Source organism: Escherichia sp. KTE96 (genome assembly GCF_000408525.1).
In the GTDB taxonomy this organism is placed as follows: domain Bacteria; phylum Pseudomonadota; class Gammaproteobacteria; order Enterobacterales; family Enterobacteriaceae; genus Escherichia; species Escherichia marmotae.
This window is the reverse complement of the sequence record NZ_KE137146.1, coordinates 529,564-587,234: the sequence shown is the minus strand read 5'-3', so window position 1 is coordinate 587,234 and position 57,671 is coordinate 529,564. Positions and strand designations below refer to the sequence as shown.

Sequence of the window (57,671 nt, the reverse complement as noted above, 5' to 3'; positions counted from 1 at the left end):
CTTCGCCCGACTTCATGTCGGGCGATTTATATTATCTGTTTCACTTGCCTCGGAATAAGCGTCAATGACGGAAAACATTCATAAGCATCGCATCCTCATTCTGGACTTCGGTTCACAGTACACCCAACTGGTTGCGCGCCGCGTGCGTGAGCTGGGCGTTTACTGTGAACTGTGGGCATGGGATGTGACAGAAGCACAAATTCGTGACTTCAACCCAAGCGGCATTATTCTTTCCGGCGGCCCGGAAAGCACCACCGAAGAAAACAGCCCGCGAGCGCCGCAGTATGTCTTTGAAGCAGGCGTACCGGTATTCGGCGTTTGCTATGGTATGCAGACCATGGCGATGCAGTTAGGTGGCCATGTTGAAGCCTCTAACGAGCGTGAGTTTGGTTATGCACAGGTTGAAGTACAAACTGATAGCGCGCTCATTCGTGGCATCGAAGATGCGTTAAGTGCAGACGGCAAACCGCTGCTTGACGTGTGGATGAGCCACGGCGATAAGGTAACTGCAATTCCTGAGGGTTTCGTTACCGTAGCCAGCACCGAAAGTTGCCCGTTTGCCATAATGGCTAACGAAGAAAAACGTTTCTATGGCGTACAGTTCCACCCGGAAGTGACTCACACCCGTCAGGGGATGCGTATGCTGGAGCGTTTTGTGCGCGATATTTGCCAGTGTGAAGCACTGTGGACACCAGCAAAAATTATCGATGACGCCGTAGCCCGCATTCGCGAGCAGGTGGGCGATGATAAAGTGATCCTTGGCCTCTCTGGTGGCGTGGACTCTTCTGTTACTGCGATGCTTCTGCACCGTGCTATCGGTAAAAACCTGACCTGTGTATTCGTCGACAACGGCCTGCTGCGTCTGAATGAAGCTGAACAGGTAATGGATATGTTTGGTGATCGCTTCGGCCTGAACATCATTCACGTTCCGGCAGAAGAGCGTTTCCTGGCTGCGCTGGCGGGTGAAAACGATCCGGAAGCTAAACGTAAAATCATCGGTCGCGTCTTCGTTGAAGTATTCGATGAAGAAGCGCTGAAACTGGAAGATGTAAAGTGGCTGGCGCAGGGGACTATCTACCCTGACGTTATTGAATCCGCCGCTTCTGCGACGGGTAAAGCGCACGTTATCAAATCTCACCACAACGTAGGCGGCCTGCCGAAAGAGATGAAGATGGGCCTGGTTGAACCGCTGAAAGAGCTGTTCAAAGACGAAGTGCGTAAGATTGGTCTGGAGCTGGGTCTGCCGTACGACATGCTGTACCGCCACCCGTTCCCGGGGCCTGGCCTTGGCGTTCGCGTGCTGGGTGAAGTGAAGAAAGAGTACTGCGACCTGCTGCGCCGTGCGGATGCCATCTTCATTGAAGAGCTGCGTAAAGCTGATCTGTACGACAAAGTCAGCCAGGCATTCACTGTCTTCCTGCCAGTACGCTCCGTAGGCGTAATGGGCGATGGTCGTAAATATGACTGGGTTGTCTCTCTGCGTGCTGTCGAAACCATCGACTTTATGACCGCACACTGGGCGCACCTGCCGTATGATTTCTTAGGGCGCGTTTCCAACCGTATTATCAATGAAGTGAATGGTATTTCCCGCGTGGTGTATGACATCAGCGGTAAGCCGCCAGCTACTATTGAGTGGGAATAAACCCGAACACTAAATGCTGAGGTTTTCTATTCGTACGAGGCTTCAGCATATTTTGGTAACAAAACCCTCTGTTCATCCACTGGAGGGTTTTTTATGCAATTAAAAAGCCCATAATCCTCACGAATTACAGGCCTGGTAGTGGAAAGACGATTAATTAAACCAACTGTCTGATTTATTCTCTTCTGCTTTACCCACGCTTTTCATCAAATCACGACCACCTTCAGTCATATTCCTGTTAGCGTCAGCTTCAGATTGTACAACATCGGTTTGCGCTGCTTTGTGTTTCAGTTCCTGATCGATAAATTCGTTCTCACGCTTAACGCGCGCTTCTTCTTTTGCCAGCGCCAGTTTTTGCTTCTGAATCTCTAAGTTGCGCAGCTCATCTTCATAACTTTGATCGCGCTTTTTATCCGCAGTGAATTCGGCGTCCCGTTTATCCTGGCGAGCTTTTTTATCCGCTGCTGCTGCTGCCGCTCTTTTATTCGCTGCGGCCTGAGCGTTTGCGCGCCGTTGCTTCTCTTGCTGGATTTCCCTGTTGCGCTCCGCAACCCATTCGTCATGCTGCCTTTGTTCTTCATTTTTGCCTTGCTGTTCAGCTTCTGCGACCGCAGAGAGTTGATCCTGTAATGAAGAGGCGAAAGCCGGGCTACTAACAGCAGCTAATATGGCGGCGCAAAGAAAAACTTTCTTCATGAGTCCTCCTGATAGTTAGCTCTTTTCAGGACATTTTGTATTTGGCTGAATACGCGTTTCGTTATAAGTGGTGGTAATAACAACGGCTAAACCCGTTGTGAACTGGCATTCTTTACCCACCTGGGTGGAGGTGTACACTTTGGTGCCTTCCTTATAAGTTAAAGAGACACCTTCCACTAAGGTTTTATCATTCACCATAGTACCCGCTGCCGCGCCTACAGCTCCGCCACCAACTGCACCAGCCGTTGTTCCGGAGTTACTACCAGATCCAACGTTATGGCCGATAACGCCGCCTGCGACAGCGCCAATAAGTGCGCCAAAGGCTTGCGCATTCCGTTTATTTTGTGAGTTATCTACGGCAACTTTTGCGGGAAGAATGGAGATAATATTAACGGTTTTAGTTTCTTGCTTTGTATTCAGTTGATCGGTTTGATAGACATCGGCGGCATGGTCGTCAGCATTTGACTGGCATCCTGCCAGGGTGAATGACGCTAAAATTGCCACAGGCAGAAAACATTTTTTAAATTTCATCACTATTCCTTGTTGTACACATTACGAAAAATAAGACATTTAAGATCATCAAAAGAAGAAAGTAAATGTATTGCGGATAAAGGAATAGATTTAATTTATTAAAATTCACCAGAATAATAAATTAATAAAAAATATAATTGAAATATATATATTAATTTAATGTTTATTCCGTCCTTAGGCAAGATGATCGTCAGTCAGGGCAAAGAGGCGAGATTTAAGGTGAAAGAATGCTTGCCGCTTTGATAACAACAAAGAGCAACAGCATCTGACAACATTGAGCCGTCTTGTTCAGGAAGGATGACGAAGGTAACCGCTAACGTTGTACCGATGATTCGATAGAGAGTGTGGATTGTTGAGCTTCTTTTTTGCTCTGATGATGCTGCCAGGCACTGACGGACGAGTAGATAAAGCGGCCAAAGAAGAAGATAAAGCTAATGAGTAGTACGATACGGGTCATACGACTGTTAAATCGGTGTCGTTTTCGCATACTGGTTGCCTGACTCACAAAAGGTTCCTTGAAGTATGTCCCACTCAGGAGACGGTACTTACATTAAGGCACATCAGGAAAAAATGGTCAATTCTTCGTTATGTAAAAAAGCGTCAGTGGATACATATTTTAATGTTATGGAAATTAATTTAATTATTTACAGTGCTGATGTAATAATGATGAATTAACATAATAAACGTAATAATTCATTAATCAGGGTTATTTTGTTTGATATATATCAATTGGAACTTTCATATGACACTTAGAATCAATGTCCTCTATAGCGATGAGTAATCATCTTTCGAAGTCAGGTGGGATGCCTGTCTGAATACACCCCTTCAGGATGTGGGGGATTCTGCTGAGCATCTATGAAACTGAATGCAACTTATATAAAAATACGTGATAAATGGTGGGGGCTTCCGCTGATCCTGCCTTCTTTAATTTTACCTGTTTTCGCACAAATAAATACTTTCGCGCATATTTCCTCTGGTGAAGTATTTCTCTTTTATCTGCCCCTGGCTCTGATGATCAGCATGATGATGTTTTTTGGCTGGGCAGCATTACCGGGTATAGCATTAGGCATTTTTGTTCGTAAGTATGCGGAGCTTGGCCTTTACGAAACGCTTTCGTTAACGGCTAATTTTATTATCATTATTATTATTTGTTGGGGCGGTTACAGGGTCTTTACTCCCCGGCGTAACAACGTTTCACATGGCGATACCCGCTTAATTTCCCAGCGAATTTTTTGGCAGATTTTTTTTCCTGCAACGTTGTTCCTGGTGCTTTTCCAGTTTGCGGCGTTTGTAGGATTACTGGCGAGCAAAGAAAATCTGGTAGGCGTCATGCCTTTTAACCTTGGAACCTTAATCAATTATCAGGCCCTGCTGGTCGGTAATCTTATCGGTGTCCCGCTGTGCTATTTCATCATTCGGGTGGTGCGAAATCCACTTTATTTACGTAGCTATTATTCGCAGTTAAAACAGCAGGTTGACAGAAAAGTGACCAAAAAAGAATTTGCGATCTGGTTACTGGCTTTAGGTACGTTGCTGTTGCTGTTATGTATGCCGTTAAATGAAAAAAGCACAATTTTTAGCACCAACTATACGTTATCGTTATTGTTGCCGCTGATGATGTGGGGAGCAATGCGCTACGGCTATAAGTTTATATCGCTGCTCTGGGCGGTAGTGCTGATGATCAGTATTCACAGCTATCAGAATTACATTCCCCTTTATCCAGGATATACCACGCAACTGACCATAACTTCCTCCAGTTATTTAGTTTTTTCTTTTATTGTCAATTATATGGCTGTACTGGCAACCCGTCAGCGAGCGGTGGTCAGACGCATTCAACGGCTTGCCTATGTGGACCCGGTTGTTCATCTGCCAAATATTCGCGCCCTGAACCGCGCGCTGCGCGATGCACCCTGGTCCGTGCTATGTTATTTACGCATCCCAGGCATGGAAATGCTGGTAAAGAACTATGGCATCATGCTACGCATTCAATATAAACAAAAAATTTCACACTGGCTGACATCATTGCTGGAGCCGGGCGAATCTGTTTATCAGCTTTCCGGCAACGACCTTGCGTTACGATTGAATACAGAATCACACCAGGAGCGCATTACCGCGCTGGATAACCATCTGAAGCAGTTTCGTTTCTTTTGGGATGGAATGCCGTTACAACCTCAGATTGGCGTTAGTTATTGCTATGTCCGCTCACCGGTTAATCATATATACCTGCTGCTCGGGGAGTTAAATACGGTTGCCGAACTTTCCATCGTGACCAATACCCCGGAAAATATGCAACGTCGTGGGGCAATGTATTTACAACGGGAATTAAAAGACAAAGTGGCGATGATGAATCGGCTACAGCAGGCGCTTGAGCATAACCAGTTTTGCCTGATGGCCCAGCCGATTACTGGGGTGCGTGGTGATGTCTATCATGAAATTCTGCTGCGCATGAAAGGAGAGAACGATGAACTCATCAATCCTGACAATTTCTTACCGGTTGCGCATGAATTTGGCTTATCGTCCAGCATCGACATGTGGGTCATCGAACATACACTGCAATTTATGGCGGAAAATAGAGAAAAAATGCCTGCCCGCCGATTTGCTATTAACCTGTCGCCAACTTCCGTTTGTCAGGCGCATTTTCCTTTGAACGTCAGTCATTTTTTAGCTAAATATCAAATAGAAGCGTGGCAGCTTATTTTTGAGGTAACAGAAAGTAATATCCTGACCAATGTTAAACAGGCACAGAATACGTTGCAGCATCTTCAGGAGTTAGGATGCCAAATTGCAATTGATGATTTTGGCACCGGCTATGCCAGTTATGCGCGGCTAAAAAATGTGAATGCCAATTTATTAAAAATTGATGGCAGCTTCATACGCAATATTGTCTCGAATAGTCTGGATTACCAGATAGTGGCGTCAATTTGTCATCTGGCGCGAATGAAGAAAATGCAAGTGGTTGCGGAATATGTTGAAAATGAAGAGATTCGCCAGGCGGTTCATTCTTTGGGTATTGATTACCTGCAAGGCTTTTTGATTGGTGAACCGCAACTGTTAGTGGATATGCTGGATGAAAGAGAACCTGTCCGGGAAAGCGCGTAATTTATTGGGGCCGACATAACATGTTGGCCCGTTTTCATTTCATCTTAAGCCGCGATTTCAGGCGTGCTTTCTTCTTCAATTTTTAACCGCCAGCCAGCCACGCCTTCCCAGTATTCTTGCTCTTTTTCCAGATCAAGCAGAACCAGCGCGTTCTGGCTAAACCAGTCATGCGGAAAACGCAGAGTCCAGTGGCTGTCATCGGTAATCAGCGTTAATGTCGGTGGGGTAGTGGTTGCCTGACGTTGGTTGTTTAGCAATACGCCAAGGCGCAATAGCTGGATTAAGGGCAGAAACTGCTTCTTCTTAAACAGCGTAAAGCGCGGCAGATCGTCGAGCTTAATCGCTTTACGGTGATAGCGTACCAGCGTCGCCATCATCAATTGTTGTTCCTGATTAAAACCCGGTAAGTCGCTGTTTTGCAGGATATAGGCCGAATGGCGATGCAATCCGCTATGGTTGATATTTAACCCGACCTCATGCAGCATGGCGGCCCAGCGTAGCAAGGCTTCCAGTTGCGGATGCGCCAGCTTCGGTTGTTGTTCCCGCCACTGTTCGTACATCTGCATGGTGGTTTCCAGCACCCGCCGTGCCTGTTCACTGTCAATGTGATACTGGTTGGCGAGGCTGCTGGCGGTACGACTACGTACATCCTGATGGCGAAAACGGCCTTCCATTTCATAAAGTACGCCTTCGCGTAGCGCACCGTCAGAAAGCCGCAGTTCACGGATAGCTAAGGCATCAAACACACCGCATAAAATTGCCAGTCCAGGGACAAATACGGTTTTCCGTTCTTCGGAAAGGCCCGGTAAACTAAGCGATGCAAAATTACGATGGCGTAAAACTTCTTTCACCAGTTTTTCGAGACGTTCCGGGGTAATAATCCCGTCTTTCTCGCCCATTTCCATCAACACTTCATGGGCGGCTTTAATGGTGCCGGAAGCGCCCATTGCCACGTTCCAGCCCTGAATCCGGAATTGCCAGGTTAAGGTTTCCAGTTTTTGCGCCGCTGCCATGCGTGCGCGCTGAAAATTCTCTTTATTGATGACGCCACCCTGGAAATAAAGCTGGGCAAAGCTGACGCAACCCATTCGGCGGCTTTCCACGAGAATGGGTTCAAAATTTTCGCCAATCACCAGTTCCGTTGAGCCGCCGCCAATATCAATAACCAGCTTGCGGCCTTTTTCCGGTTGGGTATGCTCCACGCCCATAAAAATCAGACGTGCTTCTTCATTACCGGAGATAATTTCAATCGGGTAGGGGATAACCTTTTCTGCTCGCTTCAGAAAGTCAGTGGCATTCAGCGCCTGACGTAGCGTATGGGTCCCAACAATACAGACGCTGGAAGGAGAAAATCCTTGCAGGCGTTCGGCAAACAGCGACAGGCAGTTTAAGCCGCGCGTCATTGCTTCTTCACTCAACATATTATCTGGCCCCAGACCGTCCGCCAGATGCACACGCTGTTTCAGGCGACCAATAATCTGCATTGCGCCATCCACCACACGGGCAATGACCATGTGGAAACTGTTTGAACCAAGGTCGACCGCAGCAAACTCCTGTGGACGAGGGGATTTGTCGTGTATTGGCATAGGGTTATTCAGATTGTTCGAGTGATTTGATGTAGTCGTAAATCGCCAACTGCGCCCGTACTTTGCGGCGGTTACCGCGGGGAACGTAGCGATTACTGAGTTCTTTATCGATATAACGCGCTTTGACTGTATCGCTGAACAGAATTTCGATGATGTCCAGTACCCGCTGCTTCAGCCGTGGGTCGAGCAGTGGCGTTGCCACTTCAATACGATAATCAATATTGCGTGTCATCCAGTCGGCGGAGGACAGGTAAACCTTTTTATCGCCGCCATTTTCAAAAATATAAACCCGGTCGTGTTCCAGGTAACGATCGACAATGCTGATAGCACGGATGTTATCGCTAATGCCTTCCAGATTAGGGATCAGTGAACACATCCCGCGCACCAGCAGATTCACCGGCACGCCGGAGCTGGAGGCCGCATACAGACGATCAACCAGACCTTTATCGACCAGGTTATTCAATTTCAGGGTAATACCGCTGGGTAGCCCTTGTTGAGCGTTGGCGATCTCGCGGTCTACCATTTCATACAGCAGGCGACGAGAGTTTTGCGGTGACACCATTAAATAATCGAATGTCACGGGACGGTATGGATTTTCAATAAAATTGAACACTCGCCGTACTTCGTTGGTGATACGCGCATCGGCAGTCAGCAGCGAGTAGTCGGTATAAAGGCGCGCCGTTTTTTCGTTAAAGTTCCCGGTTCCGATATGCGCATAACGCACAACTTCGCCGTTTTCTTTACGCGAAATCAGGAATAATTTGGCGTGAATCTTCAGCCCCGGGGCAGAGAAGATCACATGTACTCCCGCTTCGGTAAGTCGCTTCGCCCAATGAATGTTAGCTTCTTCGTCGAAACGTGCCTGTAACTCAACCACCACGGTGACTTTCTTACCGTTGTGCGCGGCGTGGATCATCGAGTCGATGATGCGCGAATCTTTCGCCACGCGGTAAATGTTAATTTTAATCGCCAGTACGCTTGGGTCGAACGAGGCCTGGCGTAGCAGTTCCAGCACGTGCTCAAAAGTGTGATAAGGATAATAGAGCAGCACATCGTGTTCGCGAATGGCGTCAAAACCGTTGCGGAACTGGGCTTTATCAAACCATATATGACGTAAACGCGGCAGTGGTTTGTTCACCAGATTGGCTTTGCCGACATTGGGGAAATTAATAAAGTCTTTAAAATTGTGATAACGGCCGCCGGGTACGATGGAGTCGTAGCGGGAGATGGTCAGTTTCTCACGCAACACTTCAACCAGCGCACTGGGCATATCGCGTTGATAAACAAAACGTACCGGTTCTGCGGTTAAGCGCTGCTTCAGGCTGGAAGACATCAACTCCATCAGGCTGGCTTCCATCTCGTGCACTAAATCGTATTCGGCATCGCGGGTCATCTTCATCGAATAGGCATTCAGCGCGTCGTAATCAAAGAAGCCTTTGAAAATATCATCAAGGCAGTAACGCAGGATGTTATCCAACAGAATCATTGGCTTGCGTCGACGCGGTGCTTCCGGCGGTAAATTTACAAAGCGCGGCACTTTATCTGATGGGATCTCCAGCAGCGCGTAACGGATGGTATCGCCACGGATAATTTCCACTGCCAGATAGGTGTAATCATCTTTCAGGAACTGCACTAAATCAGTGTCAGCATTGATTAAAATCGGCGTAATGTGCTGACGCAGATACTGCTTAAAGTAATGACGCAGCCAGTTTTGTTGATTGACGGAGAGCTGGCGTTCATTAATCAGGAAGATCTGGTTACGCGCCATCTCCAGCAGCAGTTCGTTGTAGAGACCGTCGAATTCCTGATCGGCTTTCAGCACGCGGGACTGAATTTTGCCCAGTAAATGGCGGGAATGAGAGTTAGAACCTTGTTCTTCGCTAATAATGATGCGTCGCTTCAGTTCAGCGAAGCGGACTTTATAGAACTCATCAAGGTTATTGGAATAGATCCCAAGGAAACGCATCCTTTCAATCAGCGGGTTAGATTTGTCCGCCGCTTCCTGAAGCACGCGTTCATTGAACGATAACCAACTGAGCTCTTTTTCGATGTATAGCTTTTCCTGACCCATTACCACTTTTACTCCGTTTTATTCACGGGACACTGCCTGGATATTATGGCGAGCAATATTGGCAGATGTCCAACTATGCCAGAAAAGGGGGAAAAAAACTGCTGGAGCTTGCGATTTACAAGGGAATTGAAAAGCGCCAACGGTAGAGCTGACGCTTTAACTACGGGGGCATTACTCGTCGGCGGCGTAACCCTGCGGCGGCAGGCGTTGACCATCCAGCCACGCGGCGTTTTCGTGCATCTTCAGACGCCCATCGGCAAACCAGCTAATTACCAGTGGGTAAATAGCGTGTTCCTGGGTTTGCACGCGGGCGATGATTTCATCTTCCGTATCACCTGCAAATACCGGGACTTTTGCCTGTAAAACAACCGGTCCGCCGTCCAGTTCATCGGTGACGAAATGCACCGATGTGCCGTGTTCCTCATCACCATTTTCCAGCGCCTGGCGATGGGTATGCAAACCGGGATATTTTGGTAGTAGGGAAGGGTGGATGTTCAACAAACGCCCGGTGTAGTGAGAAACAAACGTCGGGCTGAGAATGCGCATAAAACCGGCCAGCACGACCACGTCGGGTGCGTACATGTCGATTTCGTGAATCAACTCCCGGTCATAGGCTTCACGGCTGTCAAACGCGCTGGCGATGAGCGTATGTGTTGCAATACCGGCTTTGCGGGCGCGTTCAAGGCCGAACGCGTCGGCCTTATTGCTGAAAACTGCCCGTAGGGTGCCTTTAATTTTGTTGGTTTTGCAGGCGTCAATAATTGCCTGCAAATTACTTCCGTTGCCGGAAATAAGCACCACAATATTCATTATTCGATAACCACGCGTTGTTCGGAATCAGAGGCTTTGATGATACCGATTTTCCACGCGTTTTCACCGTTGTCATTGAGCAGGGCGAGAGCTTTGTCCACTTCCGGAGCCGGCAGGGCGATAATCATCCCGACGCCGCAGTTGAAGGTGCGATACATTTCATGGCGGCTGACATTGCCTGCCGTTTGCAGCCAGTTGAATACTTCCGGCCATTGCCAGGAGGATTCATCAATCACTGCCTGGGTATTTTCCGGCAATACGCGCGGAATATTTTCCCAAAAGCCGCCACCGGTCAGATGCGCAATGGCGTGCACATCCACTTTTTCGATCAACTCCAGTACCGATTTCACATAAATACGGGTTGGGGCCAGCAGATGATCGGCTAATGGTTTGCCGTCGAGTTCAGTGGTTTGCGGATCGCAGCCACTGACTTCAAGAATTTTGCGTACCAGCGAATAGCCGTTCGAGTGCGGGCCGCTGGAGCCGAGAGCAATCAGCACATCGCCGTCGCTGACTTTCGAACCGTCGATGATTTCTGATTTTTCTACCACCCCAACACAGAAACCAGCTACGTCATAATCTTCGCCGTGATACATCCCCGGCATCTCTGCCGTTTCGCCACCCACTAGCGAGCAGCCCGATTGCAGACACCCTTCCGCGATGCCGCTGATCACCGATGAGGCAGTATCAACATCCAGTTTTCCGGTTGCGTAATAGTCGAGGAAAAACAGCGGTTCAGCGCCTTGCACCACCAGGTCGTTAACGCACATGGCGACCAGATCGATACCGATAGTGTCGTGACGTTTTAAGTCCATCGCCAGACGCAGCTTGGTGCCTACGCCGTCAGTGCCGGAAACCAACACGGGTTCGCGATATTTTTGCGGCAGCGCACACAACGCACCGAAGCCGCCCAGACCGCCCATCACTTCCGGGCGACGCGTTTTCTTCACTACGCCTTTGATTCTTCCAACCAGAGCATTACCCGCGTCAATATCAACACCGGCATCTTTGTAGCTAAGAGAGGTTTTATCGGTCACTGCTTGGGTCCCCACGCGTTACTTGCGGTAGAAAAATAAAATTCGGCGCAATTCTAACAGGGAAAGCAAACGTTTGCGAGACTGCTTTACACAACCTTTTTTCCCCCCTTTTTGCTGAGCGAGAGGTGAAAAAATACGCGTGCAGAGGCAACGAATGATTTATTGCCAGGATAATTATCTTTTTTAACTATTTGAATGTTAAATGTATTTATCTAAATTTTCTATGGGTTTGACTAAAATCAACGAAAATAATATTGCCGCCTTGAAGAAAGGCGGTATAATCCGTCGATTTTTTTTGTGGCTGCCCCTCAAAGGAGAAAGAGTATGAAGATCGTGGAAGTCAAACACCCACTCGTCAAACACAAGCTGGGACTGATGCGTGAGCAAGATATCAGCACCAAGCGCTTTCGCGAACTCGCTTCCGAAGTGGGTAGCCTGCTGACTTACGAAGCGACCGCTGACCTCGAAACTGAAAAAGTAACCATCGAAGGCTGGAACGGCCCGGTGGAAATCGACCAAATTAAAGGTAAAAAAATTACCGTAGTGCCGATTCTGCGTGCCGGTCTGGGGATGATGGACGGCGTTCTGGAAAACGTTCCGAGTGCGCGTATCAGCGTAGTCGGTATGTACCGTAATGAAGAAACACTGGAGCCGGTGCCGTACTTCCAGAAACTGGTGTCTAACATCGATGAGCGTATGGCGCTGATCGTTGACCCAATGCTGGCAACCGGTGGTTCAGTTATCGCCACCATTGACCTACTGAAAAAAGCAGGTTGCAGCAGCATTAAAGTGTTGGTGCTGGTGGCAGCTCCAGAAGGCATCGCTGCGCTGGAAAAAGCGCACCCGGACGTTGAACTTTATACCGCATCGATTGACCAGGGGCTGAATGAGCACGGATACATTATTCCGGGTCTCGGTGATGCCGGTGACAAAATCTTTGGTACAAAATAAAGAATAAAAATAATTAAAGCCGACTTTAAGAGTCGGCTTTTTTTTGAGTAAAGCGCCTATAACACATAATACAGAGGAATATACTATGACGCGCCGTGCTATCGGGGTGAGTGAAAGACCGCCACTTTTACAGACAATCCCGCTTAGTTTGCAACATTTGTTCGCCATGTTTGGTGCAACCGTCCTGGTGCCCGTCTTATTTCATATTAACCCGGCGACCGTACTGTTATTTAACGGTATCGGAACGCTACTGTATCTCTTCATCTGTAAAGGTAAAATCCCGGCTTATCTCGGCTCCAGCTTTGCCTTTATTTCTCCAGTATTGTTACTGCTGCCGTTGGGTTATGAAGTCGCGTTGGGCGGCTTTATTATGTGCGGCGTGCTGTTCTGCCTGGTTTCTTTTATTGTGAAGAAAGCGGGAACCGGCTGGCTGGACGTCCTGTTTCCGCCCGCAGCAATGGGCGCGATCGTTGCCGTCATCGGTCTGGAGCTGGCAGGCGTAGCTGCCGGTATGGCTGGCTTACTCCCGGCTGAAGGGCAAACGCCAGATTCCAAAACCGTCATCATTTCTATTACCACCCTGGCAGTCACGGTTTTAGGTTCCGTGCTGTTCCGTGGTTTCCTGGCTATTATCCCGATTTTGATTGGCGTGCTGGTGGGTTATGCGCTCTCCTTTGCGATGGAGATCGTCGATACCACACCGATTATTAACGCTCACTGGTTTGCACTGCCAACCCTTTATACACCGCGCTTCGAGTGGTTTGCTATTCTGACTATTCTGCCAGCGGCGCTGGTGGTGATTGCCGAACACGTGGGGCATCTGGTCGTAACGGCTAACATTGTGAAGAAAGATCTGCTGCGCGATCCGGGCCTGCATCGTTCGATGTTCGCTAACGGTCTGTCGACCGTGATCTCCGGTTTCTTTGGTTCCACACCAAACACCACCTACGGGGAAAACATCGGTGTTATGGCGATCACCCGCGTATACAGTACATGGGTAATCGGCGGCGCGGCGATTTTCGCCATCCTGCTTTCCTGCGTTGGTAAACTGGCTGCCGCTATCCAGATGATCCCTCTGCCGGTGATGGGCGGCGTTTCACTGCTGCTTTACGGCGTGATTGGTGCTTCTGGTATTCGTGTGCTGATTGAATCGAAAGTGGATTACAACAAAGCTCAGAACCTGATCCTGACTTCTGTTATTTTGATCATCGGCGTCAGTGGCGCGAAGGTAAACATCGGCGCGGCGGAGCTGAAAGGCATGGCGCTGGCGACTATCGTCGGTATCGGCTTAAGCCTGATCTTCAAACTGATTAGCGTGCTGCGCCCTGAAGAAGTGGTGCTGGACGCAGAAGACGCGGATATAACAGATAAATAATGTACAGACCGGGCAGTGTTGCTGCCCGGTTCAAACATAATGGAATTCTGTGGTAAACTTCTCGCGATTTTGTGGAATCCCTGGTTGAGGTATCTCTGAACACACCGGCACAGCTCTCTTTGCCACTTTATCTTCCTGACGACGAAACCTTTGCAAGTTTCTGGCCGGGGGATAACTCCTCTCTACTGGCCGCGCTGCAAAATGTGCTGCGTCAGGAACATAGCGGTTACATTTATCTCTGGGCACGCGAAGGCGCGGGGCGCAGCCATCTGCTGCACGCGGCTTGCGCGGAATTGTCGCAGCGTGGCGATGCGGTGGGTTATGTCCCGCTGGATAAACGCACCTGGTTTGTCCCGGAAGTGCTCGACGGTATGGAGCATTTGTCGCTGGTCTGCATCGACAATATTGAGTGTATTGCTGGCGATGAGTTGTGGGAGATGGCGATTTTCGATCTCTACAATCGGATTCTGGAGTCGGGCAAAACGCGGTTGTTGATCACCGGCGATCGCCCTCCGCGCCAGTTGAATCTGGGATTACCTGATCTCGCGTCTCGTCTCGACTGGGGGCAGATCTACAAATTGCAGCCGCTTTCTGATGAAGATAAGTTGCAGGCGCTACAGTTACGTGCTCGTTTGCGTGGTTTTGAACTGCCGGAAGATGTGGGGCGTTTCTTGCTGAAGCGACTCGACAGAGAGATGCGCACGCTATTTATGACGTTGGATCAGTTGGATCGCGCGTCTATTACCGCGCAACGTAAGTTGACCATTCCGTTTGTGAAAGAGATTTTGAAGCTGTAAACGGGACGTTTATTGTCGGATGCGGCGCGAGCGCCTTATCCGACCTACTCGAATCAAGTTCATTGTATTTGTAGGCCGGATAAGACTCGTCAAGCGTCGCATCCGGCAATATGCCTTAGCTACCGAAGGGGTACATCTTAACCCACGATTTCCAGTACCTGCTCCGGCGGACGACCAATGCGCGCTTTGCCATTCGCGACCACAATCGGGCGTTCCATCAGCTTCGGATTCTCCACCATCGCCTGAATCAGCGCCTCTTCGCTAAGCGAACTGTCAGCCAGATTCAGCTCTTTATAAAGATCCTCTTTCTGGCGCATTAATTCACGGGCGCTGTTCATCCCCAGCATGTTCAGCAAATCACGCAGCGTTGCCGCATCAGCGGGGGTTTCAAGGTAGAGCACTACTTCAGGCTCTACGCCGTTTTCTTTCAGCAAGTTCAGCGTTTCACGGCTCTTTGAACAGCGCGGGTTATGGTAGATTTTTACCTGTTTGGTCATTGTTCTTCCTTTAATGCGAATTACATCTTGGTATAAGGCTTAAAGCGTTCCTGCAACTGGCGCAACTGGTCAATACGCGCATCATAGCGGGCCTGTTGCAGACTGCCTAATTTCACCTGCGAACTGGCGCTACTCAATAAGGAAATGGCCTGATCGAGTCGCCCGGCGAGCGCATAACCTTCTGCTCGCGCAGCCAGTTCCTGATCGCGATTATTTAGCGCGGCCTCCGCCTGTGCCAGTAAATCCCAGCCATTAATGTCATCTTTATTATTAAAGGTGTAGCGATTCAGAATATTGGCCGCTTCCTGTGGTTGACCATCTTGCAAATAAGCATTCGCCAGGTTGAGCTGCAACACCGGATTGGTGCGTAAATCTCGAGCATTTTTCAGCCGATTGATCGCGTCATTGGCTTTGTTTTGCCCAAGGTCGATATCGGTTGCCAGATCGAGAAACCATGCATTCGTTGGTTCTGCCGTCAGTAATGGCTGAAGCGTTTTCCGCGCCTCGTCGTATTTATTGGCTTCCATCGCCTGCAAAGCACGACCATACTGCGCCGCGCGCTGCTGGCGAACGTTACCTTTCGCCCATTCATCCAGTAAATCGCTGGTGAGCTGGTTACGCCCGGAATTGTACATCTCCAGTGTGCGAGCTTTCGCCAGATAGAAATCTTCTGACGATTGCACCACCATCGGGCGCATCTGATTAGCACGGTTACGGGCATCTGCCAGACGGCTTTCCGGTAACGGGTGCGTCAGCAAAATTTCTGGCGGACGCGAAGAGTAGCGCGCCTGATCGAGCAATTTTTCGAGGAAAGTCGGCATCGCCTGCGGATCGAACCCCGAGCGTTGCAGCACCTGGATACCAATACGGTCTGCTTCCTGTTCGTTTTGCTGAGTGAAACTGATCATCCCCTGGCGTGTTCCCGCCAGCGTACCGGTCAGCGCCGCCATCCCCGCCTGCGGGCTGGCCATCGCCAGTAAAATAGAACCTAGCGCGCCAACCCAGGTCAGTGGTGCGCTACGCTGCTGATCTTCCATCGCTCGCGCCAGGTGACGTTGGGTGACGTGGGAGATTTCGTGCGCCATAACCGAAGCCAACTGGCTTTCGTTATCGGAATAACGGAACAGGGCAGAGTGCAGCACCACGTTGCCGCCAAAGAAAGCAAAGGCGTTAATTTCGTCGTTATTGATCAGAAAGAAATGGAACGGCGTCTTCACTGAGTTGGCATGTGAAACCAGGCGCATCCCCAACGAATTAATATATTGTGTTAACAGTGGGTCATTAATTAATGGTGCGCTACCGCGTAGCTGGCGAACGTAATAGTCGCCCATCTGCATTTCCTGACCAATGGAAAGCGTGCTTCCCGCGGAGGTTCCCATATCCGGCAAGGTGTCTGTGCTGTCGGCAAACGCCGGGGCTACCTGACCGATGGTCATGGCAGCAATGAGGGTAGCAACCAGGTTTTTTTTCAACTGCCTGAACATAACCTCTGTCCTGTATTTCTGGAGATAGTCATTTGACCGATACTGTGAAATATCGTTCCCACCGCACTGCCTTTGAGTGTAACGACGAAGATTAGCCCACTCAAATGGCTTTTCAGTTTCCTTAATCCGTCATAAAAAGCGAAGTCTTTTTTGTGACATTTCGATACAATTGCGGATCGCAATCCCGCTCTTGAGGTTCAGGGAAGGTCTTTATGCTCGAAATGTTGATGCAATGGTATCGCCGCCGTTTTAGCGACCCGGAAGCGATTGCCTTGCTGGTTATTTTAGTTGCCGGTTTTGGCATTATCTTTTTCTTTAGTGGCCTACTCGCGCCGTTGCTGGTGGCTATTGTGCTGGCCTATTTGCTGGAATGGCCGACCGTCCGCCTACAATCTATTGGCTGTTCCCGCCGTTGGGCGACGTCGATTGTGCTGGTTCTGTTTGTTGGCATCCTGCTACTGATGGCATTCGTGGTACTGCCTATTGCCTGGCAGCAGGGTATTTACTTAATCCGCGATATGCCGGGGATGCTCAATAAACTTTCCGATTTTGCCGCCACGTTGCCGCGACGTTATCCGGCGTTGATGGATGCGGGCATCATTGATGCGATGGCCGACAACATGCGCAGTCGGATGCTCACAATGGGCGATTCGGTGGTGAAAATCTCTCTCGCCTCGCTGGTGGGATTGCTGACCATTGCCGTCTATCTGGTGCTGGTGCCGCTGATGGTCTTCTTCCTGCTAAAAGACAAAGAGCAAATGCTGAATGCCGTTCGTCGGGTGCTACCACGTAACCGTGGGCTGGCAGGTCAGGTCTGGAAGGAAATGAACCAGCAAATCACCAACTACATTCGCGGTAAAGTGCTGGAGATGATCGTGGTGGGGATAGCCACCTGGCTGGGTTTTTTACTCTTCGGGCTGAACTATTCACTACTGTTGGCGGTACTGGTCGGCTTCTCGGTGCTTATCCCGTACATCGGTGCTTTTGTGGTGACTATTCCCGTAGTGGGGGTGGCGCTATTCCAGTTTGGAGCAGGCACTGAATTCTGGAGTTGCTTTGCGGTGTATCTGATTATCCAGGCGCTGGACGGTAACCTGTTAGTTCCCGTGTTGTTCTCCGAGGCGGTCAACCTGCATCCGCTGGTGATTATTTTATCGGTGGTGATCTTCGGTGGGCTGTGGGGATTCTGGGGCGTATTCTTCGCCATTCCTCTGGCGACACTAATTAAAGCGGTGATTCATGCCTGGCCCGATGGCCAAATCGCACAAGATTAACCTTCATTCCGGAATGTGAGATGTGCTGGCCGCAAGCGCAGCCAGCACGGAATGGAGCAAAGTAATCAGGCGTGTTCTTTCAGCCAGTTAATCACTACGTCGTGGTGATTGCTGGTTTTGAAATCGTCAAATACATGTTCGATTTTGCCGTCAGCGTCGATCAGGAAGCTGATGCGGTGAATACCATCGTAGGTTTTGCCCATGAAGGACTTCTCTCCCCAGACGCCGAATTGCTCGCACACCTGGTGATCCTCATCAGACAGAAGCGTAAAGTTGAGCAGCTCTTTTTCCGCGAAACGGAAGAGTTTTTCGGGTTTATCAGTGCTGATACCCAGCACATCAACACCGGCTTTTTTCAACTCATCCATGTTATCGCGTAAGCCGCAGGCCTGTACGGTACAGCCGGGGGTCATGGCTTTCGGGTAGAAATAAACCAGAACACGCTGTCCCTGGAAGTCGGCCAAATTAACTTGCTCTCCGTCTTGATCCGGCAAGCTAAATTTCGGTGCGATGTCACCGGCTTTCAGTGGATTCATTACTTAACTCCATCCTGTTCATCATGTTGGGAATAATTGACGACGCTAATACTGCCTTGCGCATTGAGTTCTGTACATAGTGCTTTGAAGGCTTGTTCAATATTTGCTGAATCCGCAGACGCCGGGCTGTGGGCTGTGATCTGAATATGTAGTTGTGCAGCGCGTTCATTTTCAGCAGGTTGCGTGCGAGACACCAGCTCCGCAATGTTCATATGGTGCGCGTCAAAAAGTGCGGTAAAGCGTTCAATTAAATGTGGTGAGTCTGCTACATCGACCTGAACCCAGACAGATGCTGGCATCGGCGGACGCGGACGAGCCGTCGTTCGCTTCATCACGATTAACAGATCCAGCTCGGCACCTTTCAACGGTAACGTTGATTCGATCAAGGTGATTGCGTTCCATGAACCGGAAAGCAGCATGATAAAAGTGAACTCTTCTCCCAGCATCGCCAGGCGACTGTCTTCAATATTACAGCCGCAACTACTGACATGACGGGTGATAGTGTTCACAATTCCGGGGCGATCGGCACCCAGAGCAGTAATCACCAGATAATGTTGCGATGACAGTGTCAAACCGGTTATTCCTTCAAGGGGGAGAGTAGCTCTTAAGGAAAGCATAAAAAAAACATGCATACAACAATCAGAACGGTTCTGTCTGCTTGCTTTTAATGCCATACCAAACGTACCATTGAGACACTTGTTTGCACAGAGGATGGCCCATGTTCACGGGAAGTATTGTCGCGATTGTTACTCCGATGGATGAAAAAGGTAATGTCTGTCGGGCTAGCTTAAAAAAACTGATTGATTATCATGTCGCCAGCGGTACTTCGGCGATTGTTTCTGTTGGCACCACTGGCGAGTCCGCTACCCTGAATCATGACGAACATGTTGATGTGGTGATGATGACGCTGGAACTGGCTGACGGGCGTATTCCGGTGATTGCCGGAACCGGCGCTAATGCTACTGCGGAAGCCATTAACCTGACACAGCGTTTCAATGACACTGGCATCGTTGGCTGCCTGACGGTAACCCCTTATTACAACCGCCCATCGCAGGAAGGTCTGTATCAGCATTTCAAAGCCATCGCTGAACATACTGACCTGCCGCAAATTCTGTATAATGTGCCGTCCCGCACTGGCTGCGATCTGCTACCAGAAACGGTCGGCCGCCTGGCGAAAGTAAAAAATATTATCGGAATCAAAGAGGCAACAGGGAACTTAACACGTGTTAACCAGATCAAAGAGCTGGTTTCAGACGATTTTGTTCTGCTGAGCGGTGATGATGCGAGCGCGCTGGACTTCATGCAATTAGGTGGTCATGGCGTTATTTCCGTTACGGCTAACGTTGCTGCGCGTGATATGGCTCAGATGTGCAAACTGGCGGCAGAAGGGTATTTTGCCGAGGCACGCCTTATTAATCAGCGTCTGATGCCATTACACAACAAACTATTTGTCGAACCCAATCCAATCCCGGTGAAATGGGCATGTAAGGAACTGGGTCTTGTGGCGACCGATACGCTGCGCCTGCCAATGACGCCAATCACCGACAATGGTCGTGAGACGGTCAGAGCGGCGCTTAAGCATGCCGGTTTGCTGTAAAGTTTAGGGAGATTTGATGGCTTACTCTGTTCAAAAGTCGCGCCTGGCGAAGGTTGCGGGTGTTTCGCTTGTTTTATTACTCGCTGCCTGTAGTTCTGACTCACGCTATAAGCGTCAGGTAAGTGGTGATGAAGCCTACCTGGAAGCAGCACCGCTTGCGGAGCTTCATGCCCCGGCAGGCATGATTTTGCCGGTGACCTCCGGTGATTATGCAATCCCGGTGACCAACGGTAGCGGTGCTGTCGGTAAGGCACTGGATATTCGTCCACCAGCCCAGCCGCTGGCGCTGGTATCTGGCGCACGTACCCAGTTCACGGGCGATACCGCTTCACTGCTGGTAGAAAATGGTCGTGGCAATACTCTGTGGCCGCAGGTGGTTAGCGTGCTGCAGGCGAAAAACTACACCATAACCCAACGCGATGATGCCGGTCAGACGCTGACCACCGATTGGGTGCAATGGAACCGTCTGGACGAAGACGAACAGTATCGCGGCCGTTATCAGATCTCTGTTAAACCACAGGGTTATCAGCAGGCGGTAACGGTGAAACTGCTGAACCTGGAGCAGGCGGGCAAACCGGTTGCAGACGCGGCTTCCATGCAGCGTTACAGCGCGGAGATGATGAACGTCATTTCCGCTGGCCTGGATAAATCCGTCACTGACGCGGCGAATGCAGCGCAAAATCGTGCTTCCACCACCATGGACGTACAAAGTGCTGCTGACGACACCGGTTTACCAATGCTGGTTGTTCGCGGGCCGTTCAACGTGGTTTGGCAACGTCTGCCAGCGGCGCTGGAAAAAGTGGGCATGAAAGTGACCGACAGCACCCGTTCGCAGGGCAGCATGGCCGTGACCTATAAGCCGCTGTCTGACAGCGACTGGCAGGAACTGGGCGCTCGCGATCCAGGCCTGGCATCCGGCGACTATAAACTGCAGGTCGGTGATTTAGATAACCGCAGCAGCTTACAGTTCATCGATCCGAAAGGTCATACGCTGACTCAAAGCCAAAACGACGCACTGGTATCTGTCTTCCAGGCTGCGTTTAGCAAGTAAAAATACAGGGCTGGAATCATCCGGCCCTTTTTTCTGATATGATACGCAAACGTGTGCGTCGACAGAAAAACGCAATTTTAGCGTTAATTCGCACGAAATTTGTTTGTCGGACACAGGTCGGATAAGGCGTTCACACCGCATCCGACAAAACATCTGGCACACCAGACAGCAAAAGATTTTAAAACGTTAATTCACACCCAGGAGTGATAAAGATGCAAAAGCAAGCTGAGTTGTATCGTGGTAAAGCGAAAACCGTATACAGCACGGAAAACCCGGATCTGTTGGTGCTCGAATTCCGCAATGATACGTCAGCAGGTGATGGCGCGCGCATTGAGCAGTTTGATCGCAAAGGTATGGTGAACAACAAGTTCAACTACTTCATTATGAGCAAACTGGCTGAAGCGGGTATCCCGACTCAAATGGAGCGTCTGCTCTCTGATACTGAATGTCTGGTGAAAAAGCTGGATATGGTGCCGGTTGAGTGTGTCGTACGTAACCGCGCCGCTGGCTCTCTGGTGAAACGTCTTGGAATCGAAGAAGGTATTGAGCTTAACCCGCCGCTGTTCGATCTGTTCCTGAAAAACGATGCAATGCACGACCCGATGGTTAACGAATCTTACTGCGAAACCTTTGGCTGGGTAAGCAAAGAGAACCTGGCGCGTATGAAAGAGTTGACCTACAAAGCGAACGACGTGCTGAAAAAACTGTTCGACGATGCCGGTCTGATTCTGGTCGATTTCAAGCTGGAGTTTGGTCTGTACAAAGGTGAAGTGGTACTGGGCGATGAGTTCTCCCCTGATGGCAGCCGCCTGTGGGACAAAGAAACGCTGGAGAAAATGGACAAAGACCGTTTCCGCCAGAGCCTCGGTGGCGTGATCGAAGCCTATGAAGCCGTCGCCCGCCGCCTGGGTGTAGAGCTGGACTGATTTTTTCGCTCATCATCTTGCCGTGCTGTTGGCACGGCAAGACAACCGCTTTTGTAAGACGTGAATTGAACGCTCATTCCTCCATCATTTCCTCCTGTTTTCCTGTGGTAATCTTCCTCTGAACCACCTACGATCATCACTATAATGAATATATTGTTGAGGTATCTATGCGCTGGCAAGGGCGTCGTGAAAGTGACAATGTTGAAGACAGGCGAAACAGTTCTGGTGGTCCGTCAATGGGCGGTCCCGGTTTTCGCCTGCCAAGCGGTAAAGGTGGGCTGATTTTACTGGTAGTGGTGCTGGTCGCTGGCTACTATGGTGTTGATTTAACCGGGCTGATGACTGGACAACCTGTTTCTCAGCAGCAATCAACGCGTTCAATTAGCCCAAATGAAGACGAAGCGGCAAAATTTACCTCGGTGATTCTGGCTACCACAGAAGATACCTGGGGGCAGCAATTTGAGAAGATGGGGAAGACTTATCAGCAACCGAAGCTGGTGATGTATCGCGGGATGACGCGCACCGGTTGCGGAGCCGGGCAGTCCATTATGGGGCCGTTCTATTGCCCGGCGGATGGCACGGTCTATATCGATCTCTCCTTCTATGATGACATGAAAGACAAGCTGGGCGCGGATGGCGATTTTGCCCAAGGGTATGTTATCGCCCATGAAGTCGGTCATCATGTACAGAAACTGTTAGGTATCGAGCCGAAAGTCCGTCAACTGCAACAAAATGCGACGCAGGCGGAAGTAAACCGCTTATCTGTGCGTATGGAACTTCAAGCCGACTGCTTTGCCGGTGTCTGGGGACATAGTATGCAGCAGCAAGGCGTTCTGGAAACTGGCGATCTGGAAGAGGCTCTGAATGCGGCGCAAGCTATTGGCGATGACCGCTTACAACAGCAAAGTCAGGGGCAGGTGGTGCCGGACAGCTTTACTCATGGTACTTCTCAACAACGCTATAGCTGGTTTAAACGTGGTTTCGATAGTGGCGATCCGGCACAATGCAATACTTTCGGTAAAAGTATTTAACTCTCGGGGCAGGGATGGCTGAACTGACTGCGCTACACACATTAACAGCGCAAATGAAACGCGAAGGGATTCGCCGCTTGTTGGTGTTGAGCGGGGAAGAGGGCTGGTGCTGTGAACATGCACTGAAATTGCGTGACATATTACCCGGTGACTGGTTGTGGGTTTCGCCGCAGCCAACTACTGAAAACCACTGTACGCCATCGGCGCTACAAACTTTGCTGGGGCGCGAGTTCTGTCATGCCGTATTTGACGCCCACCAGGGCTTTGATGCTGCAGCATTTGCGGCGCTTAGTGGGACACTGAAAGCGGGAAGTTGGTTGGTTTTGTTGCTTCCTGTATGGGAAGAATGGGAAAACCATCCCGATGCCGATTCTCTGCGCTGGAGTGATTGCTCCAGTCCCATTGCTACTCCACATTTTGTCCAACATCTCAAATGCGTCCTTACGACGGAGAACGATGCTATTCTCTGGCGACAAAACCAGCCGCTAACGTTGGCTGACTTTGTTCCCCGTACTGACTGGCAACCCGCTACTGGCGCACCACAGCCGGAACAGCAACAGATACTACAGCAGCTTCTGACCATGCCGCCTGGTGTGGCCGCGGTAACTGCTGCGCGCGGGCGCGGTAAGTCGGCACTGGCGGGGCAACTCATTTCCCGTATCGCAGGTCGTGCGATTGTTACTGCGCCTGCGAAAGCCGCAACGGATGTGCTGGCACAGTTTGCGGGCGAGAAGTATCGCTTTGTGGCACCAGATGTATTATTAGCCAGCAATGAGAAAGCCGACTGGCTGGTGGTCGATGAAGCCGCAGCCATTCCCGCACCGTTACTGCATCAACTGGTATCGCGTTTTCCGCGTACTTTGTTAACCACTACGGTGCAGGGCTATGAAGGCACCGGGCGCGGATTTTTGCTGAAATTTTGCGCTCGTTTTCCGCATCTGCAACGTTTTGAATTGCAACAACCGATCCGTTGGGCGCTGGGGTGTCCACTGGAAAAAGTGGTCAGCGAGGCACTGGTTTTTGACGATGAAAATTTCACGCACGCACCACAAGGCGAGATCACCATTTCTCCATTTGAACAGATATTATGGCGCAGTGAGCCGGAAACACCGTTAAAGGTTTATCAATTATTGTCTGGTGCGCACTACCGGACGTCGCCACTGGATTTACGGCGGATGATGGACGCACCCGGGCAACATTTCCTACAGGCGACTTGCGAAAACGAGATCGCCGGGGCGCTATGGTTGGTGGATGAAGGCGGATTATCTGAACAACTCAGTCAGGCGGTCTGGGCCGGTTTTCGTCGTCCGCGGGGAAATCTGGTGGCTCAATCGCTGGCAGCGCACGGCAGCAATCCACTGGCGGCGACATTACGCGGGCGGCGTGTCAGTCGGATAGCCGTTCATCCGGCGCGTCAACGGGAAGGCATAGGACAACAGCTTATTGTCAGCGCCCTGAAATATACGTATGACCTCGATTATCTTTCTGTGAGTTTTGGTTACACCGATGAATTATGGCGCTTCTGGCAACGATGTGGTTTTGTGCTGGTGCGGATAGGTAACCATCGCGAAGCCAGCAGCGGCTGTTATACGGCGATAGCGCTGTTACCTGTTAGCGAAGCGGGGAAACAACTGGCGGAGCGTGAGCATGACCGTTTACGCCGCGATGCGCAAATTCTCGCGCAGTGGAATGGCGAAACTATTCCGGTTGATCGGCTAAACGACACCGTGCTTTCTGACGACGACTGGCTTGAACTGGCTGGTTTTGCTTTCGCTCATCGTCCGCTTTTAACGTCGTTAGGTTGTTTAACGCGTCTGCTACAAACCAGTGAACTGGCGTTACCGGCGCTGCGTGGACGCTTGCAGAAAAGCGTCAGCGACGCGCGGTTATGTACCACACTTAAACTTTCAGGCCGTAAGGCATTGCTGTCCCGCCAACGCGAAGAAGCCGTGCAGGCGCTATTGGCACTTGATGATGTTCGCACTGAACGCCTGCGCGATGGCATAACGCAATGGCAATTTTTTCACTGACTCCTTCAATTTTCTCTCATGGTCATTGTGAGTCAGCGGCGTAAAATTACTGACATCAGTTAAGGAGTTCGCCATGAAACATGACCATTTTGTTGTTCAAAGTCCGGACAAACCAGCGCAACAGTTGTTACTGCTTTTCCACGGTGTTGGGGATAATCCAGTGGCGATGGGGGAAATCGGCAGTTGGTTTGCGCCGCTGTTTCCGGATGCGCTGGTGGTGAGTGTCGGCGGCGCGGAGCCGAGTGGTAATCCGGCAGGGCGTCAATGGTTTTCGGTGCAGGGTATAACGGAAGAAAATCGCCAGGCGCGGGTAGATGCCATCATGCCGACGTTTATTGAGACGGTACGCTACTGGCAGAAACAGAGCGGAGTAGGGGCTAACGCCACGGCGCTGATCGGTTTCTCACAAGGGGCGATTATGGCACTGGAGAGCATTAAGGCCGAACCGGGTCTTGCCTCACGCGTAATAGCCTTTAACGGGCGTTATGCCAGCCTGCCGGAAAGCGCATCTACTGCCACGACAATTCACTTGATTCACGGTGGTGAAGATCCGGTTATCGATCTGGCACATGCGGTTGCGGCACAAGAAGCGTTAATTAACGCTGGTGGTGATGTCACGCTGGATATCGTGGAAGATTTGGGGCATGCGATCGATAATCGCAGTATGCAATTTGCCCTGGATCACTTGCGTTATACCATTCCGAAACATTACTTCGACGAAGCGTTAAGCGGCGGTAAGCCCGGCGATAATGATGTGATTGAAATGATGTGAAAAACAGGTGCCAGGTGCGTAGGCCGGATAAGGCGTTTACGCCGCATCCGGCTATGGTGCCTGATGCGACGCTGAGGCGTCTTATCAGGCCTACGGTTGAAGGCCAGACATTGTCCGGCTCCTCCAGCTTACTTCTTCGGTTGATCCTTCTTCGGCCAGTCGTCGTCATCGTCCCACTTATCGTTGAAATCACGATGCGGGGGAAGCTCCGGCTTGTTGGCGAGAAATTTCTTATGGTCGATGCGCTTGAGATCTTTGATCACATTCAGCAGAACGCCCACCAAAAAGACAATCACCAGAATCCACCAATATTTAGCCAGCCAGTCCATGCTTATTTCCTCTTGCAGAACTACTCATCAGGCGACGAGCTGTTCCATGATACGTTGATACATACGGGCAAGTAGCTGCAGGTCGGCAGCATTGACGCATTCATTAATTTTATGAATGGTGGCATTGACCGGCCCGAGTTCCACCACCTGCGCCCCCATGCGGGCAATAAAGCGCCCATCGGACGTTCCGCCTGTGGTCAGTAGCTGCGGTTTAATTTCATTATAGTGCTCAACAGCGTTGACTACCGCATCGACCAGTTTACCGCGCGCGGTCAAAAATGGCTGTCCGGAAAGCCACCAGTCAACGGTGTAGCGTAGCTGATATTTTTCCAGTAACGCATGAACCTGCGCTTTGATCATTTCGTCTGTCAGTTCAGTACTGAAACGAAAGTTAAACTGTATAAACAGCTCACCCGGAATGACGTTATTACTGCCAGTACCCGCCTGAATATTGGCTACCTGCATACTGGTTGCCGGGAAAAATTCATTACCCTTATCCCACTCGATAGCCACTAACTCATTGAGGAAAGGTGCTGCGCGATGCACGGGGTTATCTGCAAGGTGTGGGTAGGCTACGTGTCCCTGCACGCCATGAATAGTAAGGTTACAGGTCAACGAGCCGCGACGGCCATTTTTCACTACATCACCGACAACTTCGATACTCGACGGTTCGCCAACCAGGCAGTAATCCAGCCGTTCACGACGCGCCATTAAGGTTTCAACCACTTTGACCGTGCCGTTGTGGGCGCTGGCCTCTTCGTCTGAGGTGATCAGAAACGCCAGTCGACCTTTATGGTTGGGATGTTGCGCGACAAAGCGTTCTGCCGCCACGACCATCGCCGCCAACGACCCTTTCATATCTGCCGCGCCGCGCCCGAATAACATACCATCACGAATGGTCGGTTCAAATGGTGGGTTGATCCAACGGTCGGCATCGCCAGGCGGTACAACGTCGGTATGTCCGGCAAAGGCTAACGTTTCTCCCTGTCCACGCCACGCCCAGAAATTCTGCGTATCCGCAAAGTCCATGCGTTCGACGGTAAAACCGATCGCCTGTAAACGTTCGATCATAATTGCCTGACACCCTGCGTCATCAGGACTTAAGGATGGGCGGCGAATAAGCTGCTGTGTCAGCTCAATAACCGGACACGACATAGACTACACCTCATGGAAAAATTGCTGATAACTGGATTCACTGAAACCCAGCAGCATAGGCTTCCCGGGCGCGCAGAGCAATGGGCGTTTGATAATTGCAGGCATTTCAGTCATTAATGCCGCAGCAGACGCCGCATCGGTGATTTTATTGCGAGTGATTTCGTCCAGTTTACGCCAGGTGGTGCCACGGGTGTTGAGTAACGCTTCCCAGCCTAATTCGTTGATAAATGAGTTCAGCAATTCACTGTCCAGACCATCAACACGGTAATCGTGAAAGCGAAAGTCAATGCTATTGGTTTCCAGCCAACGGCGGGCTTTTTTAATGGTGTCACAGTTTTTGATGCCGTAAAGGGTAACCATAATGAATCCTTTTGCGATTATTAAGAATAAATAATCATTTAACGGGCAATACATTTCCCCTGCAAATGATTGTCAGAGAATATAACATTATTAAGGTATTTCACTTAACAACTATTAAATAATTGTGAGCAGTTTGAACGCAATTATTAAGAATATTCCCCTAGGTATCTGTCTGTATTTCAAGCAGAATTGATTCAGTATTAGAATCCGTATGAATATGTTGAAATGTTGCTTTGCATCACATAAAAATCCCTGTCTCAGGGCCATAGTATTTACATAGGTTTTGCCCCGGAGGTAGTAATCACAGCAATCGAATAAATTAGCTTCACCACGGTATATTGTTTCCGTAGAATACCCATAATTATAAGAGAGGTTGTTATGATTGAACGTGAACTGGGGAACTGGAAAGACTTTATCGAAGTTATGCTTCGTAAGTAATTACCAGGACAAAAGGTAAAATGAAAGAACCTGATGAACAGGTTCTTTATCAGAAAGTTGAAAAAGGCGACACGTTGGCATGTCGCCTTTTTTATTGTTTATTCCGGCCGGGGTTTCAGCGGGAAGCGGCGACGTACCAGCACAAAGAATAGCGGTACGAAGTAAATTGCCAGAATGGTAGCGGAAATCATCCCCCCCATTACGCCAGTACCAACCGCATGTTGTCCGCCGGAGCCAGCACCGCTGCTGACTGCCATCGGCAGTACGCCGAAGACAAACGCCAGCGAGGTCATTAAAATCGGGCGTAAACGCTGGCGGCAGGCATAAAGCGTTGCTTCAAAAAGGTCGTGGCCTTTTTGATTCATCTCGTTAGCGAACTCGACAATCAGAATGGCGTTTTTCGCTGATAAACCAATGACCGTTAACAGTCCCACCTGGAAATAAACATCGTTTTCCAGCCCACGCATCCAGGTTGCCAGCAGCGCGCCGATAACCCCCAATGGCACGACCAGCATCACCGAGAACGGCACCGACCAGCTTTCGTACAGTGCTGCCAGACACAGGAACACGACCAGCAATGAAATCGCATACAGCGCCGGAGCCTGCGCGCCGGAAAGCCGTTCCTGATACGACATTGCCGTCCACTCCAGACCGAAGCCGTTCGGCAATTGCTGAACTAACGATTCCATAATATCCATTGCAGTACCGGTACTGACGCCCGGCGCAGCTTCCCCGACAATCTCTACCGCGGAATAACCGTTATAGCGTTCCTGACGCGGCGAACCTGTTTCCCAGCGGGAGGTCGCGAAGGCAGAGAAAGGCACCATGCCGCCGTCTTTGTTACGCACATACCACAGATTGATGTCATCTGGCAGCATGCGATACGGCGCGGCAGCCTGCACATAGACTTTCTTCACGCGACCGCGATCCATAAAGTCATTTACATAGCTCGAACCCCACGCGGTTTGCAGCGTGTCGTTAATATCGTCAATGGCAACGCCCAGCGCCTGGGCTTTACGTTGGTCGATATCAATCTGCAACTGCGGACTGTCATCAAGACCATTATGGCGCACACGGGTTAATTCCGGGTTTTCTGCCGCCAGCGCCAGTAACTGGTTACGTGCTGCCATTAGCGCATCGTGACCCGCCCCGGCGTGGTCCTGCAACTCCATATCAAAACCCGCAGAACTGCCAAGACCGCTAATTGCTGGCGGGCTGCTGGCAATAACTCGGGCTTCTTTAATCTTATTAAATTCTTTCGTTGCACGTTCGATAATGGCAAACGAGGTGCCGGTTTTACTGTCGCGTTCGCTCCAGTCTTTCAGGCGGATAAACATCCGCGCCACGTTTTGGCCGTTGCCGCCAGGGCCAGAACCGACCGTGGCAAACACCGACGTGATGTTGTCTTTCTCATGAGTGAAGTAATACTTCTCGATCTGTTCCACCACTTTCAGGGTTTGTTGCTGGGTCGAGCCGCTGGGCAACTGCACCGAGGTGGTGAACATACCACGGTCTTCCAGTGGCAGGAACGACGTTGGCAGACGCAGGAACAGAAACACCATGCCGCCAAGTAGCAGGACATAAATCACAATCCAGCGCAGGCTGCGGTGGAGAATTTTCGCCACCCCTTTTTCGTAGCGTTCGGCGTTGCGGTTGAACATCTGGTTAAACCAGGCAAAAAAGCCTTTCTGCCCGTGATGCTCACCTTTTTTCAGTGGCTTAAGTAGCGTGGCGCACAGTGCCGGAGTGAGAATCATCGCCACCAGTACCGACAGCACCATCGCCGCAACAATAGTGATGGAGAACTGGCGATAGATAGCCCCGGTGGTGCCGCCGAAGAAGGCCATTGGCACAAAAACAGCCGAAAGCACCATCGCAATCCCGACCAGCGCGCCCTGGATCTGACTCATCGATTTCCGCGTCGCCTCGCGGGGCGAAAGTCCGTCTTCGCTCATAATACGTTCGACGTTTTCCACCACCACGATGGCGTCATCCACCAGCAGGCCGATCGCCAGCACCATCGCGAACATGGTTAAGGTGTTGACGCTGTAACCGAAGGCGTAAAGCACGGAGAAGGTTCCCATCAACACTACCGGTACGGCGATAGTCGGAATCAGCGTGGCACGGAAGTTTTGCAGGAACAGGTACATGACGAGGAAAACCAGTGCGATAGCTTCCAGCAGAGTTTTCACCACGTCTTCAATGGAGGCCTTAACAAACGAGGTGGTTTCATATGCCACCTTGTACTCCAGTCCGGGGGGGAAATACTGCGCCAGTTCATCCAGACGGTTGAGCACCAGCTCCGCCGTTGCCATTTCGTTCGCGCCGGAGGCCAGTTTTACTCCCAGACCCGAGGCTGGCTTACCATTAAAGCGGCTAAGATAATCATATTTCTCCGCTCCCATTTCGACGGTGGCGACATCGCCCAGCCTTACTTCTGAACCGTCCTGATTCACCCGCAAGGTGATATCACGGAACTGTTCAGGCGTTTGCAACAGCGACTGAGCGTTAATGGTGGCATTTAGCGCCTGTTTATCAACAGAAGGTGTTCCGCCAAGTTGCCCAACCGCAATCTGCGCATTCTGCGACTCAATGGCATCAGTGACATCTTTGGCGGTCATCTGGAAACTGTTCAGTTTTGCCGGATCAAGCCAGATACGCATCGAATACTGCGAACCGTAAGCGTCAATATCACCAACGCCATTAACACGGCTTAACGGATCCTGAATATTACTGGCAACATAATCGGCAATATCCTGTTTATCCATTGAACCATCAGTAGAGACGAAGGCAATGGTCAGAATGTTGGTATCGCCGGTTTTACGTACCGTTACGCCCTGATTTTGCACCGCCTGGGGGAGTTTACGCATGGCTGATTGCAACTGGTTTTGCACCTGTTGCACTGCTTCGTCCGGGTCTGTGCCTGCTTTAAAACTGAGCGTCACCGACGCCTGGCCGGTGCCGCTGCTTTGTGACGACATATACATCAGGTTATCGAGGCCAGTCATATTCTGCTCAATAACCTGGGTCACGGTGTTTTCCAGCGTCTGGGCCGACGCGCCAGGATAGTTAGCCGTTACTCGCACATTAGGGGGGGCGAGATCCGGGTATTGTTCAACAGGTAATGAAAAAATCGCCAGGGTTCCTGTCAGACACAACAGGATTGCCAGTACCCAGGCAAAAATGGGGCGATCAATAAAGAAATTCGCCATTAAAAGAGGACCTCGTGTTTCTGCGTATCGTTATGGGCATACCTTGCTTCACTGTAGCGGCAAGGTACGAGCCAATCGTGGAGAAAAAAAGGAGATAATGTAAATTATCAGCACTCGGTAGCAAAGTTTGCATAAGCGTAAAGTAACGGCAGCTATCTCTTTCCATTGCGGTGCATGAACGGAATGTTTTTCTAATTTGTTGAATTTTTGATAAAAAATACAGCGATTTTTTATTTTGATATCGCAAGGAAGAGCATCATTCGAACCCTGTCAGCGAAAACTCACCTTTACAAATGTAAAGCCGCAGCAGGATGTTAACAAAATTTCTTCTTAACGGAATCGTTGCCCGGCATCGTTTTTCCCGGAGAGCTTGCAAAAAGCGGATATTTCGTTTGTCTGGTTCCATATCAATAAGCGAGGAAACTGCTCGTTTTTGCTGACGCTCATCAACATACTAAACACTATTTTATGACTTCTGCTAATAATCATATGAATATATAGAGATATTAAATCGATGTCATGTATGATTCTTGTATTTTGTTCGTGTGGAATTATTTTTGATATCTATTGTTTTATACGAATATGACTTGCTCTCTATCTTATTAATTAACGTCGGGTATCTTTTTCCTCTATGGTTCTTAAAATGAGAAGACCATTTTTTTGGTTGAAAATCATATGCTAAGTGATGTGGTAAATATTCTTAGCTTTCTGAGAAAGTATTTTAATCATCTTGGTAGGTACACCGTGAACTATTCTTCATATGGATCGATCTGTTTTATAGATCGATTTTCATTTATCGATCTATAAAAACTATATGACTTTATTTAAATAAACTGTCACTATTTTTAATATCTATTTCATGGAGGGTGTGTCGCTCCGGATGAACTATTGTCAATAAAATATATTGGCATGGTTTGCAATGGTTTTTTATTAACTTTTGCATTACATGTGTTTATGTTTATTTAGTGTAATTAATTGATTTTATTGATATTTTTTTATTGATGCGAAACGTTTTAAAGACTGTTTGGGCACCTTGTTTCAGGCAGGCTAACAGTAGTCCACTATTAACTAGTGAACGGTAGATGAAGATGTAATATGGAAGTGATTAATCACTAACTTGTCGATAATAATGATTTTACGTTGTTGGTTAAATATCAGCAACGGTGGCGTGTTATCGCCAAAAATAAAAAAACTTTACTCTGATGAATGTTTTTGGATGTTTTTCAATACTTGTTATGGGTAAGGGGGGTATTGCGCCAAATTTTATTAAATTATATTGCGCGCAATATGTGTTTATTACCAGAGCATTGGGATAAAAAGTTCTCTGTTGTGAAAATCATAATCGGTGAGTTTGTTTCTTTCCTCAAAATAAGGCGCTTTATTGAACTTTAATTAAAAAGGAATTTTACAGTGAGTAATGATGATACCCTTGTAGGTACTAAAGCGTTGCAGCAATCTTTTGCTAATGCGCCTTATGTTCCCACTCAAAAATCCCTGCACGGCATTCGCTACGATTTCAACGATGGTGCGCGCATCAAACTCCCTCCGGGTAACTGGCTGGTTAATTTAATCGACGACGCTTCCGGCAATGTTTTATTTACCTGTCAGTCCAGTGAAGGCTGGGTATTGAGCGGTAAAAAGTACTTTGTTGATTTTCGTATTCAGGTTTTTAAGGCGGATGAATCCACGCCGGTGCTGGATGTCGAGCAGGATCTGCGAGACAAGTCTGTCATTATTCATTTCCCCACCGGAACGTTAGGCGATCTCCTTGGCTGGTTTCCATATGCCGAACGTTTTCGCCAGCAGCATCAGTGTCAACTGGAGTGCGTGATGGGAGCAGAAATTATCGAACTGCTCCACGAACAGTACCCTGAAATACAGTTCTCCACCCGCGAAACCATTAAAACCCATAACCCCTACGCCAGCTACCGCATAGGGTTGTACTTCGAAGGTAACGACACCCATCAGCCGCTGGATTTCCGTCAGGTCGGTTTTACCCGCATTGCAGGCTATATCCTCGGTGTCCCGCCGCAAGAAGAACCTCCCCGGCTGAAGCTCGACGCATCGCGCGTCATTGATGACCCCTACGTTTGTATCGCCACCCAGTCCTCTTGCCAGGCGAAATACTGGAACAATGGTTATGGCTGGTCGGAGGTGGTGGCAGAGCTGAAAACGTTGGGCTATCGGGTGCTGTGTATTGATAAGGAAGCACACTACGGCTCTGGTTTTGTCTGGAATCACATTCCCCACGGGGCGGAGGATTTTACCGGTGCGCTGCCGTTACAACAGCGGGTAGATCTCCTGCGCCACGCGGACTTTTTTGTCGGTCTGAGCAGTGGCCTGAGTTGGCTGGCGTGGGGGTGTCACATCCCGGTGGTGTTGATTAGTGGTTTTACCGATCCGCAAAGCGAGTTCTATACCCCGTGGCGGGTATTCAACTCACACGGCTGCCACGGCTGCTGGGATGACGTAAGCATCGATTTTGACCAGGAAGATTTTTTGTGGTGTCCGCGGCACAAGGGCACTGACCGACAGTACGAATGCTCTCGACTCATAACTGGTCAGCAAGTTAACCGCATTATCCGCCAGCTTCATCAAACCCTAAGCGACGAACGCGCCGCCCTTAGCCTAAAGGACTAATTCATGAATAAAACCCATAACATTGTCTGGAGTGTGGCACGAAATATGTATGTCGTCGCCTCCGAATTTTCGCGTGGCGACAGCCGGATGAAAACGCAGGTGAAGACGGTGGCGACAATGGTATTGTTGGCGTTAAGCCCGCTTGATGCGCAAGCGGTGTTTACGCCAGACGTGACGGATGAAACGGTCGCGGGGGAGGCAGGGGAAAAAGGCTCGCAGCATAACACCTATGTTAACGGTAGCCTCCTGGTTGTTGGAACGGGTAATACTCTGGGGAGCGGCGGCGGGCTGGAGCTGGCGTCAGGCGCGACCTTTGACCTGAATGGTATGAGCCAGAGTTTCGATTATCTGTACAGCGATGTCGGCAGCACGCTGAACCTTGATGGCGGCGAGCTGACTCTCGGACGCGACAGCGGCTACAGTTCCAGAATATCGGGGATAGTTACCGGCAGTGGTTTGCTGGATATCTATGGTTCACTGGATATTTATGAGGAAAGCGATCTCAGCGGGCTGAGTGCGACAATCGATATCGAGCAGAATGCTGAGGTACATACCTGGAATGCGGCTCTCGGCACCGGGAGCATTGTGGTTGACGGCGTGTTATACATGGATGCATCCGCCGGCGATCTGAGTAACAACCTCAGCGGCAGTGGCGATATCTGGGCGATAAGCGCGCTCACCATCAGCGGCGAAAACGGCGATTTTGGCGGCACCTGGACCATCGACAGGGACAGCAGCCTTACCGTGGCGGATGTCCCGGTGTTGGGTACAGGTAATGTTGTTGATGGCGGCACTCTGTATCTCGGTGGCACTGAAGACTGGGCGCTGAACAGCGGCAACGTGATTAGTGACTACTACAACTACGACGGCGAGCAACACGTCGAGATAAACGCGGGTAAAGTGGTGAAACAGGACGCTAATATCATCACCATTGCGCACGCCAACACTTACAGCGGCGGCACGCTAATTGCCGAAGGCACGCTGAATGCCAGTGACGTTGGTGCGCTGGGGATGGGCGACGTGGATAACTACGCCATGCTGAACCTGAATGCGGCGGGAGAATACGTGCTGGCGAACCTGACGACATTTAGCGGCGGCACCACCACGCTGGCGGCGGGTTCAACGCTTAACACCGGCGTATTCACCCAGCAGGATGGCAGCGTTCTGAATATCAACCTTGGGGAAGACGCCAGTAGCCCAATCATCACCGCCGACAGCGCCTCGCTGGACGGTACGCTGAATATTACTGGGGTGGGTAATATTCAGGAGCCGCTCAGCCATGATCCCTACACCTTCACGCTGATCGACACCGATGGCACCATCAACGGCGACTTTGACGACCTGACCATCGCCGGAATGAAGACGAGAGCGATCGACTTCCTGACGGTCGCGGGTCGTATTAACCCCACGGATAACTCGCAGTACGAGCTCGCCACCTCGCTGTCCTGGTACGCAGATGAAAACAGTGCGGTCACAGATGCTCACGGAACCTTCACCCTGAGCGATCCCGATGGCAGCTTTACGCTGAACACCATACTGGCCGATGTTGCCCCGAACGACGCCACTCGCTGGGATGGTTCAACGCTGACCAAAGCGGGTGACGGCACGCTTATCCTGAAGGCGGCGAATACTTACAGCGGCAACACGCTCGTTAACGGTGGCACCCTGATTGCCGGAGTCGATAACTCGCTGGGTGAAGGGGGGGGGCTGGAGCTGGAATCTGGCTCCACCTTTGACCTGGATGGCATGAGCCAGAACCTTGAGTACGTATATGGCGATGTCGGGAGCACGCTGGATCTGGACGGAGGTAAATTGACTCTGGGAGGCGACAGCTATATGACCTCCTGGTTTAACGGCATCGTGACCGGCGGCGGCCTGCTGGATGTGTACGGCGATCTTATTATCGGGCAGACGAGCGATCTCAGCGGACTGAGTGCGACTATCGACATTGAGCAGTATGCCGTGGTGGAGGCTCAAACCCTGGAACTTGGCAGTGGGCGTATTGTGGCTGATGGCCTGCTGCTCATTGAATCCGCATCCGGTACTCTGGATAACAACATCAGCGGCAGCGGCGATGTCTGGAGCACAGGCGATACCACCCTCAGCGGTGACAATAGCGGGTTTAGCGGCTCCTGGACCCTCCGTAATTATGCCAGTTTCCGGGTGGCTGATGCTTCCGCGCTTGGCACGGGTAATGTCGTTGATGGCGGAACCCTGTATCTCGGCGGCACTGAAGACTGGGCGCTGAACAGCGGCAACGTGATTAGCGACTACTACAACTACGACGGCGAGCAACTCGTCGAGATGAACGCGGGTAAAGTGGTGAAACAGGGCGCTAACGCCATCACCATTGCGCATGCCAACACTTACAGCGGCGGCACGCTGATTGCCGAAGGCACGCTGAATGCCAGTGACGTTGGTGCGCTGGGGATGGGCGACGTAGATAACTACGCCATGCTGAATCTGAATGCGGCGGGAGAATATGTACTGGCGAACCTGACGACGTTTAGCGGCGGCACCACCTCGCTGGCGGCGAGCGCAACGCTCAGTACGACCGTGCTTGACCAGCAGGAGGGCAGCGTGCTGAGCATTGATTTAGGCGCGGATGCCAGTAGCCCAATCATTACCGCCGACAGCGTCAGCCTGAACGGCACGCTGAATATCACCGGGATTGGCAATATTCAGGATCCGCTTACCCATGCCCCTTACGCCTTCACGCTGATCGATGCCGACAGCGCCATTAGTGGGGACTTTGACGACCTGACCGTCGCCGGAATCGAAGCCAAAGAAACGGATTTCCTGACGGTTGACAGTCGTGTAGTACCCGCCGATAACTCGCAATACGAACTGACGGCGTCACTCTCCTGGTATGCGGATGAAAATAATGCGGCGACGGATGCGCACGGCATCTTTACCCTCAGCGATCCCGATGGCAGCTTTACGCTGAATACGGTGCTGGCGGATGTCGACCCGAACAGCGTGACTGGCTGGGATGGCAAAACGCTGACCAAAGCGGGTGACGGCACGTTGATCCTGAACACTGCTAACACTTACAGCGGTGAAACTCGCGTCACCGAAGGCACATTGTGGCTGACGGATACCGGAGTAATTGGCGTGCCGGATGCGTCTGGCCAGGGGGCTGTAAATGTTGACTCTGGTGCCACTTTCGGCGGCAGCGGCGTAGTGAACGGCGATGTCTACAACAGTGGCAAGATTGCTATGAGCCATGAAGGCGAAACGGGCAACACACTAACCATCAACGGTAACTACACTGGCGACAACGGTAATCTGTATTTCAACACGCAACTGGGCGACGACAGTTCACCAACCGATAAACTGGTCATCTCCGGTGATACTTCGGGTAACACGACGGTCTATGTTGCTAACGTCAATGGTAAAGGCGCACAGACGAAAAATGGTATTGAAGTGATCGATGTCGGCGGCCAGTCAGAAGGTGCCTTTACCCAGGGTAACCAGGTGCAGATTGGGCTGTATGAATACCGTCTGTATGAAGATGAAGGCGACTGGTATTTACGCTCACAATCCACCGTTCCACCGGAACCGGATGATAGTGGCGATGTCCCGGTAACGCCGCAATATCGCCCTGATATCGGCGCTTACCTCGGTAACCAGTGGATGGTGCGTAACCTGCAAATGCAGACGTTGTACGATCGCGAAGGTAGTCAGTACCATAATGAAGATGGCAGTGTCTGGATGCGTTTCAAGGCGGGTAATGCCGGGTCGCAGGCGGCTGACGGCAATGTTGATATCAACAACAACTATTCGCAGTTTCAGTTGGGCGGCGATATCCTAGCGTGGGATAACGACAGGCAGAGTCTGAAAGTCGGCGTGATGGCCAGTTACATCAACGCAGACACCGACAGCGAGGGTAATCGTGGCGCGGACGGCAGTCGGTTCAGCGCGACAGGTAATGTTGATGGCTACAATCTCGGAGTATATGCGACCTGGTTTGCTGATGCGCAAAACCATCAAGGGTTTTATGTCGATAGCTGGTATCAGTATGGCTTCTACAACAACAGCGTGAGTAACGGTGACGTAGGTTCTGAGGGTTATGACTCCACGGCACATGCCATCTCGCTGGAGACGGGCTACCGCCACGATATTGCGCTGAGTAACCAGAATACAGTGAGCCTGATACCACAGGCGCAGGCGACCTGGCAGAAGTATGATGCTGACAGCGTTATCGACAATAACGGCACTCGTATTGACGATCAGGATAGTGATAGCTGGACCACCCGTCTGGGGCTGCGTGTGGATGGTAAATTGCACAGGAACGCAACATCCATGATCCAACCATTTGCCGAAGTGAACTGGTTGTACACTAGCGGTGATGTTTCAGTTTCGTTCGATGGCGCGGAGATGAAACAGGATAGCCCGACTAACCGGGCGCAGGCGAAAGTAGGGATTCAGGTGAACCAGGACTGCCAGTGGAGTATTACTGGCCAGGTTGTTGGTGAGACAGGAAGCCATAACTATAACGATCTTAATGGCAGTCTGAACCTGCGTTACAGTTGGTAAAATACAGAGGGCTTACCCGGTGTTGTTTCGCCGCCGGGTAAGTAAATGTATCAGGCTTATATCAGTCGTAGAGCCTTATTTAAAGTCGGCTTATTTCGAGCATGGATGTCAAATAAGCTGGCTTTCCTCACCCTCCGCAGAGCGAAAGCTAATACTCACTAACGTGCCACCGCCAGAAGGTTGCGAAAAAGTCAGCGTACCACCCAGCCGTTCTGCACGCTCGCGCATGATATTCAGACCATAATGACCTTCGGGTTCTTTCGGTTCACCGATGCCGATACCGTTATCACGGATATAGACCGTGTGATTGCCGTCCGGCGCGGTGACGCAACTGACGGCAATTTCGCTGGCGTTGGCGTGCTTCATCGCATTCAGCACCGCCTCGCGAATAATTTGCAACAAATGCACTTGCATTTGTGCATCCAGCGCCAGGGTTGGCAGACGGCAGTCGAGCGTCAGTCTGGCACTGGTTTGGTTTTGCAACGCATCCAGCATTTCACGCAGCGCAGAGGGGAGATCCGCCTGCTGGAGTGTCAGACGGAAAGTGGTCAACAGCTCGCGCAACTGCCGATAAGCATCATTCAACGCCTGGGAAAAATCGGCCATGATACTTTGTGCGGTGGCGTTATTTTCCGGTATCGAACGCTTCAGTAATGTCAACTGGATACGTAAGTAAGAAAGCACCTGTGCCAGCGAGTCGTGCAACTCGCGGGCGATGGTTGCGCGTTCTTCCATCAACAGCAACTGCTGAAAATGCTTCTGCGCCTGATTAAAGTACAAACCACGACCCAGCATCGACGAAACGCTGTTAAGCAGCGGTTCTGACGCTGACACGTTACTATTTTGCCAGTGTAGTTCGCCATACACTGTCTCTTGCATGGTCACCGGCAAAATTTGCATCGGCAGTTCAGGGTTTGGCTTTCCTTCGCTAATCCGCCAGTTTTCACCAACGTTAAGCTCCAGGTAATCAGCCGCTTCATTGTCGCGAACAATCTGCAAAATATGACGGAAACAATGTACATCAATCTGGCTGGTATTTAGCGCCTGCGAGCATTGGTACAGCACTTCCAGACGGCGCTTCGCTTCGTGGAGATCGCGGGTTTTTTCTTCTACTGACGCCTCCAGCGAGCGGTACAACTTATGCAGCTCGCTCGACATCTGGTTAAAGGTTTTTGCAAGCAGCCCCAGTTCATTCGGCAGGCTGGTATCCAGTGGCGGTGAGTCGAACTGCCCGTGTTCAATACGCTGACTGGCGGTCACCAGATGATTCAGAGGGGCAACCACCTGATGGCGTATGCGGCGCAGAGTAAAAAAGACCAGCGTGAAAATACCGATGCCGCCAGCCAGAGAAATCGCCACCACCAGCAGCATTTTGCGTTCAGCGTAGTGCTGCAAAGCCAGCACGAACAGGTCTATCTGATTGACATAACTATTGATATTAGCCTGATACCACGGCAAATCGCCGTTAATGAGCCGGTTATTCATCTCCAGCCAGTTGGCATTTAAATGCGCATAGCGAGTTTTTACCGCTTCTGGCACATACCAGACGTTGAGATTGGTTAATACCGGTGAATGCAGTGCCTGCTGGAACAGTTGGCGATGCGCATTGAGCTGCGGGCTGCCGCGTTGCAGATCGTAACCCAAACGATAACTTTGCATACGTAGCGATCCGGCAATATTGATCGCTTCGGCATCGCGCAAACTGCTCGCCAAAGTTAGCAGAGCAATACCAGTGGAAAGGATCGACAGCAGCACAATGTAAAAAAAGGCCCGGGCCAGACTGGCCGAGACGGGTCGTTTGACAATCACACGCGTCTTCTCCACATAAAATAATTAATGTTTCAGGTCGCTGAAACGCAATTTAATAAGCGATGAGATTATTTGATCTGCCACAGTTTATAGCGAAATAGTTACTTGTCCTGGGCAAATGAATATTGCCGATTCCCCTGTAAGTCGGGTAATAACAACACTCATATAAAGAATAAGGTTTTTACAACCAAAAAAGAAGGTCGTTATGAATCGTTTTATTATGGCCAACAGTCAGCAATGTCTGGGTTGTCATGCTTGTGAAATCGCCTGTGTCATGGCTCACAATGATGAACAACATGTCTTGAGCCAACACCATTTTCACCCCCGAATTACGGTTATTAAACATCAGCAACAGCGTAGTGCGGTAACCTGCCATCACTGCGAAGATGCGCCCTGTGCCCGTAGCTGCCCCAATGGCGCGATCAGCCATGTTGATGACAGTATTCAGGTCAATCAACAAAAGTGCATTGGCTGTAAATCCTGCGTGGTGGCCTGTCCGTTTGGCACCATGCAAATCGTCCTGACCCCCGTCGCTGCGGGTAAAGTGAAAGCTACAGCGCATAAATGCGACCTGTGCGCAGGGCGAGAAAACGGCCCCGCCTGTGTCGAAAACTGCCCGGCGGATGCGTTGCAACTGGTCACCGACTCCACATTATCCGGCATGGCGAAATCCCGCCGCTTACGCACCGCTCGTCAGGAACATCAACCCTGGCATGCCAGTACAACGGCACAAGAAATGCCGGTGATGAGTAAAGTTGAGCAAATGCAGGCAACGCCCGCGCGCGGCGAGCCGGATAAACTGGCAATTGAAGCGCGTAAAACTGGCTTTGATGAGATTTATCTACCGTTTCGTGCCGATCAGGCGCAGCGAGAAGCCTCGCGCTGCCTGAAGTGCGGTGAACACAGCGTCTGTGAATGGACTTGCCCGCTGCATAACCATATTCCACAGTGGATTGAACTGGTGAAAGCCGGAAACATCGACGCAGCGGTCGAGCTTTCTCACCAGACCAACACCCTGCCAGAAATTACCGGGCGTGTCTGCCCGCAAGACCGCCTGTGTGAAGGTGCTTGCACCATTCGCGATGAACACGGCGCGGTAACCATCGGCAACATTGAACGCTACATTTCGGATCAGGCGCTGGCGAAAGGCTGGCGGCCTGACTTAAGCCACGTCACCAAAGTCGACAAGCGGGTGGCGATTATCGGCGCGGGGCCGGCGGGGCTGGCTTGTGCGGATGTCCTGACGCGTAACGGTGTTGAGGTGACGGTGTACGATCGCCATCCGGAAATCGGCGGCCTGCTCACCTTTGGCATTCCTTCTTTTAAACTGGATAAATCTCTGCTGGCGCGTCGTCGGGAAATCTTCAGCGCGATGGGAATTCACTTCGAACTCAATTGTGAAGTGGGCAAAGATGTCTCTTTGGATGCGTTGCTGGAACAGTATGATGCGGTCTTCGTTGGCGTAGGTACTTACCGTTCCATGAAAGCGGGCTTACCCAATGAAGATGCGCCGGGCGTTTATGACGCTCTGCCGTTCCTCATTGCTAACACCAAACAGGTGATGGGGCTTGAAGAATTACCGGAAGAGCCGTTTATCAATACCGCCGGACTAAATGTCGTGGTACTGGGCGGTGGCGACACCGCAATGGACTGTGTGCGCACCGCGTTGCGTCACGGCGCGAGTAACGTCACCTGTGCCTATCGTCGTGACGAAGCTAACATGCCTGGCTCGAAAAAAGAGGTGAAAAACGCCCGCGAAGAGGGAGCGAACTTCGAATTTAACGTCCAGCCGGTGGCGCTTGAGCTGAATGAACAAGGTCACGTTTGCGGAATTCGTTTCCTGCGCACGCGTCTTGGTGAAGCGGATGCACAAGGACGTCGACGTCCGGTGCCGGTTGAAGGCAGTGAATTTGTCATGCCAGCCGACGCGGTGATTATGGCGTTTGGTTTTAACCCGCACGGGATGCCGTGGCTGGAGTCGCACGGTGTCAATGTGGATAAATGGGGCCGTATTGTGGCGGACGTTGAAAGCCAGTACCGTTACCAGACGACGAACCCGAAAATCTTCGCCGGTGGCGACGCCGTGCGTGGTGCGGATCTGGTGGTTACCGCAATGGCGGAAGGGCGTCATGCGGCGCAGGGAATTATTGACTGGCTGGGGGTAAAATCAGTCAAATCTCACTAATTTCATACACAGACAAACCCGACTTCACAGCGTAAGATAACAGTTCATTTCGCGCTGTGGAGTCGGTATGACGCAACAAATCACCCTCATCAAAGACAAAATTCTCTCCGATAACTATTTCACCCTGCACAACATTACTTATGATCTTACGCGCAAAGATGGCGAAGTGATCCGCCATAAACGTGAGGTTTATGATCGCGGTAATGGCGCGACGATCCTTCTGTACAACGCGAAGAAAAAGACCGTGGTGCTGATTCGTCAGTTCCGCGTTGCCACCTGGGTTAATGGCAATGAAAGTGGGCAGTTGATTGAAACCTGTGCTGGGCTGCTGGATAACGATGAACCGGAAGTCTGTATTCGCAAAGAAGCGATTGAAGAGACGGGTTATGAAGTTGGCGAAGTACGCAAATTATTTGAACTGTATATGTCGCCTGGCGGTGTAACCGAGTTAATCCACTTTTTTATCGCGGAATACAGTGACAGTCAGCGCGCTAACGCGGGTGGCGGCGTAGAAGATGAAGATATTGAAGTGCTCGAGCTGCCGTTCAGCCAGGCGCTGGAGATGATCAAAACTGGCGAGATACGTGACGGTAAGACGGTGTTATTGCTTAACTATTTGCAAGCGTCACATTTAATGGACTGAAAAGTAACAATAATATTTCGCTGATTATTATTGGCTCAATCCGATAAATCCGATTGAGCCGCGCTATCTGCGCAACGAAGATACGACTTGTGCTGTTTGTTTGAACTTCTGGGGTCGTACCGTCCATGCGCTATCGCATTTTCCTTCTCATGTTTATCGCTTTGTTGCCGACGTCTTTAGCGTGGGCAGCACCAGCGCAACGGACGTTTTCCGACTGGCAGGTCACTTGTAATAATCAAAATTTCTGCGTAGCGCGCAACACAGGCGATCACAATGGGTTGGTGATGACTCTTAGCCGCAGTGCCGGGGCGCATACCGACGCCGTTTTACGTATTGAGCGTGGTGGTTTGAAATCACCGGATGCGTTGGAAGAGGAGATAGCGCCACGACTACTATTAGATGGCAAGCCGCTGGCATTAATAGGAGATAAGTGGCGAATTTCGCCGTGGTTATTAGTGACCGATGATACGGCGACCATCACCGCGTTTTTAAAGAGGGTTCAGGATGGGAAGGCAATCACCTTACGTGACGGCGAGCAGACCATTTCTTTGAGCGGTTTAAAAGCGGCGTTGATATTTATTGATGCCCAACAAAAGCGCGTTGGTAGTGAAACCGCGTGGATCAAGAAAGGGGATGAGCCGCCGCTTAGCGTGCCGCCTGCGCCTGCACTGAAAGAGGTCGCAGTAGTGAATCCAACGCCAACGCCACTCTCACTTGAAGAACGTAACGATTTGCTGGATTACGGTAACTGGCGGATGAAGGGGCTGCGTTGTTCGCTTGACCCGTTGCGTCGTGAAGTGAGCATCACGGCGCTGACCGACGACAAGGCATTAATGATGATTGGCTGTGAGGCTGGCGCGTATAACACCATTGATCTGGCGTGGATCGTTTCGCGTAAAAAACCGCTGGCATCGCGCCCGGTAAGGTTGCGCTTACCGTTCAACAACGGTCAGGAGACGAATGAACTGGAGTTGATGAACGCGACATTTGATGAAAAGTCGCGTGAACTGGTGACGTTAGCGAAAGGGCGTGGGTTAAGCGATTGTGGTATCCAGACTCGCTGGCGTTTTGACGGCCAGCGCTTTCGTCTGGTGCGTTACGCCGCAGAGCCAACCTGCGATAACTGGCATGGACCAGACGCCTGGCCCACGTTGTGGATCACCCGTTAAACATCATGGCGGGAACATGTAAGCCTGATAAGACGCGCCAGGCCGGATAAGACGCGGTAGGCCGGATAAGACGCGTCAGCGTCGCATCCGGCAATCAGCATCAGACGCCTTTTACCCCAAGCACCTTATGCGCTTTTGCCACAATATTCTCGGCAGTAAAGCCAAAGAACGGGAACAGTTTATCCGCCGGAGCAGATTCGCCATAACCCGTCATTCCGACAATCGCCCCTTTCAGACCGACATATTTGTACCAGTAATCGGCAATACCTGCTTCTACCGCTACGCGGGCAGAAACGTTTGAGGGCAGCACCGACTCACGATATTCCTCATCCTGGGCGTCAAAAATATCCGTCGAGGGTAAGGAAACCACGCGCACATTGCGTCCTTCGCCCGCCAGTTTCTCTGCCGCTTGCAGGGTAATCTCCATCTCTGAACCGGTAGCAATCAAGATAATATCCGGCTTGCCGCCGCTGTCTTTCAACACATAACCGCCACGAGCAATCTCTTTCACCTGCTCCGGAGTGCGTTCCACCTGGGCCAGATTTTGTCTGGAGAGGATCAGCGCCGTCGGTCCGTTATGGCGCTCAACCGCCAGTTTCCAGCCCACCGCCGCTTCTACCTGATCGCACGGTCGCCAGGTGCTGAAATTCGGCGTTAAGCGCAAACTGGCCAGTTGCTCAACCGCCTGGTGCGTCGGGCCATCTTCCCCCAGACCAATCGAGTCATGGGTATAAACCATAATCTGCCGCGCTTTCATCAGTGCCGCCATACGCGCGGCGTTGCGGGCATATTCAACAAACATCAGGAACGTTGCGGTATACGGTACAAATCCACCGTGGTGCGCGATGCCGTTGGCGATAGCGGTCATACCAAATTCACGCACCCCGTAGTGAATATAATTCCCTGCTGGATCTTCCTTCAGCGACACAGAACCTTTCCAGATGGTGAGGTTGCTGGGAGCCAGATCCGCTGAACCACCAAGCAGCTCCGGCAGCATTGGGCCGTAAGCGTTAAGCGTATTTTGCGAGGCTTTGCGGGTCGCGATTTTCGCCGGATTCGCCTGCAACTCATTGATATATTTCTGAGTCGTTTTCTCCCAGTCTTTCGGCAAACCGCCACTCATCCGGCGGGTAAACTCTTCTGCCAGTTGTGGATGGGCTTTTTTATACGCGGCAAACTTCTCATTCCAGCTCTGCTGCGCTTTTTCGCCTTTTTCGCGGGCATCCCAGGCGTGGTAAATTTCTTTGGGGATCTCAAAGGGTGGATGATGCCAGCCCAGTTTTTGCCGTGCCAGCGCCACTTCTTCTTCACCCAGTGGGGCGCCGTGCGCCTCTTCTTTACCCGCTTTATTAGGCGAGCCAAAGCCAATCACCGTGCGGCAGATAATCAGCGACGGCTTATCTTTCACGCTTTGTGCTTCGAGAATAGCTTCCTTCACCGCTTGCGGATCGTGACCGTCGATTTCGTGGACAACATGCCAGTGATAGGCTTCAAAGCGTTTTGCCGTATCGTCGGTAAACCAGCCTTCAGTTTCACCATCAATCGAAATCCCGTTGTGATCGTAAAAACCAATCAGCTTACCGAGTCCCAGCGTTCCCGCCAGTGAACAGACCTCATGGGAGATACCTTCCATCAGGCAACCATCACCCATAAACACATAAGTGAAGTGATCGACAATCTCATGATCCGGCTGGTTAAACTGCGCCGCCAGCGTGCGTTCTGCTATCGCCAGTCCGACTGCGTTCGCCAGCCCCTGACCCAGCGGCCCAGTGGTGGTTTCCACACCCGGCGTATAGCCAATCTCCGGGTGACCTGGTGTTTTTGAATGTAGCTGACGGAAGTTCTTCAGCTCTTCCAGCGGCAGGTCATAACCGGTCAGATGCAGCAAACTGTAGAGCAGCATCGATGCGTGACCGTTAGAGAGAATAAAGCGGTCGCGATCATACCAGGTCGGGTCGGTGGGGTTATGTTTAAGAAAATCGTTCCACAGCACTTCGGCAATATCGGCCATGCCCATCGGCGCGCCGGGATGACCAGAATTGGCTTTTTGCACCGCATCCATACTGAGCGCGCGAATCGCATTGGCAAGGTCTTTTCGGGACATAGAACACTCCGTGGCTGGTTTACAGTTTGGCGGCAAGAAGATCTTCCAGTTTGCGTTGATCGACAGCGAACAGGCGGATGCCTTCAGACAGTTTTTCTACCGCCATCGCATCCTGATTGTGTTCCCAACGAAATTCCGCTTCGCTCATAGGGGTAGGGCGCGGGAAATGCTGAGAAGGCGGGATTAATTTACGTACCACCGGCGAGACTTTTTCCTGCAACTCTTTCAGCAAGTTCGGCGCGATGGTCAGACGGTCACAACCGGTTAAAGCGAGGATTTGCTCGGTACGGCGGAAACTTGCGCCCATCACGATGGTTTCGTAACGGTGCTGTTTATAGTAGTCGTAGATATTGCGTACTGATTTGACGCCCGGATCTTCTTCTACCACATATGGGTCCATTGGTTTGCGCGCCTGATACCAGTCATAAATACGGCCCACAAACGGTGAAATCAGAAAAACGCCTGCTTCTGCGCAGGCTCGTGCCTGAGCAAAGGAAAACAGCAGCGTCAGATTGCAATTAATACCTTCTTTTTCCAGCTCTTCTGCCGCGCGAATTCCTTCCCATGTCGAAGCCAACTTGATCAGAATGCGTGACTTCTCAACGCCCTGCTGCTGGTACAAATCCACCAGATGGCGCGCTTTCTCAATACTCTTTTCTTTATCAAAAGAGAGGCGTGCATCAACTTCTGTCGACACACGACCGGGTACGATTTTGAGAATTTCTGTACCGAAATTGACCGCCAGTTTGTCACAGGCCGCGACGACTTGTTGTTCCTGGGTTTGACCGTTTTTTTTACCCCAGGCAATAGCATCGTCTATTAAATGCTCATATTGTGATAATCCGGCAGCCTTGAGTAACAGCGAAGGATTGGTGGTGGCATCCTGAGGATGGTAGTGACGAATGGACTCAATATCGCCACTGTCTGCCACGACCGTGGTGAACTGTTTGATGCCGTCTAACTCGTTCATAGGAAATACTCCTTGAAAAGTAAAGTGTTAGATGAGTGCGTTAATTCACACTTCTGACAAATTTCGCGAAACGCATCAAAAAAGCATAGCAGACAGGCATGGTATTGCTGGATTAAGCAGGTAACATCAGTGTTATAGGATTATTACCGAAACATTATTTTGATGTGGAGAGTTTGGACTTGCTCAAAGTCTGAAAGCTCCGGCAAGGTGATAATGTGCGCCACGTTGTGGGCGAAGGCAGCAACCCACACATTTTTGTGAACGTTACGTGAAAGGAACAACCAAATGGATGACCAGTTAAAACAAAGTGCACTTGATTTCCATGAATTTCCAGTCCCAGGGAAAATCCAGGTTTCTCCGACCAAACCTCTGGCAACGCAGCGTGATCTGGCGCTGGCCTATTCGCCTGGCGTCGCCGCGCCTTGTCTTGAAATCGAAAAAGATCCGTTAAAAGCCTACAAATATACAGCGCGCGGTAACCTGGTGGCGGTGATCTCTAACGGTACGGCAGTGCTGGGGCTCGGTAACATTGGAGCACTGGCAGGCAAACCGGTAATGGAAGGCAAGGGCGTTCTGTTTAAGAAATTCGCCGGGATAGATGTGTTTGACATCGAAGTTGATGAGCTGGACCCGGATAAATTTATTGAAGTGGTCGCCGCACTCGAACCGACGTTCGGTGGTATCAACCTTGAAGACATTAAAGCGCCAGAATGTTTCTACATTGAGCAGAAACTGCGCCAGCGAATGAACATTCCGGTATTCCATGACGACCAGCACGGTACGGCAATCATCAGCACCGCCGCCATCCTCAACGGCTTGCGCGTGGTGGAGAAAAATATCTCCGACGTAAGGATGGTGGTTTCTGGCGCAGGTGCAGCGGCAATCGCCTGTATGAACCTGCTGGTGGCGCTGGGTCTGCAAAAACACAACATCGTAGTTTGCGACTCAAAAGGCGTTATCTATCAGGGGCGCGAGCCGAACATGGCGGAAACCAAAGCGGCATATGCAGTTGTGGATGACGGCAAACGTACCCTCGACGATGTGATTGAAGGCGCGGATATTTTCCTCGGCTGTTCCGGCCCGAAAGTGCTGACCCAGGAGATGGTGAAGAAAATGGCTCGCGCGCCGATGATTCTGGCGCTGGCGAACCCGGAACCGGAAATTCTGCCGCCGCTGGCGAAAGAAGTGCGTCCGGACGCCATCATCTGTACCGGTCGTTCCGACTATCCGAACCAGGTCAACAACGTGCTTTGCTTCCCGTTCATCTTCCGTGGCGCGTTGGACGTTGGCGCAACGGCCATCAACGAAGAGATGAAACTGGCAGCGGTACGCGCAATTGCTGAACTGGCTCATGCGGAACAGAGCGAAGTGGTTGCTTCTGCCTATGGCGATCAGGATCTGAGCTTTGGCCCGGAATACATTATTCCTAAACCGTTCGATCCACGTCTGATCGTCAAGATCGCGCCAGCGGTGGCAAAAGCGGCAATGGAGTCCGGTGTGGCGACGCGCCCGATTGCTGACTTTGACGCCTACATCGACAAGTTGACCGAGTTCGTTTACAAAACCAACCTGTTTATGAAGCCGATTTTCTCCCAGGCTCGCAAAGCGCCGAAGCGCGTTGTCCTGCCTGAAGGGGAAGAGGCGCGCGTTCTGCACGCGACTCAGGAACTGGTAACGCTGGGACTGGCAAAACCAATTCTTATTGGTCGTCCAAATGTGATCGAAATGCGCATTCAGAAACTGGGTTTGCAGATCAAAGCGGGCGTTGATTTTGAGATCGTCAATAACGAATCCGATCCGCGCTTTAAAGAGTACTGGAGCGAATACTTCCAGATCATGAAGCGTCGTGGTGTAACTCAGGAACAGGCGCAGCGTGCTCTGATCAGCAACCCGACTGTGATCGGCGCGATCATGGTTCAGCGTGGCGAAGCCGATGCAATGATCTGCGGTACGGTGGGCGAATATCACGAACACTTCAGCGTGGTGAAAAATGTGTTTGGCTATCGCGATGGTGTTCACACCGCTGGCGCAATGAACGCGCTGCTGCTGCCGAGTGGTAACACCTTTATTGCTGATACTTACGTCAATAATGAGCCAGATGCAGAAGAGCTGGCGGAGATCACCTTGATGGCGGCAGAAACGGTCCGTCGTTTCGGTATTGAGCCGCGCGTTGCTCTGCTGTCGCATTCCAACTTCGGCTCTTCTGACTGCCCGTCGTCAAGCAAGATGCGTAAAGCGCTGGAGCTGGTGAGAGAACGTGCTCCTGAACTGATGATTGATGGTGAAATGCATGGTGACGCGGCGCTGGTAGAAGCGATTCGCAACGACCGTATGCCGGACAGCCCTTTGAAAGGTTCCGCCAATATTCTGGTGATGCCGAACATGGAAGCCGCCCGCATTAGTTACAACTTGTTGCGCGTTTCCAGCTCGGAAGGTGTGACGGTCGGCCCGGTGCTGATGGGCGTGGCAAAACCGGTTCACGTATTAACGCCAATCGCGTCAGTGCGTCGTATCGTTAACATGGTGGCGCTGGCCGTGGTTGAAGCGCAAACTCAACCGCTGTAATTCTTAATGTTAAATCACGCTTACCCTGAATTATTCGGGGTAAGCGATTTACCGCAATATATCAGAAGGGATTATTACTGGTTTTTCGAATAATAAAGTACGCCATATAAAAATAAATCAATTATCAATTTAATTATATTCATGTGCTGCACGTGAAAATTTATGCATTACATAAAATATCTCCCCATTCTTAGTGATCTACCTCACCTTTCAAACTCGCTTGCCGAATTTTGTTATTTACTCTGACGAAAAATTGTCACGATAGCCGCAAGTTTTTCACAGGCGGCGACTCATGAATAAAGAACGCATCATTCAGGAATTTGTGCCCGGGAAACAGGTCACGCTGGCACATCTCATTGCGCACCCTGGCGAGGAACTGGCGAAGAAAATCGGTGTTCCGGATGCAGGTGCAATCGGCATTATGACGCTAACTCCCGGAGAAACGGCGATGATTGCCGGTGATTTAGCATTGAAAGCCGCCGACGTACACATTGGTTTTCTCGACCGCTTCAGTGGTGCTCTGGTGATTTATGGCTCGGTGGGCGCAGTGGAAGAAGCTTTATTACAAACCGTTAGCGGTTTAGGGCGCTTATTAAATTATACGCTGTGTGAAATGACGAAAAGTTAATACGAGGCATTCATGAAACGAATCGCGTTTGTGGGGGCCGTCGGGGCAGGAAAAACAACGCTTTTTAATGCTTTGCAGGGGAATTACGCTCTCGCCAGAAAAACGCAGGCTGTGGAATTTAATGATAAGGGTGATATTGATACTCCAGGTGAATATTTTAGCCATCCCCGCCTGTATCACGCCTTAATTACCACGCTACAGGATGTGGACATGCTGATCTATGTCCACGGCGCGAATGACCCGGAAAGCCGATTACCTGTCGGGTTGCTGGATATTGGCGTTATTAAACGGCAAATCGCCGTCATCAGTAAAACGGACATGCCAGATGCTGACATCGCCGCTACGCGACAGCTATTGCTTGAGACGGGCTTCGAAGATCCGATTTTCGCGCTAAACAGCCACGACCCGCAAAGCGTGCAGCAACTGGTGGATTATCTGGCATCTCTCACCGAACAGGAGGAAGCAGGTGAAAAAACTCATCACAGCGAATGATATTCGTGAAGCACATTCACGCGGCGAACAGGCAATGTCCGTGGTTCTGCGTGCCAGCATTATTACCCCGGAAGCGCGAGAAGTGGCGGCCCTGCTGGGGGTTACCATCATCGAGTGCGATGAATCGACGCCGGTAACGGCATCCGTTCCCGCCAGCGCGCCAGCCGATAAAACCGAAAACCAGCGCATCCGCGAAACCATCATCGCCCAGTTACCGGAAGGCCAGTTTACCGAAAGCCTGGTCGCGCAACTGATGGAAAAAGTGATGAAGGAAAAACAGTCGCTGGAGCAGGGCGCGATGCAGCCGAGCTTTAAATCGATAACCGGCAAAGGCGGCATCAAAGTGATTGATGGCGGCAGCGTGAAATTTGGTCGTTTCGATGGCGCACAACCGCACTGCGTGGGCTTGACTGATCTCGTGACCGGAGACGACGGCAGCAGCATGGCCGCCGGTTTTATGCAGTGGGAGAACGCCTTCTTCCCGTGGACCCTGAACTACGACGAAATCGACATGGTACTGGAAGGGGAACTGCATGTTCGCCACGAAGGCGAAACCATGATCGCCAAAGCGGGCGATGTGATGTTTATCCCGAAAGGTTCCAGCATCGAATTTGGTACGACATCCAGCGTGAAGTTCCTGTATGTCGCCTGGCCGGCGAACTGGCAATCCCTATGAAAGATTTCATCACCGAAGCATGGCTAAGAGCAAACCATACGCTCAGCGAAGGCGCAGAGATCCATCTTCCTGCGGACAGTCGCCTGACGCCCTCTGCCCGGGAGTTGCTGGAAAGCCGCCATCTGCGCATCAAGTTTATTGATGAGCAGGGGAGTTTGTTTGTTGACGATGAACTGCAGCAGCCGCAGCGTGTTCACGGGTTGACCAGTAGCGATGAATATCCGCAAGCGTGCTGCGAACTGTGTCGCCAGCCGGTGGCAAAAAAGCCTGACACGCTGACTCACCTGTCGGCGGAAAAAATGGTCGCTAAAAGCGATCCGCGCCTGGGTTTTCGCGCTGTCCTCGACAGCACCATTGCGCTGACAGTTTGGCTGCAAATTGAACTGGCGGAACCGTGGCAGCCGTGGCTGGCGGATATCCGTTCGCGTCTTGGCAACATTATGCGTGCCGATGCGTTGGGGGAACCGCTGGCCGATCAGGCGATTGTCGGGTTTTCTGACGAAGAGCTGCATCGGCTTTCTCACCAGCCGCTGCGTTATCTCGACCACGATCATCTGGTGCCGGAAGCCAGCCACGGACGCGATGCGGCGTTGCTGAACCTGCTGCGAACCAAAGTGCGGGAAACCGAAACCGTCGCGGCGCAGGTGTTTATTACCCGCAGTTTTAACGTACTGCGTCCGGACATCTTGCAGGCGCTGAACCGCCTTTCCAGCACGGTTTACGTGATGATGATTTTGAGCGTAACGAAGCAGCCGCTAACGGTGAAACAGATCCAACAACGACTGGGGGAAACGCAATGATTATTGAACGTTGTCGTGAACTGGCGTTGCGAGCGCCCGCCAGAGTGGTTTTTCCGGATGCGTTAGACCAGCGTGTGCTGAAAGCTGCGCAATATCTGCATCAGCAAGGCCTGGCGACGCCCATTCTGGTCGCCAGTCCGTTTGAACTTCGCCAGTTTGCGTTCACTCATGGTGTGGCGATGGATGGACTACAGGCCATTGATCCGCATGGCAACCTCGCAATGCGGGAAGAATTTGCCCAGCGCTGGCTGACCCGTGCGGGAGAAAAAACGCCGCCGGATGCGCTGGAAAAACTCACCGACCCGTTGATGTTCGCCGCCGCGATGGTTAGCGCCGGTAAAGCGGATGTCTGTATCGCGGGCAATCTCTCTTCCACGGCGAATGTGTTGCGTGCCGGATTACGCATTATTGGTTTGCAACCTGACTGTAAAACGCTCTCCTCCATTTTCCTGATGTTGCCGCAGTACAGCGGCCCGGCGTTGGGTTTTGCCGATTGCAGCGTAGTGCCGCAACCAACGGCGGCGCAACTGGCTGATATCGCGCTTGCCAGCGCCGAAACATGGCGGGCTATCACCGGAGAAGAGCCGCGCGTGGCGATGCTGTCATTTTCCAGCAACGGCAGCGCCCGCCACCCCTGCGTTGCTAACGTTCAGCAGGCGACAGAAATAATCCGTGAACGCGCGCCACAACTGGTAGTGGATGGCGAGTTGCAGTTTGACGCCGCCTTTGTGCCGGAAGTGGCAGCGCAAAAAGCGCCTGCCAGCCCGCTTCAGGGCAACGCCAATGTGATGGTTTTTCCGTCGCTAGAGGCGGGAAATATTGGCTACAAAATCGCACAACGACTTGGCGGATATCGTGCCGTCGGGCCATTGATGCAAGGACTTGCCGCGCCGATGCACGATCTCTCGCGTGGTTGTAGCGTGCAGGAAATTATCGAGCTGGCGCTGGTGGCCGCCGTACCGCGTCAGACAAAAGTGAACCGCGAAAGCAGTTTACCCACACTGGTTGAATGAACGGTCCCGTTCTGGACCCCTATAAAGAGGAAAACACAATGGAAGCATTAGGAATGATCGAAACCCGGGGCCTGGTTGCACTGATTGAGGCTTCTGATGCGATGGTGAAAGCCGCGCGCGTCAAACTGGTTGGTGTTAAGCAGATTGGTGGCGGTCTGGTGACTGCAATGGTTCGCGGTGATGTTGCTGCCTGTAAAGCCGCGACCGATGCCGGTGCCGCAGCGGCACAGCGTATTGGCGAGCTGGTATCCGTACACGTTATCCCGCGTCCGCACGGCGACCTGGAAGAAGTCTTCCCGATCGGCCTGAAAGGCGACAGCAGCAACCTGTAATCACCCTGTGTGACGTCGATTCGGGCGTCACGCTCTCTCCTTGTTCATTTTACCTTCTGCGGAGGGTAGGGGGAGCTTTTACCTGAAATACGCCACGGAGGCGGGTATGAAACTGGCTGTCGTCACTGGGCAAATTGTTTGCACCGTGCGCCACCACGGACTGGCGCATGACAAATTGCTGATGGTGGAAATGATTGATCCACAGGGAAATCCCGATGGGCAGTGTGCCGTCGCTATCGACAATATTGGCGCAGGAACCGGAGAGTGGGTGTTGCTGGTGAGTGGCAGTTCCGCCCGCCAGGCGCATAAAAGCGAAACATCGCCGGTCGACTTGTGCGTGATTGGCATTGTCGATGAGGTGGTGTCTGGCGGTCAGGTCATTTTCCACAAATAAGGCAGAACATCATGAATCAACAGGATATTGAACAGGTGGTGAAAGCGGTGCTGCTGAAAATGCAAAGCAGTGATACACCGCCCGCCGCCGTTCATGAGATGGGCGTTTTTGCTTCCCTGGATGACGCCGTTGCGGCTGCTAAAGTGGCGCAACCTGAGTTAAAAAGTGTGGCGATGCGCCAGTTAGCCATTGCTGCTATTCGTGAAGCAGGTGAAAAGCACGCCAGAGATTTAGCGGAACTTGCCGTTAGTGAAACCGGCATGGGTCGCGTTGAAGATAAATTTGCCAAAAACGTCGCTCAGGCGCGCGGTACGCCGGGTGTTGAATGCCTTTCTCCGCAGGTGCTGACCGGTGATAACGGCCTGACCTTGATTGAAAACGCACCCTGGGGCGTGGTGGCTTCGGTGACACCGTCAACCAATCCGGCGGCAACTGTAATTAATAACGCCATCAGCCTGATCGCCGCGGGCAACAGCGTCATTTTCGCCCCACATCCGGCGGCGAAAAAAGTCTCTCAGCGGGCGATTACGTTACTCAACCAGGCGATTGTCGCCGCAGGCGGGCCAGAAAATTTACTGGTTACCGTGGCAAATCCGGATATCGAAACCGCGCAACGCTTGTTCAGGTTTCCGGGCATTGGCCTTTTGGTGGTGACAGGTGGCGAAGCGGTAGTGGAAGCAGCGCGCAAACACACCAATAAACGCCTGATTGCCGCAGGTGCCGGTAATCCGCCGGTGGTGGTGGATGAAACCGCCGACCTCGCCCGTGCCGCGCAGTCCATCGTCAAAGGCGCTTCTTTCGATAACAACATCATTTGTGCCGATGAAAAGGTACTGATTGTCGTTGATAGCGTAGCCGATGAACTGATGCGCCTGATGGAAGGCCAGCACGCGGTGAAACTGACCGCAGAGCAGGCACAGCAACTGCAATCTGTGTTGCTGAAAAATATCGACGAGCGCGGAAAAGGCACCGTCAGCCGTGACTGGGTAGGTCGTGATGCGGCGAAAATCGCGGCAGCAATTGGCCTGAACGTCCCGCAAGAAACGCGTTTGCTGTTTGTGGAAACCACAGCAGAACATCCCTTTGCCGTTACCGAGCTGATGATGCCGGTGTTGCCTGTCGTGCGCGTCACCAACGTGGCGGATGCCATTGCGCTGGCGGTGAAACTGGAAGGTGGTTGCCACCACACGGCGGCAATGCACTCGCGCAATATCGACAACATGAACCAGATGGCAAACGCCATTGATACCAGCATTTTCGTCAAGAACGGGCCGTGCATTGCCGGGCTGGGGCTGGGCGGAGAAGGCTGGACCACGATGACCATCACCACGCCAACCGGTGAAGGGGTAACCAGCGCGCGGACGTTTGTTCGTCTGCGCCGCTGTGTATTAGTCGATGCGTTTCGCATTGTTTAAGGAGTAACAGATGGCGCACGACGAACAATGGCTCACCCCACGTCTGCAAACAGCGGCAACGTTGTGTAACCAGACGCCAGCGGCGACGGAATCTCCGCTGTGGTTGGGGGTGGATCTGGGCACCTGCGATGTGGTGTCGATGGTCGTCGACTGCGACGGTCAGCCGGTGGCGGTATGCCTCGACTGGGCCGATGTGGTCCGCGACGGCATCGTCTGGGATTTCTTCGGCGCAGTCACCATTGTTCGTCGCCATCTTGACACCCTTGAGCAGCAATTGGGTCGCCGTTTTAGTCATGCGGCGACGTCATTTCCCCCGGGGACGGATGCGCGTATTTCCATCAACGTGCTGGAATCTGCCGGACTGGAAGTGAGTCATGTGCTGGATGAGCCAACGGTGGTGGCAGACCTGCTGCAACTGGACAACGCTGGCGTAGTGGATATCGGCGGTGGCACCACCGGTATTGCCATTGTGAAACAGGGCAAAGTGACTTACTCGGCAGATGAAGCGACTGGTGGACATCATATCTCTCTGACCCTCGCCGGAAATCGTCGCATTCCGCTGGAAGAGGCGGAGCATTACAAGCGCGGTCACGGCAAAGAAATTTGGCCTGCGGTGAAGCCGGTATACGAAAAAATGGCGGACATTGTCGCCCGACATATCGCAGGGCAGGGCATTACTGATTTATGGCTGGCGGGTGGTTCCTGTATGCAATCGGGCGTGGCGGAACTGTTTCGCAAACAATTCCCGGCATTACAGGTGCATTTACCGCAGCACAGTTTGTTTATGACCCCGCTGGCGATAGCCAGTAGCGGGCGAGAGAAAGCGGAGGGGATCTATGCAAAATGAATTGCAAACGGCGCTCTTTCAGGCATTCGATACCCTGAATCTGCAACGGGTAAAAACATTTAGCGTTCCGCCAGTGACGCTCAGCGGTCTGGGCGCGGTGAGCGGTTGTGGACAACAAGCGCAAACCCGTGGCCTGAAACATCTGTTTGTAATGGCAGACAGCTTTTTACATCAGGCGGGGATGACCGCTGGCCTTATGCGTAGTCTGGCCGTCAAAGGAATTGCCATCACGCTCTGGCCGTGTCCGGTGGGCGAACCGTGTATTACTGACGTTTGTGCGGCTGTGGCGCAACTGCGTGAATCGGGTTGCGATGGGGTGATCGCGTTTGGCGGTGGCTCGGTGCTGGATGCGGCGAAAGCCGTTGCGTTGCTGGTGACGAACCCCGATAGCACACTGGCCGGGATGTCAGAAAACAGCGTTCTGCAATCACGCCTGCCGCTGATTGCCATTCCAACGACTGCCGGAACCGGCTCTGAAACCACTAACGTGACGGTGATTATCGACGCAGTGAGCGGGCGCAAGCAGGTATTAGCACATGCTTCGCTGATGCCGGATGTCGCCATTCTCGACGCCGCGCTGACCGAAGGCGTGCCGTCGCATGTCACGGCGATGACCGGTATCGACGCGTTAACTCATGCCATTGAAGCGTACAGCGCGCTGAACGCCACACCGTTTACCGACAGTCTGGCGATTGGCGCAATCGCGATGATCGGTAAATCGTTGCCGAAAGCGGTGGGCTACGGGCATGACCTTGCTGCGCGCGAGAGCATGTTGCTGGCTTCATGTATGGCCGGAATGGCGTTTTCCAGCGCGGGGCTTGGGTTGTGTCACGCGATGGCGCATCAGTCGGGTGCGGCGCTGCATATTCCGCACGGTCTGGCGAACGCCATGTTGCTGCCAACGGTGATGGAGTTTAACCGAATGGTTTGTCGTGAACGCTTTAGCCAGGTTGGTCGGGCGCTGCGAACTAAAAAATCGGACGATCGTGACGCTATTAACGCGGTAAGTGAGCTGATTGTGGAAGTTGGGATTGGTAAACGGCTGGGCGATGTTGGTGCGACATCTGCGCATTACGATGCATGGGCGCAGGCCGCGCAGGAAGATATTTGTCTGCGTAGCAACCCGCGTACCGCCAGCCTGGAGCAGATTGTCAGCCTGTACGCAG

Annotated in this window: 48 protein-coding genes; 30 read left to right on the top strand and 18 right to left on the bottom strand. The window is 51.5% G+C overall.

Going from position 1 to position 57,671, the window contains the following annotated elements; all coding sequences use genetic code 11:
• Window positions 1-64: 64 nt before the first annotated feature.
• Window positions 65-1,642 (top strand): glutamine-hydrolyzing GMP synthase, encoded by a 1,578-nt coding sequence (guaA, locus tag A1WG_RS18540; RefSeq protein WP_000138266.1) that lies wholly within the window; start codon window positions 65-67, stop codon window positions 1,640-1,642.
• Between the two features lie 150 nt (window positions 1,643-1,792).
• Here guaA and A1WG_RS18545 read toward each other — a convergent pair whose 3' ends face one another.
• The 3 genes from A1WG_RS18545 to A1WG_RS0121395 form a co-directional block, all read right to left on the bottom strand.
• On the bottom strand, window positions 1,793-2,335 hold the full coding sequence (locus tag A1WG_RS18545) for a DUF5384 family protein (protein WP_000755156.1): 543 nt from the start codon (window positions 2,333-2,335) through the stop codon (window positions 1,793-1,795).
• Between the two features lie 15 nt (window positions 2,336-2,350).
• Window positions 2,351-2,869 (bottom strand): outer membrane lipoprotein, encoded by a 519-nt coding sequence (locus A1WG_RS18550; RefSeq protein WP_010378956.1) that lies wholly within the window; start codon window positions 2,867-2,869, stop codon window positions 2,351-2,353.
• A 310-nt stretch (window positions 2,870-3,179) separates the two neighbouring features.
• Window positions 3,180-3,371 carry a YfgG family protein gene (locus tag A1WG_RS0121395; RefSeq protein WP_000076002.1) on the bottom strand — a complete coding sequence of 64 codons (192 nt, stop codon included), beginning with the start codon at window positions 3,369-3,371 and terminating at the stop codon, window positions 3,180-3,182.
• Window positions 3,372-3,388: 17 nt separating this feature from the next.
• Here A1WG_RS0121395 and A1WG_RS24815 point away from each other — a divergent pair, with 17 nt between their 5' ends.
• Window positions 3,389-3,541 (top strand): hypothetical protein, encoded by a 153-nt coding sequence (locus A1WG_RS24815; protein ID WP_000019728.1) that lies wholly within the window; start codon window positions 3,389-3,391, stop codon window positions 3,539-3,541.
• Between the two features lie 180 nt (window positions 3,542-3,721).
• Complete coding sequence (locus A1WG_RS18555) at window positions 3,722-5,965, top strand: bifunctional diguanylate cyclase/phosphodiesterase (RefSeq protein ID WP_000772787.1); 2,244 nt, start codon at window positions 3,722-3,724, stop codon at window positions 5,963-5,965.
• 44 nt (window positions 5,966-6,009) lie between these two features.
• On the opposite strand, the gene ppx is transcribed toward A1WG_RS18555, so the two are convergent.
• The 4 genes from ppx to purM form a co-directional block, all read right to left on the bottom strand.
• On the bottom strand, window positions 6,010-7,551 hold the full coding sequence (ppx, locus tag A1WG_RS18560) for an exopolyphosphatase (protein ID WP_001121375.1): 1,542 nt from the start codon (window positions 7,549-7,551) through the stop codon (window positions 6,010-6,012).
• 4 nt (window positions 7,552-7,555) lie between these two features.
• Window positions 7,556-9,622, bottom strand: coding sequence for a polyphosphate kinase 1 (gene ppk1 / locus A1WG_RS18565; RefSeq protein ID WP_001516868.1), 2,067 nt, complete (start codon window positions 9,620-9,622; stop codon window positions 7,556-7,558).
• Window positions 9,623-9,793: 171 nt separating this feature from the next.
• A complete protein-coding gene (gene purN / locus A1WG_RS18570; protein ID WP_001028606.1) occupies window positions 9,794-10,432 on the bottom strand; it encodes a phosphoribosylglycinamide formyltransferase in 639 nt (212 codons plus the stop codon).
• Complete coding sequence (gene purM / locus A1WG_RS18575; protein WP_001516867.1) at window positions 10,432-11,469, bottom strand: phosphoribosylformylglycinamidine cyclo-ligase; 1,038 nt, start codon at window positions 11,467-11,469, stop codon at window positions 10,432-10,434. The genes purN and purM overlap by 1 nt, the downstream gene beginning before the upstream one ends.
• 324 nt (window positions 11,470-11,793) lie before the next feature.
• Between purM and upp the strand changes: the two genes are divergently transcribed.
• The 3 genes from upp to A1WG_RS18590 all read left to right on the top strand — a co-directional run bounded on the left by upp (window position 11,794) and on the right by A1WG_RS18590 (window position 14,592).
• Window positions 11,794-12,420: a uracil phosphoribosyltransferase gene (gene upp / locus A1WG_RS18580; protein WP_001295473.1), complete on the top strand. Its 627-nt coding sequence runs from the start codon at window positions 11,794-11,796 to the stop codon at window positions 12,418-12,420.
• Window positions 12,421-12,505: 85 nt separating this feature from the next.
• Window positions 12,506-13,795, top strand: a complete 1,290-nt coding sequence (uraA, locus tag A1WG_RS18585; RefSeq protein WP_001516866.1) for a uracil permease — start codon at window positions 12,506-12,508, stop codon at window positions 13,793-13,795.
• A 95-nt stretch (window positions 13,796-13,890) separates the two neighbouring features.
• On the top strand, window positions 13,891-14,592 hold the full coding sequence (locus A1WG_RS18590; RefSeq protein ID WP_001307333.1) for a DnaA inactivator Hda: 702 nt from the start codon (window positions 13,891-13,893) through the stop codon (window positions 14,590-14,592).
• 137 nt (window positions 14,593-14,729) lie between these two features.
• Here A1WG_RS18590 and arsC read toward each other — a convergent pair whose 3' ends face one another.
• Window positions 14,730-15,089 (bottom strand): arsenate reductase (glutaredoxin), encoded by a 360-nt coding sequence (arsC, locus tag A1WG_RS18595; protein WP_000166463.1) that lies wholly within the window; start codon window positions 15,087-15,089, stop codon window positions 14,730-14,732.
• Window positions 15,090-15,109: 20 nt separating this feature from the next.
• A complete protein-coding gene (bepA, locus tag A1WG_RS18600) occupies window positions 15,110-16,573 on the bottom strand; it encodes a beta-barrel assembly-enhancing protease (RefSeq protein WP_001516865.1) in 1,464 nt (487 codons plus the stop codon).
• A 212-nt stretch (window positions 16,574-16,785) separates the two neighbouring features.
• Here bepA and A1WG_RS18605 point away from each other — a divergent pair, with 212 nt between their 5' ends.
• Window positions 16,786-17,847, top strand: coding sequence for an AI-2E family transporter (locus A1WG_RS18605; RefSeq protein ID WP_000892035.1), 1,062 nt, complete (start codon window positions 16,786-16,788; stop codon window positions 17,845-17,847).
• A 65-nt stretch (window positions 17,848-17,912) separates the two neighbouring features.
• Here A1WG_RS18605 and bcp read toward each other — a convergent pair whose 3' ends face one another.
• Both bcp and A1WG_RS18615 read right to left on the bottom strand, forming a co-directional pair.
• Window positions 17,913-18,383, bottom strand: a complete 471-nt coding sequence (gene bcp, locus A1WG_RS18610; protein ID WP_001068673.1) for a thioredoxin-dependent thiol peroxidase — start codon at window positions 18,381-18,383, stop codon at window positions 17,913-17,915.
• Complete coding sequence (locus tag A1WG_RS18615) at window positions 18,383-18,955, bottom strand: glycine cleavage system transcriptional repressor (RefSeq protein WP_010378971.1); 573 nt, start codon at window positions 18,953-18,955, stop codon at window positions 18,383-18,385. Before A1WG_RS18615 ends, bcp begins: the two co-directional genes overlap by 1 nt.
• A gap of 146 nt (window positions 18,956-19,101) precedes the next feature.
• Between A1WG_RS18615 and dapA the strand changes: the two genes are divergently transcribed.
• The 6 genes from dapA to ypfH all read left to right on the top strand — a co-directional run bounded on the left by dapA (window position 19,102) and on the right by ypfH (window position 25,790).
• Entirely contained in the window at window positions 19,102-19,980 is an 879-nt protein-coding gene (gene dapA / locus A1WG_RS18620) for a 4-hydroxy-tetrahydrodipicolinate synthase (RefSeq protein WP_001516863.1), read from the top strand.
• A gap of 16 nt (window positions 19,981-19,996) precedes the next feature.
• Window positions 19,997-21,031 carry an outer membrane protein assembly factor BamC gene (gene bamC / locus A1WG_RS18625; RefSeq protein ID WP_001516862.1) on the top strand — a complete coding sequence of 345 codons (1,035 nt, stop codon included), beginning with the start codon at window positions 19,997-19,999 and terminating at the stop codon, window positions 21,029-21,031.
• A gap of 212 nt (window positions 21,032-21,243) precedes the next feature.
• The gene (gene purC / locus A1WG_RS18630; RefSeq protein ID WP_001516861.1) at window positions 21,244-21,957 is read left to right on the top strand and encodes a phosphoribosylaminoimidazolesuccinocarboxamide synthase; all 714 of its coding nucleotides are present in this window, start codon (window positions 21,244-21,246) and stop codon (window positions 21,955-21,957) included.
• A gap of 167 nt (window positions 21,958-22,124) precedes the next feature.
• Window positions 22,125-22,988, top strand: coding sequence for a KPN_02809 family neutral zinc metallopeptidase (locus A1WG_RS18635; protein WP_001267513.1), 864 nt, complete (start codon window positions 22,125-22,127; stop codon window positions 22,986-22,988).
• Between the two features lie 14 nt (window positions 22,989-23,002).
• On the top strand, window positions 23,003-25,018 hold the full coding sequence (gene tmcA / locus A1WG_RS18640; protein WP_001516860.1) for a tRNA cytosine(34) acetyltransferase TmcA: 2,016 nt from the start codon (window positions 23,003-23,005) through the stop codon (window positions 25,016-25,018).
• Window positions 25,019-25,091: 73 nt separating this feature from the next.
• On the top strand, window positions 25,092-25,790 hold the full coding sequence (ypfH, locus tag A1WG_RS18645; RefSeq protein WP_000679835.1) for an esterase: 699 nt from the start codon (window positions 25,092-25,094) through the stop codon (window positions 25,788-25,790).
• Window positions 25,791-25,918: 128 nt separating this feature from the next.
• Here the strand turns inward: ypfH and A1WG_RS18650 are convergent, their stop codons facing one another.
• From A1WG_RS18650 to A1WG_RS18660, 3 genes are read right to left on the bottom strand one after another with little or no spacing between them, the layout of a single operon-like run.
• Entirely contained in the window at window positions 25,919-26,119 is a 201-nt protein-coding gene (locus A1WG_RS18650; RefSeq protein WP_001516859.1) for a YpfN family protein, read from the bottom strand.
• 27 nt (window positions 26,120-26,146) lie between these two features.
• Window positions 26,147-27,274, bottom strand: a complete 1,128-nt coding sequence (gene dapE, locus A1WG_RS18655) for a succinyl-diaminopimelate desuccinylase (protein WP_001277783.1) — start codon at window positions 27,272-27,274, stop codon at window positions 26,147-26,149.
• Between the two features lie 3 nt (window positions 27,275-27,277).
• On the bottom strand, window positions 27,278-27,634 hold the full coding sequence (locus tag A1WG_RS18660; RefSeq protein WP_000258263.1) for an ArsC family reductase: 357 nt from the start codon (window positions 27,632-27,634) through the stop codon (window positions 27,278-27,280).
• Window positions 27,635-28,012: 378 nt separating this feature from the next.
• Here A1WG_RS18660 and ypfM point away from each other — a divergent pair, with 378 nt between their 5' ends.
• Entirely contained in the window at window positions 28,013-28,072 is a 60-nt protein-coding gene (gene ypfM, locus A1WG_RS24085) for a protein YpfM (protein ID WP_001386977.1), read from the top strand.
• 98 nt (window positions 28,073-28,170) lie between these two features.
• On the opposite strand, the gene acrD is transcribed toward ypfM, so the two are convergent.
• Window positions 28,171-31,284, bottom strand: coding sequence for a multidrug efflux RND transporter permease AcrD (gene acrD / locus A1WG_RS18665; protein ID WP_001516857.1), 3,114 nt, complete (start codon window positions 31,282-31,284; stop codon window positions 28,171-28,173).
• Between the two features lie 1,410 nt (window positions 31,285-32,694).
• Here acrD and A1WG_RS18670 point away from each other — a divergent pair.
• On the top strand, window positions 32,695-33,924 hold the full coding sequence (locus A1WG_RS18670; protein WP_001516856.1) for an autotransporter strand-loop-strand O-heptosyltransferase: 1,230 nt from the start codon (window positions 32,695-32,697) through the stop codon (window positions 33,922-33,924).
• A gap of 3 nt (window positions 33,925-33,927) precedes the next feature.
• Window positions 33,928-38,463 (top strand): autotransporter outer membrane beta-barrel domain-containing protein, encoded by a 4,536-nt coding sequence (locus A1WG_RS18675; RefSeq protein ID WP_001516855.1) that lies wholly within the window; start codon window positions 33,928-33,930, stop codon window positions 38,461-38,463.
• 108 nt (window positions 38,464-38,571) lie between these two features.
• Here A1WG_RS18675 and narQ read toward each other — a convergent pair whose 3' ends face one another.
• Window positions 38,572-40,272 carry a nitrate/nitrite two-component system sensor histidine kinase NarQ gene (gene narQ, locus A1WG_RS18680; protein ID WP_001516854.1) on the bottom strand — a complete coding sequence of 567 codons (1,701 nt, stop codon included), beginning with the start codon at window positions 40,270-40,272 and terminating at the stop codon, window positions 38,572-38,574.
• A 205-nt stretch (window positions 40,273-40,477) separates the two neighbouring features.
• Here narQ and aegA point away from each other — a divergent pair, with 205 nt between their 5' ends.
• The 3 genes from aegA to A1WG_RS18695 all read left to right on the top strand — a co-directional run bounded on the left by aegA (window position 40,478) and on the right by A1WG_RS18695 (window position 44,269).
• On the top strand, window positions 40,478-42,457 hold the full coding sequence (gene aegA, locus A1WG_RS18685; RefSeq protein WP_001516853.1) for a formate-dependent uric acid utilization protein AegA: 1,980 nt from the start codon (window positions 40,478-40,480) through the stop codon (window positions 42,455-42,457).
• A gap of 67 nt (window positions 42,458-42,524) precedes the next feature.
• Window positions 42,525-43,100 carry a GDP-mannose pyrophosphatase NudK gene (gene nudK, locus A1WG_RS18690; protein ID WP_000193712.1) on the top strand — a complete coding sequence of 192 codons (576 nt, stop codon included), beginning with the start codon at window positions 42,525-42,527 and terminating at the stop codon, window positions 43,098-43,100.
• Between the two features lie 125 nt (window positions 43,101-43,225).
• Window positions 43,226-44,269, top strand: a complete 1,044-nt coding sequence (locus tag A1WG_RS18695; RefSeq protein WP_001516852.1) for a DUF1176 domain-containing protein — start codon at window positions 43,226-43,228, stop codon at window positions 44,267-44,269.
• A gap of 100 nt (window positions 44,270-44,369) precedes the next feature.
• Here the strand turns inward: A1WG_RS18695 and tkt are convergent, their stop codons facing one another.
• Window positions 44,370-46,373, bottom strand: coding sequence for a transketolase (tkt, locus tag A1WG_RS18700; protein WP_001516851.1), 2,004 nt, complete (start codon window positions 46,371-46,373; stop codon window positions 44,370-44,372).
• A 19-nt stretch (window positions 46,374-46,392) separates the two neighbouring features.
• Complete coding sequence (gene tal, locus A1WG_RS18705) at window positions 46,393-47,343, bottom strand: transaldolase (RefSeq protein WP_001003730.1); 951 nt, start codon at window positions 47,341-47,343, stop codon at window positions 46,393-46,395.
• A 285-nt stretch (window positions 47,344-47,628) separates the two neighbouring features.
• Here tal and maeB point away from each other — a divergent pair, with 285 nt between their 5' ends.
• From maeB to eutG, 11 genes are all read left to right on the top strand, one after another.
• Window positions 47,629-49,908, top strand: a complete 2,280-nt coding sequence (gene maeB, locus A1WG_RS18710) for an NADP-dependent oxaloacetate-decarboxylating malate dehydrogenase (RefSeq protein ID WP_000342663.1) — start codon at window positions 47,629-47,631, stop codon at window positions 49,906-49,908.
• Window positions 49,909-50,200: 292 nt separating this feature from the next.
• Entirely contained in the window at window positions 50,201-50,536 is a 336-nt protein-coding gene (gene eutS / locus A1WG_RS18715; RefSeq protein ID WP_001516850.1) for an ethanolamine utilization microcompartment protein EutS, read from the top strand.
• Between the two features lie 12 nt (window positions 50,537-50,548).
• Window positions 50,549-51,028, top strand: a complete 480-nt coding sequence (gene eutP / locus A1WG_RS18720; protein ID WP_001516849.1) for an ethanolamine utilization acetate kinase EutP — start codon at window positions 50,549-50,551, stop codon at window positions 51,026-51,028.
• The gene (gene eutQ, locus A1WG_RS18725; protein WP_001516848.1) at window positions 51,003-51,704 is read left to right on the top strand and encodes an ethanolamine utilization acetate kinase EutQ; all 702 of its coding nucleotides are present in this window, start codon (window positions 51,003-51,005) and stop codon (window positions 51,702-51,704) included. The genes eutP and eutQ overlap by 26 nt, the downstream gene beginning before the upstream one ends.
• Window positions 51,701-52,504, top strand: coding sequence for an ethanolamine utilization cob(I)yrinic acid a,c-diamide adenosyltransferase EutT (gene eutT / locus A1WG_RS18730; protein WP_000651314.1), 804 nt, complete (start codon window positions 51,701-51,703; stop codon window positions 52,502-52,504). Before eutQ ends, eutT begins: the two co-directional genes overlap by 4 nt.
• Window positions 52,501-53,517 (top strand): phosphate acetyltransferase, encoded by a 1,017-nt coding sequence (gene pta, locus A1WG_RS18735; protein ID WP_001516847.1) that lies wholly within the window; start codon window positions 52,501-52,503, stop codon window positions 53,515-53,517. Before eutT ends, pta begins: the two co-directional genes overlap by 4 nt.
• A gap of 38 nt (window positions 53,518-53,555) precedes the next feature.
• Window positions 53,556-53,849, top strand: coding sequence for an ethanolamine utilization microcompartment protein EutM (eutM, locus tag A1WG_RS18740; RefSeq protein WP_000387719.1), 294 nt, complete (start codon window positions 53,556-53,558; stop codon window positions 53,847-53,849).
• 106 nt (window positions 53,850-53,955) lie between these two features.
• Window positions 53,956-54,243 carry an ethanolamine utilization microcompartment protein EutN gene (eutN, locus tag A1WG_RS18745; RefSeq protein ID WP_000762196.1) on the top strand — a complete coding sequence of 96 codons (288 nt, stop codon included), beginning with the start codon at window positions 53,956-53,958 and terminating at the stop codon, window positions 54,241-54,243.
• Between the two features lie 11 nt (window positions 54,244-54,254).
• The gene (locus tag A1WG_RS18750; protein ID WP_001075670.1) at window positions 54,255-55,658 is read left to right on the top strand and encodes an aldehyde dehydrogenase family protein; all 1,404 of its coding nucleotides are present in this window, start codon (window positions 54,255-54,257) and stop codon (window positions 55,656-55,658) included.
• A gap of 10 nt (window positions 55,659-55,668) precedes the next feature.
• Window positions 55,669-56,505 carry an ethanolamine utilization protein EutJ gene (gene eutJ, locus A1WG_RS18755; protein WP_001516846.1) on the top strand — a complete coding sequence of 279 codons (837 nt, stop codon included), beginning with the start codon at window positions 55,669-55,671 and terminating at the stop codon, window positions 56,503-56,505.
• Window positions 56,495-57,671 (top strand): ethanolamine utilization ethanol dehydrogenase EutG (gene eutG, locus A1WG_RS18760; RefSeq protein ID WP_016242529.1); only part of this gene is annotated, 1,177 nt, incomplete at its 3' end. The genes eutJ and eutG, both read left to right, overlap by 11 nt.

Bases quoted from the DNA above. Each gene is read 5' to 3' on its own strand.
- nudK (WP_000193712.1), top strand. From the start codon at position 42,525: ATGACGCAACAAATCACCCTCATCAAAGACAAAATTCTCTCCGATAAC.
- ppx (WP_001121375.1), bottom strand. From the start codon at position 7,551: ATGCCAATACACGACAAATCCCCTCGTCCACAGGAGTTTGCTGCGGTC.
- eutT (WP_000651314.1), top strand. From the start codon at position 51,701: ATGAAAGATTTCATCACCGAAGCATGGCTAAGAGCAAACCATACGCTC.
- dapA (WP_001516863.1), top strand. From the start codon at position 19,102: ATGTTCACGGGAAGTATTGTCGCGATTGTTACTCCGATGGATGAAAAA.
- eutP (WP_001516849.1), top strand. From the start codon at position 50,549: ATGAAACGAATCGCGTTTGTGGGGGCCGTCGGGGCAGGAAAAACAACG.
- A1WG_RS18660 (WP_000258263.1), bottom strand. From the start codon at position 27,634: ATGGTTACCCTTTACGGCATCAAAAACTGTGACACCATTAAAAAAGCC.
- arsC (WP_000166463.1), bottom strand. From the start codon at position 15,089: ATGACCAAACAGGTAAAAATCTACCATAACCCGCGCTGTTCAAAGAGC.
- uraA (WP_001516866.1), top strand. From the start codon at position 12,506: ATGACGCGCCGTGCTATCGGGGTGAGTGAAAGACCGCCACTTTTACAG.
- pta (WP_001516847.1), top strand. From the start codon at position 52,501: ATGATTATTGAACGTTGTCGTGAACTGGCGTTGCGAGCGCCCGCCAGA.
- A1WG_RS18605 (WP_000892035.1), top strand. From the start codon at position 16,786: ATGCTCGAAATGTTGATGCAATGGTATCGCCGCCGTTTTAGCGACCCG.
- A1WG_RS18545 (WP_000755156.1), bottom strand. From the start codon at position 2,335: ATGAAGAAAGTTTTTCTTTGCGCCGCCATATTAGCTGCTGTTAGTAGC.
- tkt (WP_001516851.1), bottom strand. From the start codon at position 46,373: ATGTCCCGAAAAGACCTTGCCAATGCGATTCGCGCGCTCAGTATGGAT.
- ypfH (WP_000679835.1), top strand. From the start codon at position 25,092: ATGAAACATGACCATTTTGTTGTTCAAAGTCCGGACAAACCAGCGCAA.
- purC (WP_001516861.1), top strand. From the start codon at position 21,244: ATGCAAAAGCAAGCTGAGTTGTATCGTGGTAAAGCGAAAACCGTATAC.
- eutS (WP_001516850.1), top strand. From the start codon at position 50,201: ATGAATAAAGAACGCATCATTCAGGAATTTGTGCCCGGGAAACAGGTC.
- eutM (WP_000387719.1), top strand. From the start codon at position 53,556: ATGGAAGCATTAGGAATGATCGAAACCCGGGGCCTGGTTGCACTGATT.
- purN (WP_001028606.1), bottom strand. From the start codon at position 10,432: ATGAATATTGTGGTGCTTATTTCCGGCAACGGAAGTAATTTGCAGGCA.
- A1WG_RS18750 (WP_001075670.1), top strand. From the start codon at position 54,255: ATGAATCAACAGGATATTGAACAGGTGGTGAAAGCGGTGCTGCTGAAA.
- guaA (WP_000138266.1), top strand. From the start codon at position 65: ATGACGGAAAACATTCATAAGCATCGCATCCTCATTCTGGACTTCGGT.
- tal (WP_001003730.1), bottom strand. From the start codon at position 47,343: ATGAACGAGTTAGACGGCATCAAACAGTTCACCACGGTCGTGGCAGAC.
- upp (WP_001295473.1), top strand. From the start codon at position 11,794: ATGAAGATCGTGGAAGTCAAACACCCACTCGTCAAACACAAGCTGGGA.
- A1WG_RS18555 (WP_000772787.1), top strand. From the start codon at position 3,722: ATGAAACTGAATGCAACTTATATAAAAATACGTGATAAATGGTGGGGG.
- A1WG_RS24815 (WP_000019728.1), top strand. From the start codon at position 3,389: ATGTCCCACTCAGGAGACGGTACTTACATTAAGGCACATCAGGAAAAA.
- eutN (WP_000762196.1), top strand. From the start codon at position 53,956: ATGAAACTGGCTGTCGTCACTGGGCAAATTGTTTGCACCGTGCGCCAC.
- tmcA (WP_001516860.1), top strand. From the start codon at position 23,003: ATGGCTGAACTGACTGCGCTACACACATTAACAGCGCAAATGAAACGC.
- aegA (WP_001516853.1), top strand. From the start codon at position 40,478: ATGAATCGTTTTATTATGGCCAACAGTCAGCAATGTCTGGGTTGTCAT.
- maeB (WP_000342663.1), top strand. From the start codon at position 47,629: ATGGATGACCAGTTAAAACAAAGTGCACTTGATTTCCATGAATTTCCA.
- bepA (WP_001516865.1), bottom strand. From the start codon at position 16,573: ATGTTCAGGCAGTTGAAAAAAAACCTGGTTGCTACCCTCATTGCTGCC.
- ppk1 (WP_001516868.1), bottom strand. From the start codon at position 9,622: ATGGGTCAGGAAAAGCTATACATCGAAAAAGAGCTCAGTTGGTTATCG.
- bamC (WP_001516862.1), top strand. From the start codon at position 19,997: ATGGCTTACTCTGTTCAAAAGTCGCGCCTGGCGAAGGTTGCGGGTGTT.
- A1WG_RS18695 (WP_001516852.1), top strand. From the start codon at position 43,226: ATGCGCTATCGCATTTTCCTTCTCATGTTTATCGCTTTGTTGCCGACG.
- A1WG_RS18675 (WP_001516855.1), top strand. From the start codon at position 33,928: ATGAATAAAACCCATAACATTGTCTGGAGTGTGGCACGAAATATGTAT.
- A1WG_RS18635 (WP_001267513.1), top strand. From the start codon at position 22,125: ATGCGCTGGCAAGGGCGTCGTGAAAGTGACAATGTTGAAGACAGGCGA.
- acrD (WP_001516857.1), bottom strand. From the start codon at position 31,284: ATGGCGAATTTCTTTATTGATCGCCCCATTTTTGCCTGGGTACTGGCA.
- eutJ (WP_001516846.1), top strand. From the start codon at position 55,669: ATGGCGCACGACGAACAATGGCTCACCCCACGTCTGCAAACAGCGGCA.
- A1WG_RS18650 (WP_001516859.1), bottom strand. From the start codon at position 26,119: ATGGACTGGCTGGCTAAATATTGGTGGATTCTGGTGATTGTCTTTTTG.
- bcp (WP_001068673.1), bottom strand. From the start codon at position 18,383: ATGAATCCACTGAAAGCCGGTGACATCGCACCGAAATTTAGCTTGCCG.
- dapE (WP_001277783.1), bottom strand. From the start codon at position 27,274: ATGTCGTGTCCGGTTATTGAGCTGACACAGCAGCTTATTCGCCGCCCA.